The organism is Helicobacter turcicus, from assembly GCF_019711685.1.
Taxonomy (GTDB): domain Bacteria; phylum Campylobacterota; class Campylobacteria; order Campylobacterales; family Helicobacteraceae; genus Helicobacter_D; species Helicobacter_D turcicus.
This window is the reverse complement of sequence record NZ_JAIGYQ010000001.1, coordinates 57,672-115,342: the sequence shown is the minus strand read 5'-3', so window position 1 is coordinate 115,342 and position 57,671 is coordinate 57,672. Positions and strand designations below refer to the sequence as shown.

55 protein-coding genes and 1 tRNA gene (2 of these 56 cut by a window edge) are annotated in these 57,671 nt (G+C 34.8%); 28 read left to right on the top strand and 28 right to left on the bottom strand.

What is annotated here, in order from left to right:
- Both K4G57_RS00490 and K4G57_RS00485 read left to right on the top strand, forming a co-directional pair.
- Window positions 1-106, top strand: the final stretch of a protein-coding gene (locus K4G57_RS00490; protein WP_221531225.1) for a hybrid sensor histidine kinase/response regulator. The gene continues 2,300 nt to the left of window position 1, outside the view; the window shows 106 of its 2,406 coding nt (coding positions 2,301-2,406); its start codon lies off the left edge, out of view; its stop codon occupies window positions 104-106.
- Complete coding sequence (locus K4G57_RS00485) at window positions 106-600, top strand: chemotaxis protein CheW (protein ID WP_221531224.1); 495 nt, start codon at window positions 106-108, stop codon at window positions 598-600. The genes K4G57_RS00490 and K4G57_RS00485 overlap by 1 nt, the downstream gene beginning before the upstream one ends.
- Window positions 601-915: 315 nt before the next feature.
- Here K4G57_RS00485 and hypA read toward each other — a convergent pair whose 3' ends face one another.
- Window positions 916-1,260: a hydrogenase/urease nickel incorporation protein HypA gene (hypA, locus tag K4G57_RS00480; RefSeq protein WP_221531223.1), complete on the bottom strand. Its 345-nt coding sequence runs from the start codon at window positions 1,258-1,260 to the stop codon at window positions 916-918.
- A gap of 80 nt (window positions 1,261-1,340) precedes the next feature.
- Here hypA and argF point away from each other — a divergent pair, with 80 nt between their 5' ends.
- From argF to K4G57_RS00435, 9 genes are all read left to right on the top strand, one after another.
- Window positions 1,341-2,261 (top strand): ornithine carbamoyltransferase, encoded by a 921-nt coding sequence (argF, locus tag K4G57_RS00475; protein WP_221531222.1) that lies wholly within the window; start codon window positions 1,341-1,343, stop codon window positions 2,259-2,261.
- On the top strand, window positions 2,240-2,647 hold the full coding sequence (locus tag K4G57_RS00470) for a DUF2603 domain-containing protein (protein WP_221531221.1): 408 nt from the start codon (window positions 2,240-2,242) through the stop codon (window positions 2,645-2,647). Before argF ends, K4G57_RS00470 begins: the two co-directional genes overlap by 22 nt.
- A 13-nt stretch (window positions 2,648-2,660) precedes the next feature.
- A complete protein-coding gene (hemN, locus tag K4G57_RS00465; RefSeq protein WP_221531428.1) occupies window positions 2,661-4,022 on the top strand; it encodes an oxygen-independent coproporphyrinogen III oxidase in 1,362 nt (453 codons plus the stop codon).
- Window positions 4,023-4,031: 9 nt separating this feature from the next.
- Entirely contained in the window at window positions 4,032-5,345 is a 1,314-nt protein-coding gene (locus K4G57_RS00460) for a (Fe-S)-binding protein (RefSeq protein ID WP_221531220.1), read from the top strand.
- 103 nt (window positions 5,346-5,448) lie between these two features.
- Window positions 5,449-7,092: a methyl-accepting chemotaxis protein gene (locus tag K4G57_RS00455; protein ID WP_221531219.1), complete on the top strand. Its 1,644-nt coding sequence runs from the start codon at window positions 5,449-5,451 to the stop codon at window positions 7,090-7,092.
- Window positions 7,093-7,177: 85 nt separating this feature from the next.
- Complete coding sequence (locus K4G57_RS00450; RefSeq protein WP_221531218.1) at window positions 7,178-8,383, top strand: bifunctional 2-C-methyl-D-erythritol 4-phosphate cytidylyltransferase/2-C-methyl-D-erythritol 2,4-cyclodiphosphate synthase; 1,206 nt, start codon at window positions 7,178-7,180, stop codon at window positions 8,381-8,383.
- Window positions 8,380-9,273 (top strand): response regulator, encoded by an 894-nt coding sequence (locus K4G57_RS00445; protein WP_221531217.1) that lies wholly within the window; start codon window positions 8,380-8,382, stop codon window positions 9,271-9,273. Before K4G57_RS00450 ends, K4G57_RS00445 begins: the two co-directional genes overlap by 4 nt.
- A complete protein-coding gene (locus K4G57_RS00440; RefSeq protein ID WP_221531216.1) occupies window positions 9,251-10,486 on the top strand; it encodes a sulfate adenylyltransferase in 1,236 nt (411 codons plus the stop codon). The genes K4G57_RS00445 and K4G57_RS00440 overlap by 23 nt, the downstream gene beginning before the upstream one ends.
- Before the next feature lie 9 nt (window positions 10,487-10,495).
- A complete protein-coding gene (locus tag K4G57_RS00435) occupies window positions 10,496-11,029 on the top strand; it encodes a phosphatidylglycerophosphatase A family protein (protein ID WP_221531215.1) in 534 nt (177 codons plus the stop codon).
- A 14-nt stretch (window positions 11,030-11,043) separates the two neighbouring features.
- Here the strand turns inward: K4G57_RS00435 and K4G57_RS00430 are convergent, their stop codons facing one another.
- The 15 genes from K4G57_RS00430 to K4G57_RS00365 all read right to left on the bottom strand — a co-directional run bounded on the left by K4G57_RS00430 (window position 11,044) and on the right by K4G57_RS00365 (window position 27,991).
- A complete protein-coding gene (locus K4G57_RS00430; protein ID WP_236033125.1) occupies window positions 11,044-12,003 on the bottom strand; it encodes a chemotaxis protein in 960 nt (319 codons plus the stop codon).
- Between the two features lie 57 nt (window positions 12,004-12,060).
- Entirely contained in the window at window positions 12,061-13,764 is a 1,704-nt protein-coding gene (locus K4G57_RS00425; RefSeq protein ID WP_221531214.1) for an ABC transporter ATP-binding protein, read from the bottom strand.
- A 20-nt stretch (window positions 13,765-13,784) separates the two neighbouring features.
- Complete coding sequence (locus K4G57_RS00420; protein ID WP_221531213.1) at window positions 13,785-15,719, bottom strand: PBP1A family penicillin-binding protein; 1,935 nt, start codon at window positions 15,717-15,719, stop codon at window positions 13,785-13,787.
- A gap of 63 nt (window positions 15,720-15,782) precedes the next feature.
- The gene (locus K4G57_RS00415) at window positions 15,783-16,946 is read right to left on the bottom strand and encodes an FtsW/RodA/SpoVE family cell cycle protein (protein WP_221531212.1); all 1,164 of its coding nucleotides are present in this window, start codon (window positions 16,944-16,946) and stop codon (window positions 15,783-15,785) included.
- A gap of 52 nt (window positions 16,947-16,998) precedes the next feature.
- Window positions 16,999-17,217 carry a hypothetical protein gene (locus K4G57_RS00410; RefSeq protein ID WP_221531211.1) on the bottom strand — a complete coding sequence of 73 codons (219 nt, stop codon included), beginning with the start codon at window positions 17,215-17,217 and terminating at the stop codon, window positions 16,999-17,001.
- A gap of 74 nt (window positions 17,218-17,291) precedes the next feature.
- A complete protein-coding gene (locus tag K4G57_RS00405) occupies window positions 17,292-18,215 on the bottom strand; it encodes a methylenetetrahydrofolate reductase (protein ID WP_221531210.1) in 924 nt (307 codons plus the stop codon).
- Window positions 18,216-18,293: 78 nt separating this feature from the next.
- Window positions 18,294-19,436 (bottom strand): succinyl-diaminopimelate desuccinylase, encoded by a 1,143-nt coding sequence (gene dapE, locus K4G57_RS00400; protein WP_221531209.1) that lies wholly within the window; start codon window positions 19,434-19,436, stop codon window positions 18,294-18,296.
- A gap of 10 nt (window positions 19,437-19,446) precedes the next feature.
- Window positions 19,447-19,752 carry a type ISP restriction/modification enzyme gene (locus K4G57_RS00395; RefSeq protein ID WP_236033124.1) on the bottom strand — a complete coding sequence of 102 codons (306 nt, stop codon included), beginning with the start codon at window positions 19,750-19,752 and terminating at the stop codon, window positions 19,447-19,449.
- A 2-nt stretch (window positions 19,753-19,754) separates the two neighbouring features.
- Window positions 19,755-20,045, bottom strand: a complete 291-nt coding sequence (locus K4G57_RS08970) for a hypothetical protein (RefSeq protein WP_236035805.1) — start codon at window positions 20,043-20,045, stop codon at window positions 19,755-19,757.
- Window positions 20,046-20,052: 7 nt separating this feature from the next.
- On the bottom strand, window positions 20,053-23,763 hold the full coding sequence (locus K4G57_RS00390) for a type ISP restriction/modification enzyme (protein ID WP_221561784.1): 3,711 nt from the start codon (window positions 23,761-23,763) through the stop codon (window positions 20,053-20,055).
- 1 nt (window position 23,764) lies between these two features.
- Complete coding sequence (gene cmoA / locus K4G57_RS00385; RefSeq protein ID WP_221531208.1) at window positions 23,765-24,475, bottom strand: carboxy-S-adenosyl-L-methionine synthase CmoA; 711 nt, start codon at window positions 24,473-24,475, stop codon at window positions 23,765-23,767.
- Window positions 24,465-25,340 carry a bifunctional riboflavin kinase/FAD synthetase gene (locus tag K4G57_RS00380; protein ID WP_221531207.1) on the bottom strand — a complete coding sequence of 292 codons (876 nt, stop codon included), beginning with the start codon at window positions 25,338-25,340 and terminating at the stop codon, window positions 24,465-24,467. The genes cmoA and K4G57_RS00380 overlap by 11 nt, the downstream gene beginning before the upstream one ends.
- On the bottom strand, window positions 25,306-26,136 hold the full coding sequence (gene tlyA / locus K4G57_RS00375) for a 23S rRNA (cytidine-2'-O)-methyltransferase TlyA (RefSeq protein WP_236033122.1): 831 nt from the start codon (window positions 26,134-26,136) through the stop codon (window positions 25,306-25,308). The genes K4G57_RS00380 and tlyA overlap by 35 nt, the downstream gene beginning before the upstream one ends.
- Window positions 26,136-26,669 carry a hypothetical protein gene (locus K4G57_RS00370; RefSeq protein WP_221531206.1) on the bottom strand — a complete coding sequence of 178 codons (534 nt, stop codon included), beginning with the start codon at window positions 26,667-26,669 and terminating at the stop codon, window positions 26,136-26,138. The genes tlyA and K4G57_RS00370 overlap by 1 nt, the downstream gene beginning before the upstream one ends.
- The gene (locus K4G57_RS00365) at window positions 26,663-27,991 is read right to left on the bottom strand and encodes a UDP-glucose dehydrogenase family protein (protein WP_221531205.1); all 1,329 of its coding nucleotides are present in this window, start codon (window positions 27,989-27,991) and stop codon (window positions 26,663-26,665) included. The genes K4G57_RS00370 and K4G57_RS00365 overlap by 7 nt, the downstream gene beginning before the upstream one ends.
- A gap of 112 nt (window positions 27,992-28,103) precedes the next feature.
- Between K4G57_RS00365 and K4G57_RS00360 the strand changes: the two genes are divergently transcribed.
- The 4 genes from K4G57_RS00360 (at window position 28,104) to murI (ending at window position 31,982) form a co-directional block, all read left to right on the top strand.
- Window positions 28,104-29,027: an aspartate carbamoyltransferase catalytic subunit gene (locus K4G57_RS00360; protein WP_221531204.1), complete on the top strand. Its 924-nt coding sequence runs from the start codon at window positions 28,104-28,106 to the stop codon at window positions 29,025-29,027.
- A 26-nt stretch (window positions 29,028-29,053) separates the two neighbouring features.
- Window positions 29,054-29,701, top strand: a complete 648-nt coding sequence (locus tag K4G57_RS00355) for a LysE family translocator (RefSeq protein WP_221531203.1) — start codon at window positions 29,054-29,056, stop codon at window positions 29,699-29,701.
- 201 nt (window positions 29,702-29,902) lie between these two features.
- Complete coding sequence (gene rho / locus K4G57_RS00350) at window positions 29,903-31,228, top strand: transcription termination factor Rho (protein WP_221531202.1); 1,326 nt, start codon at window positions 29,903-29,905, stop codon at window positions 31,226-31,228.
- Window positions 31,209-31,982: a glutamate racemase gene (gene murI / locus K4G57_RS00345; RefSeq protein WP_236033121.1), complete on the top strand. Its 774-nt coding sequence runs from the start codon at window positions 31,209-31,211 to the stop codon at window positions 31,980-31,982. Before rho ends, murI begins: the two co-directional genes overlap by 20 nt.
- Here murI and K4G57_RS00340 read toward each other — a convergent pair.
- The 9 genes from K4G57_RS00340 to K4G57_RS00300 all read right to left on the bottom strand — a co-directional run bounded on the left by K4G57_RS00340 (window position 31,979) and on the right by K4G57_RS00300 (window position 39,084).
- On the bottom strand, window positions 31,979-32,713 hold the full coding sequence (locus K4G57_RS00340; protein ID WP_221561783.1) for a hypothetical protein: 735 nt from the start codon (window positions 32,711-32,713) through the stop codon (window positions 31,979-31,981). The two genes, murI and K4G57_RS00340, sit on opposite strands and share 4 nt — an antisense overlap.
- A gap of 40 nt (window positions 32,714-32,753) precedes the next feature.
- The gene (locus K4G57_RS00335) at window positions 32,754-33,344 is read right to left on the bottom strand and encodes a YigZ family protein (protein ID WP_221531200.1); all 591 of its coding nucleotides are present in this window, start codon (window positions 33,342-33,344) and stop codon (window positions 32,754-32,756) included.
- Window positions 33,344-34,003: a CheB methylesterase domain-containing protein gene (locus K4G57_RS00330; RefSeq protein ID WP_346727918.1), complete on the bottom strand. Its 660-nt coding sequence runs from the start codon at window positions 34,001-34,003 to the stop codon at window positions 33,344-33,346. Before K4G57_RS00330 ends, K4G57_RS00335 begins: the two co-directional genes overlap by 1 nt.
- Window position 34,004: 1 nt before the next feature.
- Window positions 34,005-34,835: a CheR family methyltransferase gene (locus K4G57_RS00325; RefSeq protein ID WP_221531199.1), complete on the bottom strand. Its 831-nt coding sequence runs from the start codon at window positions 34,833-34,835 to the stop codon at window positions 34,005-34,007.
- Complete coding sequence (ciaB, locus tag K4G57_RS00320) at window positions 34,819-36,810, bottom strand: invasion protein CiaB (RefSeq protein ID WP_221531198.1); 1,992 nt, start codon at window positions 36,808-36,810, stop codon at window positions 34,819-34,821. Before ciaB ends, K4G57_RS00325 begins: the two co-directional genes overlap by 17 nt.
- Window positions 36,797-37,630 carry a TerB family tellurite resistance protein gene (locus tag K4G57_RS00315; RefSeq protein ID WP_221531197.1) on the bottom strand — a complete coding sequence of 278 codons (834 nt, stop codon included), beginning with the start codon at window positions 37,628-37,630 and terminating at the stop codon, window positions 36,797-36,799. The genes ciaB and K4G57_RS00315 overlap by 14 nt, the downstream gene beginning before the upstream one ends.
- A 7-nt stretch (window positions 37,631-37,637) precedes the next feature.
- Window positions 37,638-37,865: a heavy-metal-associated domain-containing protein gene (locus K4G57_RS00310; protein WP_221531196.1), complete on the bottom strand. Its 228-nt coding sequence runs from the start codon at window positions 37,863-37,865 to the stop codon at window positions 37,638-37,640.
- Between the two features lie 37 nt (window positions 37,866-37,902).
- A tRNA-Ile gene (locus tag K4G57_RS00305) sits at window positions 37,903-37,979 on the bottom strand.
- The gene (locus tag K4G57_RS00300; protein WP_221531195.1) at window positions 37,957-39,084 is read right to left on the bottom strand and encodes an FtsW/RodA/SpoVE family cell cycle protein; all 1,128 of its coding nucleotides are present in this window, start codon (window positions 39,082-39,084) and stop codon (window positions 37,957-37,959) included. Before K4G57_RS00300 ends, K4G57_RS00305 begins: the two co-directional genes overlap by 23 nt.
- Before the next feature lie 57 nt (window positions 39,085-39,141).
- Between K4G57_RS00300 and K4G57_RS00295 the strand changes: the two genes are divergently transcribed.
- The 11 genes from K4G57_RS00295 (at window position 39,142) to K4G57_RS00245 (ending at window position 49,737) form a co-directional block, all read left to right on the top strand.
- Window positions 39,142-40,212 (top strand): RluA family pseudouridine synthase, encoded by a 1,071-nt coding sequence (locus K4G57_RS00295; protein ID WP_221531194.1) that lies wholly within the window; start codon window positions 39,142-39,144, stop codon window positions 40,210-40,212.
- Window positions 40,213-40,294: 82 nt separating this feature from the next.
- Entirely contained in the window at window positions 40,295-41,536 is a 1,242-nt protein-coding gene (locus tag K4G57_RS00290) for a fibronectin type III domain-containing protein (RefSeq protein WP_221531193.1), read from the top strand.
- Between the two features lies 1 nt (window position 41,537).
- Complete coding sequence (trmB, locus tag K4G57_RS00285; protein ID WP_221531192.1) at window positions 41,538-42,773, top strand: tRNA (guanosine(46)-N7)-methyltransferase TrmB; 1,236 nt, start codon at window positions 41,538-41,540, stop codon at window positions 42,771-42,773.
- A complete protein-coding gene (locus tag K4G57_RS00280) occupies window positions 42,770-43,438 on the top strand; it encodes a cell division ATP-binding protein FtsE (protein ID WP_221531191.1) in 669 nt (222 codons plus the stop codon). The genes trmB and K4G57_RS00280 overlap by 4 nt, the downstream gene beginning before the upstream one ends.
- Window positions 43,425-44,231 carry an FtsX-like permease family protein gene (locus K4G57_RS00275; RefSeq protein ID WP_221531190.1) on the top strand — a complete coding sequence of 269 codons (807 nt, stop codon included), beginning with the start codon at window positions 43,425-43,427 and terminating at the stop codon, window positions 44,229-44,231. Before K4G57_RS00280 ends, K4G57_RS00275 begins: the two co-directional genes overlap by 14 nt.
- 9 nt (window positions 44,232-44,240) lie before the next feature.
- A complete protein-coding gene (locus K4G57_RS00270) occupies window positions 44,241-45,608 on the top strand; it encodes a murein hydrolase activator EnvC family protein (protein ID WP_221531189.1) in 1,368 nt (455 codons plus the stop codon).
- Between the two features lie 91 nt (window positions 45,609-45,699).
- Window positions 45,700-46,077: a flagella length regulator FlaG gene (locus tag K4G57_RS00265; protein ID WP_221531188.1), complete on the top strand. Its 378-nt coding sequence runs from the start codon at window positions 45,700-45,702 to the stop codon at window positions 46,075-46,077.
- Window positions 46,078-46,095: 18 nt separating this feature from the next.
- Complete coding sequence (gene fliD / locus K4G57_RS00260) at window positions 46,096-48,162, top strand: flagellar filament capping protein FliD (RefSeq protein WP_221531187.1); 2,067 nt, start codon at window positions 46,096-46,098, stop codon at window positions 48,160-48,162.
- 13 nt (window positions 48,163-48,175) lie between these two features.
- The gene (gene fliS / locus K4G57_RS00255; protein ID WP_221531186.1) at window positions 48,176-48,553 is read left to right on the top strand and encodes a flagellar export chaperone FliS; all 378 of its coding nucleotides are present in this window, start codon (window positions 48,176-48,178) and stop codon (window positions 48,551-48,553) included.
- Window positions 48,540-48,791, top strand: coding sequence for a hypothetical protein (locus K4G57_RS00250; RefSeq protein ID WP_221531185.1), 252 nt, complete (start codon window positions 48,540-48,542; stop codon window positions 48,789-48,791). The genes fliS and K4G57_RS00250 overlap by 14 nt, the downstream gene beginning before the upstream one ends.
- 40 nt (window positions 48,792-48,831) lie before the next feature.
- The gene (locus K4G57_RS00245; protein ID WP_221531184.1) at window positions 48,832-49,737 is read left to right on the top strand and encodes a DUF2156 domain-containing protein; all 906 of its coding nucleotides are present in this window, start codon (window positions 48,832-48,834) and stop codon (window positions 49,735-49,737) included.
- 74 nt (window positions 49,738-49,811) lie between these two features.
- Here the strand turns inward: K4G57_RS00245 and K4G57_RS00240 are convergent, their stop codons facing one another.
- Both K4G57_RS00240 and K4G57_RS00235 read right to left on the bottom strand, forming a co-directional pair.
- On the bottom strand, window positions 49,812-51,851 hold the full coding sequence (locus tag K4G57_RS00240) for a cache domain-containing protein (protein WP_221531183.1): 2,040 nt from the start codon (window positions 51,849-51,851) through the stop codon (window positions 49,812-49,814).
- Between the two features lie 179 nt (window positions 51,852-52,030).
- Window positions 52,031-52,258 carry a hypothetical protein gene (locus tag K4G57_RS00235; RefSeq protein ID WP_221531182.1) on the bottom strand — a complete coding sequence of 76 codons (228 nt, stop codon included), beginning with the start codon at window positions 52,256-52,258 and terminating at the stop codon, window positions 52,031-52,033.
- A gap of 349 nt (window positions 52,259-52,607) precedes the next feature.
- Here K4G57_RS00235 and K4G57_RS00230 point away from each other — a divergent pair, with 349 nt between their 5' ends.
- Both K4G57_RS00230 and K4G57_RS00225 read left to right on the top strand, forming a co-directional pair.
- Entirely contained in the window at window positions 52,608-53,684 is a 1,077-nt protein-coding gene (locus tag K4G57_RS00230; protein ID WP_221531181.1) for a hypothetical protein, read from the top strand.
- Window positions 53,685-53,694: 10 nt separating this feature from the next.
- The gene (locus K4G57_RS00225) at window positions 53,695-55,329 is read left to right on the top strand and encodes a hypothetical protein (RefSeq protein WP_221531180.1); all 1,635 of its coding nucleotides are present in this window, start codon (window positions 53,695-53,697) and stop codon (window positions 55,327-55,329) included.
- Window positions 55,330-56,713: 1,384 nt separating this feature from the next.
- Here the strand turns inward: K4G57_RS00225 and acnB are convergent.
- On the bottom strand, window positions 56,714-57,671 hold the 3' portion of the coding sequence (gene acnB, locus K4G57_RS00220) for a bifunctional aconitate hydratase 2/2-methylisocitrate dehydratase (RefSeq protein WP_221531179.1). 1,589 nt of this gene lie beyond the right edge of the window; the window shows 958 of its 2,547 coding nt (coding positions 1,590-2,547); its start codon lies beyond the right edge, outside the window — the gene reads right to left on this strand; it ends in the stop codon at window positions 56,714-56,716.

Here is a 57,671-nt window from a genome sequence, read left to right as displayed (position 1 = left end):
TGTAGAATCTGGAATGACAGAATATATCACAAAACCATATTCACCAGAATATTTAATGAATGTTGTCAAGCGCAATATTAACTTAACTATGGAGGTAACAGAATAATGAGTAATCAACTAAAAGATGTTTTACAAAAACAACAAGAGCAAAAAAAACCTGTTGCAGAAACCGAAAATATCATCCAACTTGTTGCCTTTGTGGTAGGAACCGAAGAATTTGCTGTGCCAATCCTTAGTATCCAAGAAATTATTAAACCTTTGGAATACACAAGAGTTCCAGGAGTGCCTAATTATGTCTTAGGTGTGTTTAATATGAGAGGTTGGGTTGTGCCACTAATTAACTTGCGCTTAAAGTTTGGACTACCCTATGAAAAACCAACGGAAGATACGCGCTACATTGTAATTAGAAATCAAGAAGAACGTGCAGGATTTATTATTGACCGCTTAACAGAGGCAGTCAGAATTAAAGAATCCGATATTGATCCAACACCTGAAACAATTACACATCAAGATGAAAATCTTATTTATGGGGTAGGGAAAAGAGATGATAGGCTTATCACAATCTTGCGCCCAGAAGAGTTACTAAAACGCACATTTTAATACTTATTCAAGTAATGCCTTTATACTCACTTGATTCTTAAGTTCTTAGGCAAGTGTTGATTCAAAAAGTCAAAATTCTAGCCTTTGAACTTTAAACTGGAATCTAAAATTAGAGAGTTCGAATTTTTATATCACAAAAGCAAAGGATCTGTTTTTTTACTTTAGATAGTGTAATTTACTTAAATTATGATTCTAGAAAAATGATAAAATTTAAAAAGTTTCTGCTACTACAAATGCTCAAAAACTGAATTCAGATTCCAATAACTCCAAAACCAAAAAATACAAAATCAATCATTTAAAAACCAAAAATCCCCTCTACTCCATCTCCAACCGCAATAGCAACATCTCATTCCCTCTAGAAATAAACACATTTTCACTTTGGCATTTTGGACATTTTGTGTAGTTAACCCCGTTTATTTCATTTACAGCCTCACAGCTCCGACATGTTAGTTCTACTTTCTTAAAAGCAATGTTAAGCTCTGCTCTCTCGCATTTGCTCCCTATCTTAAACGTATCAAAAGCACTTTGCAACAATTCAGGATTCACTCCGCTCCGCTCCCCAATCTCTACATACACCACCAAAATCCTATCTGCATCGTTTCCTTTAGCAATCTCCTCACAAGACTCCAAAAGTGAAGAAACAATAGAAAATTCGTGCATTTTAACCCTTTTTTAAAAAAATATTGTATTATACAACTTTTGTTTTGATAAAATTCTAATCCTATTCACAAGGTCTATCAATGCGACATTTTTTAACTTTAGCTGACTTTAGCAAAGATGAGATTTTGGAGATTCTAAACATCGCCAAAATACTAAAAAATGAAGTTAAATCCAAAAAATACAGCACTGCGCTTGCTAACCAAACACTTGGAATGATATTTGAAAAGAACTCTACAAGAACACGCGTAAGTTTTGAAACTGGAATCTACCAACTAGGGGGGCAAGGAATATTTCTCTCTAATAACGATACACAACTTGGACGAGGAGAACCCATCAAAGACACTGCTAGAGTGCTCTCATCAATGGTGGATTTGATTATGATGCGTACGCACGGACATGACCGCCTAGAAGAATTTGCACACTACTCTAGTGTTCCCGTAATTAACGGGTTAAGCGATGATTTTCACCCAATGCAATTGCTTGCAGATTATCTCACAATGCAAGAATGCGGAAAAGATAAAAATCCGGTGGTTGCTTACATTGGCGATGGAAATAATATGGCGCATTCATGGCTAATGCTTGCCTCAAAGTTAGGCTTTGAGTTGCGCATTGCTTCTCCAAAAGATTATGCAGTTTCTCCTAAAATTCTCCAAAAAGCACAAGAATTTGCTAAAATTTCTGGTGCTAAAATCATAATAACTAAAGACCCAAAAATAGCGGTTATGCATACTGATGTTGTAACAACAGACACTTGGGCATCTATGGGACAAGAAGACGAAAAAGAAGCAAGAAAAAAAGCATTTAAGGATTATTGTGTAGATAGCACTCTAATGCGCTTTGCAAAAGAGGACGCAATTTTTTTACACTGCTTACCAGCATACCGCGGGCAAGAGGTGAGCGAAGAGGTTTTAGAATCTACACAGAGCAAAATTTTTCAAGAGGCAGAAAACCGCCTACATGCACAAAAAGGAGTAATGGTTTGGCTACACCAAAACCGCTAGAAGCACAAAAACATTACAAAACCATTAAGGAAACGTTAAAACACAAAAATATGGAATCCTTAAATTACGATTCTGCGCTTAAAAAAAATGGAATCTACACATTATTAGATAGTGATGCGCAAGAATTTTATCTCATCCCCAAAAAAACAATGCAAGCTATCATGTGTGAGTTAAAAGACCTTGAAAGCGACAAGTACTTATTTAAGCTTGAGCAAGAAATTTACAAAAGTATGCCTGTGGATTTTGATGATGTATGGTGTATCGCCATAAAAGAAATCAAAGATTGCAAAAAAGAACCAAAAGCTGTTGTAAAACATTTAAAAAAGCGTTATCCTTATCTATTCCTTAGTTTTTTAGACCAATTTGATACTCCAAGCAAACTTTAGGATTCTTATGTCAATGGTTGATTTTAAAAAATTTGCGACCTACTCAAAACCAGGACCGCGTTACACAAGCTACCCAACTGCAATAGAATTTAACGAAAACTATACTTTAGATTCCTATTTGCAAGATTTAAAATCCGATACTAACCCGCTCTCTCTCTATGTGCATTTACCATTTTGTCGGAGTGCATGTTATTTTTGTGGTTGCAATGTTATCTACACCAGCAAAGAAGAGAATAAAACACTCTATTTGGAGTATCTAAAAAAAGAGCTTGCTCTACTTAAAGTAGCAATGGATGCACAAAAGCCTGTATATCAACTTCATTTTGGTGGAGGCACACCGACATTTTTTAGTGCTAGTGAGCTTGAAATGCTAATTTCTCTCTTAAAAGAGACTTTTCCAAATTTTGCTTCTGATGCAGAAATTGCCTGTGAGATTGATCCACGCTTTTTTACTATTGAACAAATGCAGGCTTTGAACAATGGCGGTTTTAATCGTTTAAGCTTTGGTGTTCAAGATTTTGATGAACGTGTGCAGCAAGCTATCCACAGAATCCAACCTTTTTCCCTTGTGCAAGATTCCGTTAATATTGCGCGCAAATTTGGAATTCCTTCAATTAATTTTGATTTAATTTATGGACTCCCCTTTCAAAGTCTTAGGACTTTTAAAAACACTTTAGAGCTAACACTTAAACTTAATCCCGATCGCCTTGCTATCTTTAATTATGCTCATGTGCCTTGGCTTAAAAAAACAATGCGCAAAATTGATGAGACTACCCTTCCAAATCCAGAAGAAAAACTTAAAATTTTGGAATTTAGTATTCAATTCTTGCAAGATAAGGGCTATAAAATGATTGGAATGGATCATTTCGCAAAGCCTAATGATGAGCTTTTTAAATCCATTCAAAAAGGGCAATTGCGTCGTAATTTTCAAGGTTACAGCACAAAAGGTGGCACACAAACAATTGGCATTGGACTTACTTCCATCGGGGAAGGAAGTAATTATTATGCACAAAATTTTAAGACATTGTTGGAATACCAAAATGCTCTTGATAATGGAATCCTCCCCTTTCATAAGGGAATTAAACTAAGCACAGATGATATGCTAAGAAAAGCTGTTATTATGCAGTTAATGAGTAACTTTAAACTAGATTTTCACACAATTGAAACGCAATTTAATATTCATTTTAAAAGCTACTTTGCCGATGCATTTGAGGCACTAAAACCTTTAGAATATGCAGGATTAATCTACATTGATGAAAATGGAATCGCAGTTAGCCAAACAGGAACCCTGCTAATCCGCAATATTGCAATGCCCTTTGATGCATATTTAAAGCGTCTTGGAACTAATCAAAAAGTTTTTAGCAAAACTATTTAAAGGACACAAATGGCGCATTTTCAAAACTACAATTACTTAAAAACAAGTGATGCTTGTGTGAAATGTGGCAAATGTCTACCAGATTGCACAATTTTTAATATTAATGGTGATGAAGCAACCTCTCCTAGAGGTTTTATTGACTTGCTAGGAGCCTATAAGCGCAATGAGATTCCATTAGATAAAAATGCAAAAAATATCTTTGAAACTTGCTTTTTATGCACCACTTGTGTAAGTGTCTGCCCAAACTCCTTACCAACAGACACTCTTATTGAAAATATCCGCTATGAAATTGCTCAAAAATATGGAATTTCTTGGTTTAAACGCACCTTTTTTTACCTTTTAAAACATCGCAAAATGATGGATATTAGTTTTAAACTTGGTGCATTTTTTGCGCCTTTGGTATTTAAAAAAACAAATGATGGCAGCGCAATTACTCCACGTTTTAAACTCCCTATTTTAAAAAACAGAATCTTTAGTTCAATGGCAAGGACAAGTTTTTTAAATTCTTACCCTGAGGAGTTACGTTTCAATAAAGATTTCACAAACTCCAAAGACCCTAAAAAAGTTGCCATTTTTATCGGTTGTCTAGGAAACTACAATTACAAAGGAGTCGGCGAATCCTTGTTATTAATTTTAGAAAAGCTTGGCATTGATGCAAAACTTGCTAAGGGACAAAAATGCTGTGGTGCTCCCGCATATTTCACAGGAGATTTTGAAACCGTTGATGCACTCATTCGTTATAATGTAGAGTATTTTGAAAGCTTCATTGATGATGTCGATGCAATTTTAATCCCAGAAGCAACCTGTGCAGCGATGATACTAGAAGACTGGGAACACTTTATGCAAAAAGACTCCACAATGCAAGAGAGGATCAAAAAGCTTATTCCAAAAATCTATATGGCAACACATTATTTGGAATCCAAAACTAATCTCACAGAGCTTTTAGCAAACCTACAAGGCAAAAAGCCAAAAGAGACAAGCATTACCTACCACGATCCTTGCCATGCGAGAAAAGTGCTAGGTGTCTATAAAGAGCCTCGCAAACTTTTAGAGCAAAACTATACGCTTATTGAGATGGAAAACCCAAATGCTTGCTGTGGCTTTGGTGGAGTAACCATCCAAACCGAACGCTTTGAACTCGCACAAAAGGTGGGCAGCAAAAAGGCAAACATGATTGAAAATACAAAGGCAAACTTCGTAGCTGCAGAATGCAGTGCTTGTCGTATGCAGTTAAGCAATGCACTTCATCAAGAAAATGTAAAAATTCCTTTCTCACATCCTTTAGAGCTAATCGCAAATGTAATTTGTGCGTGTAAGCAATAGTTTTAAGGGATTTTTTAAACAATATGTTTTACTATCACAGGCAATAATCTTATCTTTTATGATAGACTATTTTTTTATTAATTAAAATTTTAAAGGAGAATGTATGCCAGGTAAAAATCTATCACTAAAATCCCAGCTATTCATCGGCTTTGGGCTCATTTTAGTTTTTATCCTAATTATTACTGCTGTTGGATATAACAAAATCAGTTTTGTAGAAAAAACCCTATCTACTATTAGCGATATCAATGCAGTTAAACAACGCTATGCAATTAATTTTAGAGGTAGTGTGCATGATAGAGCAATTGCAATTCGCGATGTTGTAATCTTAAATGACATTCAAGAAATTGAAAAGACGATACGACTTATCCAAAGCCTAGAGGAATTCTACAAAGATTCGGCAGTTAAAATGGATGCTATTTTTAAAAACCCAACATTAGTTGATGCAAAGGATAAAGAAGTCCTAGTACGTATTAAAGAGATAGAAGCTAAAACAATGCCTCTAATTGCAGAAATTCTAAATAAAAAAGCACAAGGAGATTTAGCAGGAGCAAATACATTGCTTATCCAAGAGGCTCGTGGTGCTTTCGTGGAATGGTTAAATATTATCAATGTGTTCATTGACTATCAAGAAACAAAAAATCATTCTCTAACAAATACTGCAAGAGAAGAAATTATGTCGTATTTGGACATTACGCTTTGGTTATCTGCTATTGCTATTTTTGTTGCTATTTTTATTTCTATTTATATCACTCGCCTTATTATTTCTTCGCTTGGTGGAGAGCCAAAAGAGGCTGTTAAAGCGGTTTTAAGTATTGCTAATGGAAACTTAAATACACCTATTAAAACAAAATTTGAGGAAAGTATGTTATCCTCTGTTGCACAAATGCAAGAGAAATTACGTGCCATTGTGATAGAAGTTATGAAATCTTCAGAAGAACTAAATACTCGAGCTAATGAAGTTGCTAAAGTCTCTGAAGAATCTAAAATCTCCTCGTATCATCAAGCAGAAAATGCAGAAAAATCTGTTACACATATTAGAGAAATCGTTGAAGCTGTTAATGATGTCTCTAATATTGCTAAACAAACAGAAGAGAATTCTGGTTATACTACAGAGCTTTCCACTAAAGGGAGAGAAGCTATGCAAATTACCATTGCAGAAATTGAGAAAATCACACAAACTGTCACCTCCTCTTCTGAACATATCCGTATGCTAGAAAAACACTCTCAAGATATTAGCGGAAGCGCAGAGCTTATTAAAGAAATTACAGATCAAACCAACTTACTTGCCCTAAATGCAGCCATTGAGGCAGCAAGAGCTGGAGAGGCAGGACGAGGATTTGCCGTTGTTTCTGATGAAATTAGGAAGCTTGCAGAGCGCACCGGTGTTGCTACTTCTGAAATTTCAAAAATGATTGAAGTTATCCAAAGCGAAACACAAACAGCTGTTGAAGCGATTCAAAACGCTGTTCCTCAAGTTGAAAAAGGTATGGAACTTGCTAATGAAGCAAGTGAAATTCTAAACCAAATCAATACACAAGCAACAGATTCTCTCAATAAAGCAAAAGAAGTTACTCAAGCAGCTCATGACCAAGTTAAAAATATGGAGGATTTAGTAGTAGAATTTGATACAATTACTAAAGATTCCAAAACAACTGCAGAAGCAATGACAAGCAACACAACTACTGCACAATCCTTAAAAAGTCTTGCTGATATTTTAAGACGTCATATTAACTTCTTCAAAATTTAAGCATTCTTTAGAATCCTTAGTAAATAAAAGGGATTCTAAAACTTTAAAATGTATAATTTTGCAATTTTTTTCTTAAGGATAGTTTTTGACTAAAATTGCTCTAATCTTATTAGGTGCTGGTGAGAGTAGCCGTTTTAGGGACTCCACACAAGATTTAGCAGAACTTAAACAAAAGAATATTGTGAAATTACCTAAAAAGCAATGGATTCGCACTGGAGAGATTCCACTTTGGCTAAAAGTGGCAAAGGAATTACATTCTGCTTACCTTTTTTGTGATTATGTTTTGAGTGCTGCAGAGCTTGAAATCCCTTATATGCAGAAATATTTGGACTCTTTTAATCTTGATTTTAAATTGGCTCGTGGTGGCACAACACGACAAGAATCCTTAAAAAATGCTATTAATATTTTAGATACCAATGCAGAATTTGTTTTTGTAAGTGATATTGCCCGTTGTAATATTCCACAAACACTTTGTCAAAAAATCCTTCAAGAAGCTGGTAAATACGATTGTGTTGTTCCGTTTTTAAATTTGCATGATACTATTGCCTATGAGGATTCCACGCTACAATATCTCAAAAGGGAGCAATTAAAAATTATTCAAACTCCTCAACTTAGCCGACTCTCTACTCTAAAAGAATCCTTTAAGCAAGGGGATTTCACTGATGAGAGTAGCGGAATCTTTGCCATTGGAGGAAGTATTGGCTTTATAAAAGGTGAGCAAGCTGCTAGAAAACTGACCTTTTTGCAAGATTTAGAATATTTCAAACTCCCCTATCCTAGCAACCAAACCTTAGTTGGCACAGGAAGTGATATTCACGCACTTACAAGTGGTAATGGAATCGTTTTGGGCGGCATTCCTATTGCATGTCCTTACAAACTCATTGCACATAGTGATGGTGATGTATGCTTACACGCACTATGTGACGCAATCTTAGGAGCAATTGGCGCAGGTGATATTGGCAAATGGTTTCCAGATAGCGATTCTACTTACAAAGATGCAGACTCTAAAGAACTATTAGCACAGATTGTAGATTTTGTCTATAGTGTGGGTTACTCTCTTAAGCAAGCCGACATTACAATCTTTGCTCAAAAACCAAAACTCCTACCTTTTAAAAGCGCAATGGAATCACAAATTGCGGAATTACTTGGAATTCCAAAATTTAAAGTCAATGTCAAAGCCACTACCACAGAAAAACTTGGATTTGTAGGCAGAGAAGAAGGAATCTTTGTGCAAGCAAGTGTTGTGCTTGGGTATTTTAACTGGAAAAACTTATTAAAGGGGGTTTTATGAAAATTTTAATCATTGAAAATGAAATTTATCTAGCACAGAGCATTGCGGCAAAACTTAGTCAATTTGGCTTTGTCTGTGAAATCGTTTCAAGCATTGATGAAGCACTAAAGTTTGAAAGTGCTAATATTATTTTGCTCTCTGCTAATATCCCAGGTCAAAATTTCTATCCTGTGATTGAAAAATTTAAATCTTCTATTATTATCATGATGATTCCTTATGTCAATGATGACACTGTTACAAACCCTCTAAAATCAGGTGCTAGCGACTATATCGTAAAACCTTTTATGATTGATGAGCTAATCCGTAAAATTAACCACTACATTGAGTTTTATCAACTCCAAAAAGAAATTATTTTCTATCGTGATTATTTTTGCAATTCCCTTTTAATTCCAACATACACGATTAACACCAAAGTTTCATTTCCACTCATTATTAAAAGCATTTCACAAAAAGCCATTGATATGTGTGTTGTTAATTATGCTATACAAAAGAGATTTGCTATCAATTTTATTTCTCTTTATAAGGATACGGCAAACTACAGAGAAATCTTAAAAAATGTTCCAAAAACACAGCTTACTTATGTAATAGGCTTTGAAACACTTCCTAAAGAAGAGAAAGAAGAATGTATTAAAGAAATTAAAAATATTCCCGTGATTCTCTCTTGTCTAAGTGGTGATGTGAGCGAATTTAAGAATACTTTTGAAATTAATATTAAAGAAATTGCTCATGGATTTCAAGATGATGTGCTAAGTGTTGATGAATACATTAAAACAATGATTTTAAAATTTGAAGACCGTTATCCAGATACTGAACTTAGCAAACGGCTAGGAATGTCTCGCAAAAGTCTATGGGAAAAGAGAAAAAAATATGGAATCACAAAAAAGAAATAACTCTAAAGAGAGTATAAGCACCTTTAAAGATGCCCTTTTTGTAGATAAAGAAGCGGTTTTTGCTCTGCTTTTATGTCAAGAGGGATTATTAGCTCCTGTCTCGCATTTAATGAATGAAGAAGAAATGCAAGAAGTAGATGCCACAGGACTTTACAAAGGGCAGAGTTTTCCTTTTTCATTTATTTTAGCTCCCTCTGGCAGACGCAATACAATTGTCCTAAAAAATGCCAAAAAAGGAAATGTTATTACACTTGTATGTGAAGGCAATGTGTGTGGAGAACTTGTTGTGGATTCTACGTTTAAAATTGATAAGCAACAACGTCTTTTTAAAATTATGAGTGGTGATATTTACTCACAAAAAGCTCAAGATATTTATCGTCGTTTAGGAGATTACGCAATTTGCGGTAAATATTGCTTATTTTTAGAAAACACGCGGTTTGATTTCATGTGCCACATCGGTAAGCAAACAATTTTACAAACCAAAAAAAATATCCAAGCTGAAAATATCACAGCAATGGTGCTAGATGCTTCCCCTGTAACACGTATTCATGAACGCATATTTCGCTTGGTCTTAGACGAGAGTGATTTACTCGTGCTTATGCTTTTACGCCATCGAGATGAAGGGTTGCTAGATTTCCACATTCGCAAGACTTGCTTACAAAATGTGATTGATAACTATCTACCAACAAACCGCATTTTGATTTTTCCCCTAGATGATATTTACCTCTTTGCTGGAGCACATGGCATTATTCTTGATGCAATTTTAGCTCAAAATCTAGGTTGTGATAGAATTGTCATTGGCGAGAATCATCCAAATTTAACGATTTATTATGATAATCAAAAAATCTACTCCATTTTTGACACAATCAAGGATATTAAAATCCATGTAAAGCTACTACATGAATTTGTATATTGTAGCCAGTGTAGCACGATTGTCAGTCTAAAAACTTGCCCACATGGCAACCATCACCACATTCATTATCACTCTGGATTATTACAAGGAATCTTGCAAGCTGGGCTTATTCCACCTACGATTCTTATGCGCAAAGAAGTTTCTGCTAAGATTTTGAGCTATCTCTATCCAAAACGTTTTAGCCCACTTCTAAAACAATTTGGAGCAATGTTTGCAAATAATGGAATGATTGAAAAGCAAGATGATGAGGATTTTTATCTAAAACTTATCAACCTCTACCAAACCCACTCTCTAAAATAGGAATCCAAAATGCAATCTGATAATTTTTTTAAAACTTTCCACAATGCAAAGGATTTTTTTCAAAAAATGTTTTTAACTGTATTTTTTAGCGGATTATCTCCATTAGCTCCCGGAAGTATCGGCACACTTGTCGCTTTGCCTTTTGGTTTTTTGATTAGCTATTACATTGCCCCTAGCACATTACTGCTTAGCGCACTGCTTGTTACAGCCATCGCCATTAAGATTATTAATAATTACGAAAATGAAGGACTATCCCATGATAGAGGTGAAATTGTCATTGATGAGCTAGCTGGTGTTTGGATTAGCATTTCAATAATTGGACACAATATGTTTGGATTACTCTTATCTTATATTTTATTTAGAATCTTTGATATTTGGAAACCATCAATTATTGGAAAAATTGATAGAGAAGTTAAAGGCGGCTTAGGAGTAATGGGAGACGATTTACTTGCTGGATTCTTTTCAGGGATACTGGGGCTTATAATAATCGGAGTAATCCAAAAAGTAGAATTCTTAGCTCCGATTTTAGAATTTAACTTTTAGCATTTATCCTATATTTACTTAATCATAAACTTTCGTAATGCTTCTTCAATTTCCACTGGGTTAGATTTTGAAATAAACTCATCGGCATTTAATGAACGTGCCATATCCTCATTGCTACTACCGCTCATAGAAGAATTTACAACCACTGGAATTTTAGCAGTTAATGGAGATGCTTTAACTTGTTTAATTACTTCAAAACCGCTTGCTTCTGGCATTTCTAAATCCGTGATGATTATACCTATCTTAGAAACATCTGTGCTTTCTGCAAACACATAATCTAATAATTTTTGCCCATTAACAAAAGATTTATAATTTACACCTAATTTATTGAGAATATTTTGCATTGTTTTAATTACGCTTGGAGAATCATCTGCTAATAAGACTTCATTATTAGTAACAATTTGTCTAATTTTATTCATTTCCGCATTTTTCTCATCTTCAATCCAAGGAAATACATCAACGAGCATTTTTTCAATATCCACAACTTGCACCAAACGCCCATCAAAATAGCGTGTTCTACTCACTAGCTTACTATTTAATCCAGAATTTCCAATCCCTGCGCTTTGCTCAATTTCTGTCCATTTTTTATTCAAAATTCTATCTGCTTCATAAATCCTAACTCCAACTGTCCATTTAGAAAATTCGCAAATCATAATTACTTCATCTTCACCTGGCTCACGCTTTACTCCACAGCCTTCTAAATTTCTACCCTTGTCTCTTGCATCATAATAAAACCATTTGCGCAAGTCAATTAGTGGAATTGTAAGCTCACGAATAGTAATAAGCCCTTCAATCAAAGAACTTCCCTCATGAGAAACAACTGTAATATCCCCCCGATACTTCACAACTTCACGGATTTTAAAAACATTCACTGCATACAAATCCTTATCTTTTTCAAGCCTAAAGCACAACAACTGCAATTCATTATTTCTGTGGAGATTGGTTATTTGATCAACATTGGATAAATTAGACATTATAAAACCTCAAATCTTAAAAATTTCCGCTGATTATATCATAAAAAACACATAACTTTAAATGCTTTTATAATATTCCCTAAATGGTGCACATTTCTCAAGCAATTCTGCCTGTGTCCCACTTGCTAAAATCTTGCCATGTGAGAAAAAATAAATCTTGCTAGCTAGAGAAACGGTAGAAAATCTATGCGCTATAATAATTACGATTCTATTTTCAAGTAGCCTTCCTAATACTTCTCTAAATTCTTCTTCTGTTTTATTATCTAATGCACTTGTTGCTTCATCTAAAATTAAAATTTCAGGATTCTTATAAAGAGCACGTGCAATTGCGATTCTTTGTCTTTGCCCACCACTTAAGTTTGCTCCAAACTCATCAAGCTCTGTATAGATTCCCTTAGGAAGCGTTTGTATATAGTCAAAAATTCTAGCTTGCTGTAATGCAAGCTTCACGCGCTCTTCATCAATCTCACTTCCATAAGCAATATTACGCGCAATGGAATCATTAAAAATAAAAATCCTCTGTGTTACAATTGCCACTTTAGAGCGCAAACTCTCTTGCGTGAAATGCCTAATACTCTCACCATTTACCAAAACCTCACCGCTATTTACCTCATAAAGTCTCAAAAGCAAATTTACAAGTGAGCTTTTGCCTCCTCCACTATTTCCAACAAATGCAATACTCTCTCCCCGTTTCACTTCTAAATTAATCCCGCTTAATGCTTGTTTTTCTCCATAATACAAATCCACATTCTTAAAACTAATTGCTTCAATTGGCTCTTTTAGCTCTTTTTCTCCATCTTGAATTTTTGGATTCCGATCTAGCATTTCAAAGATTCTATCTCCAGCGGCAAAAGCAATTTGAATCTTACTATAAAGACTGCTAATGCGTTTAAAAGGTGTGTAAAGCAAGAAAAGAGCAGCTGTAAAAGAAAAAAACTCTCCTGTGGTTAGCTCACCATTAATCACCTTATACCCACCCACAAAAATCACCGCCGAAACAGCAATTGCCCCAAGTGTTTCCATTAAAGGTGAGGTTAGCTCAGAAATACGCACAGATTTCATTGCAAGTTTAAAAAGCTCTTGATTATGGCTTGCAAATGATTCATGTTCTATTTTCTCCCCAGAACTTACTTTGATAAGCTCCATATTATTAAAAATTTCAATTAATTTTGAGGATAAATCTGCATTTTTTTCTTGTAATTTTTTAGAAGTCTTACGCATTTTTCTAGCAATAAGCACGATAGGATACAACGCAAGTGGCATTACGACAAGTCCATAAAAAGCAAGCTCTGGACTTTGATAAATCACAAGAAGCACAAGACCAAAAATCGTAAGCCCTTCCCTAATCCCTTCTATGAAATAATTTGACACAGCCCCTTGCACTGCGGCAATATCACCTGTAATGCGTGAAATTAATTCACCATTGCGGTAGCGATTAAAAAACTCCATTTCAAAAGTTAGCATTTTATCTAATAAAATATTTTTCAAACGTTTTACGATGTCTTGTCCAATGTAATTCATATAGTAAATTTGGATATAAGTTCCAAATCCTTTTGAAAAATACGCTAAAACAACCAAAAAAGGTAGAATCTGCAACATCTTAATATCTTTTGCTAGAAAAATATCATCTAACACTGGCTTAACAAGATACGCACTCGCGGTTGTTGCTATAGAAACTAGAAGCGTCCCTATAACTGCATAGAAAAAATAAAGCTTATAATCTTTAATATAAGGCAACAATCGTGCAAAAAACTGCTTCAACTTTTTACCCCTTATGGAATCTAAAAGATAATTGTATCGTGATTTATCTTTGGCATACTTCTAATTGGCGATTCATCAGTAAAATAAAATTTTTCACCATCTACACTTTGTATGCGCACACCTTGTGGAATCTTAAATTTACGTTCTAACCCCGGGTCGATTTCTAAAATCTTATTAAAAAAATAAGAAAATGAAGGAGCTGGGGCAACACCGCCTGTTTCGCTATAACCCATAGGCGTATTATCATCTTTTCCATACCAAATAATAACTTCTATACTTGGAGAAAACCCACAAAACCATGCATCAATATTATCGTTTGTTGTTCCTGTTTTTCCTGCAAGTTCAATTCCATCTACCTTAGCACGTTTTCCTGTGCCAACATTAATCACATTGCGCAAAATATCTACAATTAAAAAACTTTGTGCATCTTTAGATAGCTCATATTCATTAGGGGTAAAATATGCCACATCTCCCTTAGCATCTACAATATAATTAATAAGCATTGGATCAATCACCTTTCCATAATTTGAAAACACCATAAAATTCCTTGCCATATCTAGTGGAGATGCCCCAAAACTTCCTAATGAAATGGATAAATCCTTAGGCACATTACTAAAGCCATACCTTAAAATATCATTATAAATTCTATCAAACCCAATTTCTTCTACAAGATTAATTGTCGCAAGATTTAGCGATTTTGTCAATGCTGTTTTTAAGGAGACAAATCCACTTAAAGAACTTCCATAATTTTTAGGCTGCCATTTTTTACGCTCACCACCAACTCTATATTCATAAGTCCTTGCAATATCTGGAATCTGATAATTCTGCATTACTCCAGAATTTATAGCACTAAGATACAAAAAAGGTTTTACGCTACTACCTATTTGACGCTTACTCTGTGTAGCTCGTGAGAAATTGCTTTTTTCATAATCTACTCCACCAACAAGTGCTAAAATCTTTCCGCTTTTATTCTCTAGCACCACAAATGCACCATTTAGCTTCTCTTTTAAACTCTCATCTTCTTTATGCCTTGATAAAATCTGCTCGTAGCCAAAATACAATGCCTCTTGTGCTAATTCTTGATAATCCAAATCAATATTTAAATGAATTTTATACCCAGCAGTTTTTAAATCCTCTAGTCCCATAAGCTGACGTTGCACTTCATCTACAACATAGGGTGCAACATTTTGTGTTAATGTGTCATCATAAACCTTTGGACGCTCACTGCTTCCTGTATCGAATTCCTCTTGTGATATCCAGCCAAGCTCAAACATTCTTTGCAAGACATTATTTGCTCTACCTAAAGCAAACTCATAATTCTTTGTAGGATCATAAAAACTAGGCGCACGAGGAAGTGAAACAAGTATTGCTATTTCCTTTAGGGATAACATTTCCATTTCTTTCCTAAAATACCCAAGTGAAGCAGTTTTCACTCCATAAAACCCATGTCCAAAGTAAGTGTGATTTAAATAACGTTCTAAAATCTCTTCTTTGCTAAGAATTGTCTCAAGGCGCATTGCAAGCAAAACCTCTTTAACCTTTCTCTCAATGGTTTTTTCACGCGTCAAAGCTACATTTTTAATAAGTTGTTGTGTAATTGTGCTCCCACCTTCTGCATAACGTGCATTTTGAATATTTTTAACCATTGCACGCATAATTGCATCAATATTAATCCCGGGATGCTCAAAAAACAAAGTATCTTCAATGGCTAATAATGCTTCAATAAGACGTGGTGGAATCTCTTCAAAAGTTGCATAAAAGCGAAATTCTTTATCAAATAAATTCGCCACTAAACGTTTTTGACGATCAAAAATCTGTGTCGCCACTGGCGGTTTGTAATGCACTATTTTATCTGTATCATTACGAATCTCTGCATACACTTGCACCATAAAAACAACGATTCCAATGGCAACAATAATTCCAATACCACCGAGTATTCTTAAAAAACTTCTCAAAAATTCCCTCTTTTTATTTTTAACAAATAAAATTTTGCGATTCTAGCACAGAATCACTAAATATTATGCCATTTTTGCCTTTTTGCTAATTGATAGCACAATACCCACCATAATGCTTGTTGCCAAAATAGAACTTCCTCCATAGCTTAGGAATGGCACAGCAATCCCCTTAATTGGAATTAACCCAGAAATTCCAAAAGCATTAATTAAAAATGAAAATCCTAAAATCACTGCTACTCCTGAGCAAAAGAGATAATACATATTGTTTTCACAGCGGTTTGCAATTTTTAGGATTCTAAAAATAAGCGTAATGAAAAGCACACTAATGCAAAACAATCCGAAAAACCCAACTTCTTCGGCAATTCCAGCTAAAATCACATCTGTATGCACCTCACTTAAAAAACCAAGTTTAATGAGTCCATTACCCAAACCCTCACCTAAGATTCCGCCATTAACAATAGCATTAAGCGAGTGTTGGATTTGATAAGGCTCTGGGAGATTCTCTACGCGCAAAGAATTTGCAATAGATTGCGGAAAAAAAGATAGAATCAAATCCTGCGCTCCCGCCCACCAAGTCTTAACCCTAGCAATTCTATGCGTACTTGTAACAATCACAACAATAAACAAAGCAAAAGCTCCACTTAAAAGATATAAAAACAGCTTAAAAGAAGAACCTGCAAAAATCATCATAATTGCTAGAGTCGTCCCTAAAAGCACGATTTGTCCCAAGTCATTTTGTAAAATAGCAATCAAATACACCGCAATTAAAAACACCACCACATAAGGCAAAAAAGTGATAAACTCTTCTTTTAAGCTTTTTTGCTCCAAAAGAGAGAATTTACGCGAGAAACTCCATGCAAGAAAGGTTACAAACCCAATTTTAAAGAATTCCACAGGAGCAAGAGAAAAAAAAGGTAATCTTATCCAACGTTTTGCTCCTCCAGCACTTGTAGCTAAAGATTCTGGCAAAAAGTGCATCATAAACATCACGAAAATTCCACCAAAAAACAAAATAAAACCAAAGCGCAGCACAAAATTATCCGGATTACAACGCGAAATCCCCCACATTAAAAGCACTCCTAAAACTCCAGCAATCATTTGCCGTAACATAAAGTGAAACTCGCCATAATCATAATACAAAATTGCAAAAGACGAGAGTGAATAGGAAAATAAAATGCTTATTGTAATAAGACTTACACTAATGATAAATAAGAGACGATCAACCATTTTACCCCTATCTCCTACACGTAGTAATACATAAGCAAAAATCCCTCAAAGATTAGAATCCCAAATAAAATAAACGTCGGCACAAAGTTGCTAAGATTCCAAACACAACACTAACAATCAAAAACAACAAATGCAAACTTGCAATCACAGACAAAGTAGCAATATAGTAACTTGCCAAGCCCACTAAAAGGAATAGAGCAAAACCATTTAACAAATCTTTAAATGAGTTTTTTGCCAACCCATATTTAGATTTTTGATGATTTTGCGACATTCCCTACCCTTGTAATTTTGGAATCTTAAATCGCGGAAGTTTAGCAAATTTTTATAAATTTTTAGACAATAAAACTAGATTTCTAAAATTCTTGCAATCACCTCTGGCTTATTTGCGCTCATAAAATGGAATTTTCTTTGCAATGCGCTTAATCCTTTAAATAGCTCCTTGCTCTTTTGTAAGCCCACTTCCCATTCGCTCCCCTGATTTTTTGCTACTTCTAAGGCTTCTAACCAATCTTTAGGCACAAAAACTCCGGGTAATTTGTGGTGCAAAAACAACGCAGTTTTATAAGAACTAATAGGAAAAAATCCAAACACAAGGGCACATTTTGTATTGCATTCTAAATTGATATTAGAACACCATTCCAAAAGCTCCTCTGCAATACCAATATCATAAATAGGCTGCGTGAAAATTGCCAATGCACCATTTTGGATTTTTTCACGCATTTTGCGATAGAGATTCTCCTTATTTTTCGCATAGGAATTTAGCACACAAAAAGGATAAATACTTTTGGAGTCACCTTGCAAACTCTCTCCGTTAATATCCTTATTGCGATTGAGTGCGGCAATAATTTTAAGCAAAAGTGCGCTACTTCCCTCAAATACACCCTTAGCCTGTGGCTGATTCCCTAAACGCAAAGGATCGCCTGTTAATGCTAGAATAAGACGTAAGTCAAGGCTATTCATTCCAATTAACTCACTTTGAAGTGCTAATGTGTTTTTATCACGCATTGCAATTGTTGTAATACTTGGAATCCCAAATGTATTTTGTAGCTTTAAACTTGCTAAAACAGCACTATGTTTTAATTTTCCTAAAGGCGAGTCTGTGCAAATAAAAGCATCTAGCTCCCCAACAAAAGAGTGATTTTTAAGCCTATCAAATAAATCTTCTAAAGAAAAACTAGCAGGAGCTGAAAACTCATAAGTATAGCATTTTGCTCCGCTTTGGAGCTGATTTATAAAGGATTCTATCTTTTGACTATCAAATTTTTGCATAGAATTTACTCTCTATTTAAATGTAAAAAGTCAAAAATTCTAGCAAAAAAATATAAATACAAGTTGAATTTTAAACTTTTAGAATCTATGTAATAGCTCCAAAAAACTCTTTTGCAATGCTATAACCTCGCTAATCCTAACTCTTTCATTAAGCGAATGGATTCTATCATTGCATACGCCACATTCTACAACACTCACTCCAAATTCTGCAAAATAGCGCGCATCACTTGTCCCACCACTTGTGCTAAGAATCGGAGCAAAACCATTTTGCAATTCCAACACTTCTTGCATTTTTTGCACGATTTTATTACTTGTATCTGTCAAAAATGGCTTAGAACTCTGTTTTAATTCCAAATGATGCGGAATTGCCTTTAAAAGATTCTCTAAATACGTTTGTAAATCCTCTAAATGCGTTAGTGTAGAGTTACGCACATTAAACATAATTTTCAAAGTATTAGGCGTTACATTGACAACTTCCATTCCCCCACGAATATCAGTAATAACAATCTTGCTAGGTTCAAACTCAACACTTCCCTTATCCAAGTCAAAACCTGCAATTCTACTAAGCACAGGAGCGATTAACTCCACAGGATTAACGCACTTACTAGGATATGCGACATGCCCTTGTTTGCCAAGTATTATTAGCTTACCATTGATTGAACCACGTCTACCTACTTTTATCATATCACCAAATTTTTCCACACAAGTAGGCTCTGCCACCACTGCAAAATTAGGCAATAAATCAATTTTTTGTAGCTCCTCTAAAACATATTTTGTTCCAAAAACCGCATCACCTTCTTCATCACTTGTTAAAAGCACAGATAAGATTCCATTAAACATAGCATTAGAATCTAAAAACTCTCTTATTGCACACACAAAAGCGGCTACGCCTCCTTTCATATCCTGCGCTCCACGCCCATAAAGAAACCCATCTTTTTCCAAAGGGACAAAAGGATCACTCTCCCACCCCTCACCAGCTGGGACAACATCAATGTGTCCTGCAAAACATAAATGCACAGGTTTAGACTCTATATTTTGGGATTGCGCAAAATCCTTATATAAAAACACATTTTTTACACCATTTTTATCAAACTCTAATGCCCTAAATTCTGGTAAAATCTCTCGAATAAATTTATAGATTCCACATTCTTGCGGAGTTACACTTGGATAAGCAATGAGTTGCTTTAAGACTTCTATTGTTTGTGTGTTTTGTGTTTGCATTTACGATTCCTTATAGCGTTATTTTACTAATTTTAAATTCTATTTCCAAGCTTTTATGCAAACTTTGTATCACCTTTTCAAAATGCTTATAGTCTATCTCCTCTCCCTTGTGGCTTTTGAGGTATTTATCTAGCACAGCATAGCCGCCGATTTTATATTCCCATACTTCCTTGCTTACTTTGTCAAAATATAAAGAATCATTGACAAAAAGCCTTTGTTCTTGCTCGTTATACTTGGGCTTTGTTATGGTGAGATTGCGATTATCCTTATCCTTAAACAAAGCCTCGCCGATTTTTGCGCCTATTTTTTCGCTCAAAATTACTCCTTTTTAAGATAAAGTGGAAAAACATAGCTCCCACTGCCTACTAAATGCAAATCTATACAAGTTTGGGTGATAAAGATATTATTTATTTCTTGGAGTTTAGAACCTCTATCACACACTAAGCCCATATTTATGCCCTTTTGTAGAGATAGAGGGGAAATATACTCCCTGCTCCTGTATTGCCCCCGCCCATTAAACTCAAATCCACCAGAGTATTGGTTACTATCACACACTGCCAAGTCCCGCTTACTTTGTATTGTCTTGCCACATTCAACCCAATATTGCAATCCATTCTCATTTGCGTCCTGTCTGTCTGTCTGTCTGTCTGTCTGTCTGTCTGTCTGTCTGTCTGTCTGTCTGTCTGTCTGTCTGTCTGTCTGTCTGTCTGTCTGTCTGTCTGTCGTGGCGCATGAGGTGGATATTTATAAGCTCACACCCTAAAGCACTTAAGGCTAAAAACTTCTCTTTAGATTCCACAAAGGGAATCTTTGGGAAGTCAATTTTAAGAAAATCAAGGTATTTTTCGCGGTAGTCTTTGTGAAAAAGCACTGCATAGATATAGCCTAGTATCGCTTCTGGAGTTAGGATAAATTCAGCTTTTGGCGATTTTGTGAGCGTTTCTTTTGTCATATTTGCTAGTGAGGGTGAAATCCTTGCGGATTGCACGAGCGAATGCGAAATATCTGTTTTGCCTTTATTGCTTTGAGATTCTTCGCTACGCTCAGAATGACACACTTTGTCATATTGAGGCTTTGAAAAAGCCGAAATATCTCTAGAATCTCGCACTTTGTCATATTGAGTGGGCGCGAAATATCTCATATCAGAATCACAAACATTAAGCATAAAAAAGTCTGGGTAATTGTCATAGTCTGCTACTTCCCATTGGTATTTAGAATCTATGAAATCCCTAAATTCTTGGGTGAAATTCTCCACCCATTCCGCATTACTTTGAGATTCTTCGGCTAACGCCTCAATATGACAAGATTTGTCATATTGAGCGTTAGCGAAATATCTCTTTTTAGATTCTTCGCTGTGCTCAGAATGACAAGAGGGGTTTTCAGTATGACAAGATTTACCCTTTTTAGTGCTTTTATCTTGGGATTCTGTATTTTTAAGGTAAAGGGGAGAGATATAATCTCCACCTTGCATACCAGCACAAGACCAAGTTCTAAAATCAATTATTGCATTAGTTGTAAAACCCTGTCCGCTTTGTGAGTTTGGAAAACCTCTTTTATAAACAAGTCCTACATTATCACCTTGCAAAAAATGTTGCATTATGTCTTTTACGCAACGCCAAACTAACTTATCCTCATAAAAAATATAACGCATATCAAAAGGACGATAAGCAATTTTATGGATAAATTTTGACAAATATTCTTCATTTTGGATATTTTGCCAACCTTTCAAAATATCCCAGCCTTGTTTTTCTTTAACATTAAATTTTTTATGTAATTCTGTTGCATTTGAAGCAGAACTCTTAAAATCTTCAAATTTTTGCAACAATCTTTCTTTATTAGAATCTATCACAAACTCATCGTGTGCAGTTGTAATCCCTACCCCTGACACCCTAAAAATATCTTTCACACTCCAGCCTTTGTCATACTCTGCCCTTAAGCCCTCATTTTGCGGGATAAAGAGATAAAAGGGATTGTTAGGCTCTAGCTTATGCCAAGTGATAGACTCTAGAGTATTGCTATAAAGAAAATTGTATTTGTCTTTTCTCCTGCCCCAAAGGTCGTAATGATACACTTGGGCTAGGTTTGTCATATTGGGGGTTTCTTTTGTCATATTGAGCGAATGCGAAGTATCTCTTTTGTTTTTGCCTTGAGATTCTTCGCTGCGCTCAGAATGACAAGGGGAGGTTGTGGAATGACAAGAGTTGGGACGATGAAAGTTAGAATCATAAATTCTAGTATTTGACGCATTTTTATTTTTTATAAAAATATTGATAGAAACGCCTTGCATTATATCAAACACATTATCGTCCTTTTCTCCACTTGGTGTGGATTCCTTTTTCCTAGCATTGCCATGTAGGTCTAGAATGTAGATGCTATCAAAGGTTTTAAGCAGATGGTAGCGCATACCGCGAAAAGTGGGATTGTCTAAAAAGCTATTATTTGCAATAAAGGCGAAAATCCCGCTTGGTTGCTTTGCAATCTTGCTCTCTGCAAAGCGGATAAATTTCACATAATCATCTAGTAGCCATTTGGGATTTTTCTCGTTTTTTAGCTTTTTTCTCTCCAAGATTGCCTTAAAGCTCTTTTTGTATTGCGTATTTTGGGGATTTTGCAAATACAATTCAATATGCTTTTGCTCACTCTTACTTAAATCCGCCTCGCTTGGCTCTAAACCATAGGCAATACGCACATTGTATTCATACAAGCCTTTATTTGCGCTTGCGCCACTATATGGGGGATTGCCCGTGATAATTAAAATCGCATTTTCTTTAATCCTTTGCGCTGCTTTAAATTCCTCTACCAACTCTACCATTCCTACAAAAAGATTGCTTTGCTTATTTGTCTCATCTTTTTCTTTATTAGCATAAAGTGTATTTGTAAGCCTAATATTCAGCGATTCGCTATCCTCTAAAGGTGCGTTAAACTCCTCTTTGAAACTTTGGGATAGCTTCAAATGCGCTATTGTATAAGGGGCGATTAAGAATTCAAAGCCAAAAAATTGCTTTAATAGCTTCTTAGGCTCATATTTTACGCTATTTTTAGAGATAGATTCTAAAGCCTTGCGGAAGGCTTCAAGCAAAAATGTCCCCGTGCCTGTGGCAAAGTCTAAAAGCGTGATATTGCCATTCTCTAACGCCGCACCTAAGCCATTTTTGCATTTAAAATCCTTTTTCAAAGTGGAATCTATCGCGTTGATAATGAAATTTACCACGCTTATGGGCGTATAATACACGCCGCGAACTTCGCGCATTGCTGGGTCGTATTGAGCAATAAAAGTTTCATAGAAGTGCAAATAAGGGTCTTTATGCGTAAATTGTGTGGTGTAATGCCCTAGCAAATCCTTTTCGCTTACCTTGTTTAGCTCTTTTATAATGCTTGTAATATCAATGTGATTAATGATATGCAAAATCTCTTCTAGTAGCCATTTGATAGAAACTAAATCCTCCAAATTATCCAAAAATCTGCTCATCGCGCGAATAAGAGAGAAAGAATTAGGGATAAACTTTTTAGCATTATATAAATCAATTTCCTTACCGCTTGTATTATTCAATCTCGCGAGGAAAAGGCTGTAAGTGAGCGTTTGAGCGAGGCTGTCGGCAAACTCTGTGAAATCTAGCTCTTTGTAAAGCTGGGCTTTAAATGTCTCATAAAGGCTTGTGATATGCGCGTGTCCTTGCGCTTGTATAAGGGCGTCTTTTAGAATCTGTGTGCGAAGGGCAAGAGAGTTTGCAAATTCTTTTGCAGTGTTTATAAATTTTGGAGAGTGGCTGAAAAATAGCTTAAAGAGGTCAGCTAACTCTTTTTCTTTAGATTCTAAAAGGCTTGATAATGCCCCCCCCCCCGCCGCCGATAAACACTTAGATTGCGAGGCTTTAGCCATTTCTTTAACTTGGCTTAACTCGCAGATTCTGCATTCTTGCACGATTTGTGCCTTGCCTTTCTCACTTTTGCGCACGAGGACAAAACGTAAATAATCTGTTAGCATAAGGTTATCGCTTAAGCTTAGGTATTTTTCAATCTGTGGGCTTTGGAGTATGGAATCTAAATCTGCATTTACACGTTTGTTTTCTATATAGCCTATGCTTAAACCTTGAGATAAGACTTGAAAATCTGGTGCGCCTCTGCCCTCTTTGTCGTTGTTTGGCTCGTGCTTGATATGCAAATTTAAAAGTTCTTTGTTATTTTGTGCGAGCTTGTCTTTAATGCGATTTAGAAAATTTTCTAACTGCGTTCTTTTTGTATGCTCTTTGTCCGCTGTGCTAATGTCTTTTATGCTTTGAAGATAGGTTTTCATGGTTATATCCTTGCATTGATTTGCTTCTTGCATTTCATTCCTTTATCGCAATAAATGTTGCAAAATTTACCCAACAAAAAAGTGTTTGAATATGGCTAAATCCTGCATTTTTAAGCATTGTTTTATTTTCTTTTTCACTATATGGGATTAGCACATTTTCTAAAGCTTCACGTTTTTTGCTAATCTCAAACTCACTATAACCGCGCTTTTTCTTGCTTTCTAAATAATATTGAATCATTTTAAAATCTAGTGTCTTATCCTCACAAATCACCTTTTCAGAAAGAATGAATATCCCATTAGCATTAAGTGCCTTAAAAATCTTTTGCACTAATTTTTCTCTCTCTAAAGGACGGATAAACTGCAATGTATAGTTTGCAATAATGACATCGCATTTTGGAAACTCTTCTTGTAAAATATCTCCACAAATTAAATTTGCCTGCATTCCATAGGCATTTAGCTTTCTTTGCGCACACTCTAGCATACTTCTTGAATTATCAATTCCATAAAGCTCCAATGGGATTTTTGCTTTTGAAGCAATTTCTAAAAGCATCGCCCCTGTGGAAGTTCCAAGATCTAAAATCACGGAATCTTTTTTAGAATATTCTAAGGCAAAATCCGCACTTAACCCCAAAACTTCCTTATAATAAGGGATTGAACGGCTTAACATATCATCAAAAACACCCGCTACATTTGCGTCAAACTCAAATTGTTTTTGTGGGGTTTGTGTAAAAACTTTATCCATCATGTTTTACCTTTAAGATTCTATAAGCTTCGTTAATGTCGTAGCAAATTTGCTCTTTTAGGGATTCTAAATTCTCAAACTTGCGATTGTTGCGGATTTTTCTAGCAAAATAAAATTCCGCCTCTCTCTCTTTAACCTCCACTTCCACACCAAGCAAATGCCCTTCAATAGAAAAAGATTTATCCGTGCTTAAGCGGTTGCCTACAAAAATCACTGCTGGATACTTTTTAGATTCTGCACTTTGAGCACCAAGCTGAATAAACCCAGCATACACACCCTCTTGTGGTAGCAAAAAGCCATCATTTTGGATATTAATTGTCGCATATAGCTTTCTTTTACCAAGCCCCTGCCCTTTAATAATTCCACCTCTAACCCCATAAAGTCGCCCTAAAAGTTTGCTTGCTTGCTTTACATTGCCATTAAGCAACAATTCTTTAATAAGCCCACTATGCACAGAGAGCTTCTTGTAAAAGACTTCATTTACAACAATAACTTCTCCTTTAAAATACCTTGATAAATCAAAAGGATAATAAAAACGATTCTTGCCAAACCTAAAATCATAGCCTACAACAATATATTTTAAGTTTGGCAATACACTTTGTAAAAAACCTACAAACTCCTTATCGTTTTTATCGCGCACAATCTCTAATTGCAAATAAAACATCGGATACTTAACATAAAAAGAGCGGTATTTCTTAGGCAGCAACACTCCATTGTCTTGCTCAATACACAAAATCGCGCCATGTGCATCAAGCTTCTTTAAAAGCTCTTGATGTCCTAAATGTAATCCATCAAACTTACCTACAGCAATGCTTGTAATGCTATTTGCAAGCCTAGAGTTTTTGGCAAGCGATAAAAAACTCAACATTCCCTTCCTTTCCTGCAATTTCTGATTCTGCGCATTTTAAGATTCCAAAACCACTATGTTCTAAAAGTTTTAGCATATTTCCTAGTGCTTTTTGGATTGCTAATTTATCTTGCACCACACCTTTTTTATTACGTTTCACCTCCCTGCCCACTTCAAATTGTGGCTTAAAGAGCAAAATAACTTTATCGCTAGAGAGTGCAATAATGGAATCCAAAATATCTTTTAATCCAATGAATGACACATCACAAACCACGATTTCAAAACCTCTCATGCAATTTTTTGTGTATTCCTTTGCAAAATCTCTAATATCAGTGTTTTCATAGCTTATAACATGTGGATTTTCTCTTAATGTGTCATGCAACTGATTATTCCCTACATCTACGCACACGACAGATTCCACACCCTTTTGCAACAACACTTCACAAAATCCCCCAGTGCTAGCCCCAATATCTAGCGCATTTTTTCCCTTGAAATCCAAAATGGGATACTCCTTTAAAAAATAGCACAACTTCTCTCCTGCGCGACTTACAAATATTTTAGATTCCAAACTTCTAACTCTATCTTGTGTGCTAAGTTTATACGCGCTCTTCATACAAGGAATTCCATTGACACAAACTTTGCCTCTGCGGATTAAAGTGTGTGCTTTATTGCGCGTTGGTGCGATTCCAAGCTTTACACAAGCAATATCTAGACGTAAATTTGCAAGCTCTGCAAATTCGGATTCTACAATCCCTAACTCTTGCATTTGTAGATTCCACATTTTTTGCTCAATTGCCTCTTGTTTATGCCCTTGCATTAACGCTTGTCCTTTAATGCTTCCTTATTTAAGGGTTTAAAACCAAAATTAAGAGAATTTTCCCCAAAGTCTTTATGTTGCAAAAGCAGCTGCAAACTATTGCGAGTGCGCTTATCTTGTGGCAAAAACTCTACAAGATAATATTCTCCCCAAGACGTGGCATTATCTTGCATTAAACCTCTCAACTGCTCTTTTTTAAGTGCTGTAATTTTCACAGGTGTTTCACCATTACTAAGCATAAGATAGAATCCATTTTCAAAAAATCCCTTAGGATTCTCCACTCCATTTTGAAAACTCTGATAAACATCTACAAAAAACACTTCACCTGCATTCTCTGGATATTTCTCCTCATCAAAGGTATTTAAATGTGTGGCAATTAGCACCACTTGCACCCTATTTTCTGTGATTAGCTCCGCCTTTCTTGTGGCTTGAATGTAAGCCTCTTCAAGTTTTTGTGGCGTGATAACAGATTTCACATTTCCACAACCTAAAAAAAACACCAAAACCACACTAAAAACTATTTCCTTTAACATTTAACTCCAATCTGATAATAAGTAAAACCAAGCTCTTTAAGACGTTTTGCATTGTATTGATTGCGCCCATCAAAGATGACTGGCAACTCTAAACGTTCCTTAATTTCTAAAAAATCTGGACTCCTAAACTCTTTCCATTCAGTTACTAACACCATTGCTGCGCAACCGCTTAGCGCATCGTATTTATTGTTAGCATAGATAATATTAGAAATTCCTTTGAGATAAAATCCTCGTGCTTCCTCCATTGCCTTTGGGTCATAGACGCAAACCTCTGCACCTCTATCTATTAACGTTTTAATTAACACAATTGAAGTTGCCTCACGCATATCATCGGTTCCGGGCTTAAAGCTAAGCCCCCAAATTCCAATACGTTTACCCTTTAGATTTTCTCCAAAATGCTTGAGAATTTTCTCTCCTAGAATCCTTTTTTGTGCTTGATTTACCTGTTCAGTGGCTTGTAGCATTTTAGCTTCCACACCATTATCTTGTGCGATTTTCTCTAGTGCTTTCACATCTTTTGGAAAACAACTCCCCCCATACCCACAACCTGGATAAATAAAACTATAACCAATACGTTTATCACTCCCAATTCCGATTCTAACTTGATTGACATCTGCTCCCACAACTTCGCAAATTCTTGCAATTTCATTAATGAAACTAATCTTTGTTGCAAGCATTGCATTTGCAGCATATTTTGTCATTTCTGCGCTTTTAATATCCATAGTAATCAAACGATCATGGCTACGCAAAAATGGCGCATACACTTCCTTTAAAATCTCTTTTACCCACTCTTTTTCTATACCAATCACAACTCTATCTGGTCTTAGAAAATCATTAATCGCATCGCCTTCTTTTAAAAATTCAGGATTGCTTGCCACAGCAAAAGGAATCTTAACATTACGTTTTTGCAACTCTACTCTCACAACATCTTCAACCTTTTGTGCTGTGCCAACAGGAACTGTGGATTTATTAACAATTAGAAGTTTGCGCTCCATTTGTTGCCCAATTTCTCTAGCGACATTTAGCACATACTGCAAATCCGCACTTCCATCCTCTCCCATAGGTGTTCCAACGGCAATAAAAACGACTTCAGCCTTTATTAAAGCTTTTTTAAGCGAAGTTGTAAAATGTAGATTTTTATTTTGCAGATTTCTTTGCACAAGCTCTTCTAAACCGGGCTCAAAGATTGGAATCTCACCCTTATTTAGCTTTTGAATTTTAGATTCCACGACATCTACGCAAATCACATTATTTCCCATATCTGCAAAACAAGCACCACTTACTAATCCAACATAACCCGTGCCAACAATTGCTATATTCATCACACACCTAAAAATTTTTTGCAATTCTAACATATTCTTTAGAACAAAAAACAAAGCAAACTTAAAGCAAAATAAATCTATAATGCTACCATTTTGTAATTCAAGGCTCAAAATGGCGCGACATTTACTAGAAACTAAGGATTTTAGCAAAGAGGAAGTGGTAGCAGTATTAGACTTAGCCCAAAGTTATTTGGATTCTAAAAACACATTAACTAGCAAAAATACACTTGCTGGGCATATTATTATTACTATATTCTTTGAAAATTCCACACGTACGCTCTCAAGTTTTGAAATTGCTACTAAGAGACTAGGAGGCAGTGTTGTGCGCTTAGATGTCTCAAGAAGCTCCACGACAAAGGGTGAAACACTCTTTGATACAGCTACAAACTTAAATGCAATGCAACCAAGCGCAATCGTCTTGCGACATAGAAACTCTGGTGTGCCAAATATTCTCTCAAAATATGTTACTTGCTCTATTATTAATGGCGGAGATGGCGCACATGCACACCCTACACAAGCACTTTTAGATTTGCTCACTTTGCGCAAACATTTAGGAAATTTAGAGGGTAAAAAAATCGCCATTGTAGGGGATATTCGCAATTCTCGGGTCGCAAATAGCAATATAGAACTCTTAGGACGTTTTGGTATGGAGGTTATCTTAGTAGGTCCGCCGCATTTTATCCCAAAAACCAAGCTTCGCCACTGCTTATTTTTAAAAGAAGTGATTGACTCTGTTGATGCAGTAATGAGCCTACGCACACAAACAGAACGTCACGATTACCCCATTTACTCAAGTTTAAAAGATTATGCAAGTGATTATTGTATTACAAAGGAGCTTTTTGGTGAACGCAACATTATTTTATTGCACCCAGGTCCCGTGCATCGCAACATTGATATTAGCGATTCTATGTTAAAAGACCCACGTTGCAAAGTTTTAGAACAAGTTACACACGGAGTTGCGATTAGAATGGCAGTTTTAGAAACACTAATCCACCATAGCCACACTAAAATTCCAAAAAACTTCCCTTACTTTTAGGAAGCTTTACAACAAGCAACAATACCATGACACTTGTAATATTTGAGCTTTTTACACTATTTTCTGTTGGATTTCTTGGAGCTTTAACGCCCGGACCTGATATTTTATTTACCCTTAGAAATACGCTAAATTATGGAATGAAAGCTGGTTTTTTAAGCTTATTTGGAATCTTTTGCGGTTGGATTGTATTTTTAAGCCTTATTTACTTTGGTTTTGCACATCTTATACAAGGTGTTCTTATACAAGGGATTTTAAGCGCAATAGGCGGAATTTACTTGTGTTACATCGCCTATTTACTCTTTAACTCAAAGCCTAACGTCGTTTTAAATTCTCCAAATTCTAATGCCATAATCTCTACTCCTTCTTTTTCAAATAAAGCCCTTTATAGTCTTATTCTAAAAGGATTCCTATTAAATCTCTCCAATCCCAAAGCTATTTTATTCTTTGGACTTATCATTACGCCTTTTATGAATTTTCATCTAGCCTTAAGCCTTTGTGTTTTGCTCTCTAGCTTAATAACTGCCTTTGTGTTAGTGATTTTTCTCGCAACTTTTTTTAGAAAATCCATTAACGATTCTTTATTTCATAAGATTGATAAAGTTTGTGGAATCGTATTTTTAGGCTTCGCATTTCTCTTATTCTTAGCGAGTTATCGTAATTTCTTAAGCTTATAACATTAAAGAAAATTACACATAAAATCTTGACAATAAGAGGCTTTTAGATTAAAATTTCGCAACTTCATTGCAAAATGATTTACTTGCCAAAACCACACAAGGGTGCAACACTGCTTTTGGATATAACATCTCAAATCCCCCAAAATTTCTATCGTGTTTAAGCTTTTGCAAGGAATATCTAAATTTCTCTTAAGGTAAAAAATGAGCGAACAAACCGCAAATAAAAAAGAATATAAAATGCGCACACACACACCTGTTGAAGGGCATACCATTGAAGAATTGCGCGCAAAATCCATCAATAAGCTTGCAGAAATTGCCATTTCACTAGGTATTGAAAATCCTCAAGAATTCTTGAGACAGGATTTGATTTTTGAAATCTTAAAGACACAAGTTAGCAAAGGTGGTTTTATCCTCTTTACAGGAATCTTAGAAATCACGAGTGAGGGATATGGATTCTTAAGAGCCATTGATGAAAATTTCTCCGGCTCACAAAATGACGCCTATGTAAGTAGCACACAAATCCGTCGCTTTGCTTTAAGAAATGGAGATATTGTAACAGGGCAAGTTAGAAGCCCAAAAGACCAAGAAAGGTATTATGCGCTTTTAAAGGTAGAAGCAATCAATTATCAATCTCCAGATGAGATGAAAAGTCGTCCGCTTTTTGATAATCTCACACCGCTCTTTCCTACAGAACAGATTAAACTAGAATACAATAGCTTTAAAATCACAGGAAGAATGCTAGACTTATTTGCTCCCATAGGAAAAGGACAACGCGCACTTATTGTTGCACCACCAAGAACAGGTAAAACAGAACTTATGAAAGAGTTAGCCTATGGAATCACTAAAAATCACCCCGAAATTAAGCTTATTGTTTTACTTGTTGATGAGCGTCCAGAAGAAGTTACAGATATGGAACGAAGCGTTAAAGGAGAAGTGTATAGCTCTACTTTTGATATGCCTGCAAACAACCACACACGTGTGGCTGAACTTGTTGCAGAAAAAGCAAAAAGAATGGTAGAAATGGGCAAAGATGTTGTGATTTTGCTAGATTCCATTACACGTCTTGCAAGAGCCTATAATACCACCACTCCAAGCAGTGGAAAAGTCTTAAGTGGTGGCGTAGATGCAAACGCCCTACACAAGCCAAAACGCTTTTTTGGGGCAGCTAGAAATATTGAGCAAGGCGGGAGCTTAACTATTATTGCAACTGCACTTATTGAAACAGGTTCAAGAATGGATGAAGTGATTTTTGAAGAGTTTAAAGGCACAGGTAATAGTGAAATCGTGCTTGCTAGAAATATTGCAGAACGTAGAATCTATCCTGCAATGGATATTCTAAAAAGTGGCACACGCAAAGAAGAAATACTCTTAGGACAGGATAAACTCCAAAAAGTTTGGGTTTTGCGCAATGCAATCCATCAAATGAATAATGAAATTGACGCACTAACTTTTCTTTACTCACAAATGCAAAAAAGTAAAGACAATGAAGAATTTTTAAATATGATGAATGATAGTGCAAAAGATTAAAATGATTCCAAAGAAAATCGGGGTTTTTGATAGCGGAGCTGGTGGAATTAGTGTTTTAAAAAATCTAATAGAATCCAAAAATTTTGAAGAAATTATTTATTATGGCGACACAGCACGTGTTCCTTATGGTATAAAAAGCAAAGAAATCATTAAACAATACTCTTTGGAAGCTTTAGATTTTTTTGCTCCTTTTAACCTTGATTTGCTCATTGTTGCTTGTAACACCGTAAGTGCGTATGGATTAAATGCAATGCAAGCAGTTGCTCCCTATCCCGTTATTGGTGTGATTGAGCCAGGAATCCTAGCCCTTCAAAATGCAATCCAAGATAAAAATGCAAGGATTCTAATCCTAGGCACAAAAGCCACAATTTGTAGCAATCTTTATAGCAAACTTCTCAATGCAAAAGGTTATTTAAACACTTTTGGGCTTGCCACAAGTCTTTTTGTGCCTATTGTAGAAGAAGGCATCTTTAGTGGTGCAATTTTAGATTCCACTATTGCACATTATTTCAAGCAATATCCAAGCACACCTGATGCCATTATCTTAGGTTGCACACATTTTCCACTTCTTGCAGATTCTATTGCAAACTTCTATCCTAACAATCCTCTACTTATCCACTCAGGAGAGGCAATTATGGAATATCTGCGGAATTTCTACACCTTACAAAACTTCAACACAAAACCTAAAATATCCTTTTGTGCAAGTGATTCCGTAGAGAATTTAGAAAAAATTGCAAACCTTTGGCTTATTTAGAAAGTAATCTTATACTGCACACCAGCTTTAGTGCTATCTTCGCTCTCTTTATTATTTTCACGTTCAATGTAAGTTTTAAAATTCCCAAAAAGAGAATACCCTACGCCATATTTCCAAGTGCGCTCATCCATTAAATCATCTTTTTGCACAAAACTTTGTTCAAAATACAGCTTTCTTAATGAAGTATGCTGAATTTTATGCTTAGCACCATAGCTACCACTCCACATTTGCGTAGTGGGATTATGGTTAAAACCCCCTAGCAACTCCAAAGTATTTATTCTATCCTTATGCACACTATACAGCAAATTCACATTACCTCCTACACCACTTTCCTCTCGTGTTGCTACACCATTTAGATGAACTTCAATATTAACCACATCATCTTTACCGTTATTTCTTAATGTTTCTTTAATATAATCACTAAGCAGTGTTGAAGCTTGGTTAAAACCAGTGCCTAAAATATAGGTATTAAGCACATTATCCCTTTTAAAATTAAAATCCCCGCCTTCTAGAGTCTGTTTCTTGACTTGAAAATCATTCACCACGACTTCATCATTTTTTAAAGAAGGTAATGGAATCCCAAAACGATCACCCAAAGGTTTAAATGCCTCAAAAGGATTCTTTCTTTTAATATCTAGTTTCAAATATTGCGCAATATCACTTTTGGGCTTAAAAGATTCCTCTGCACAGCACAAAGACAATAAAAAAATAAAAACAACTAACACCCTCATTTTGTGAGTTTATCAAAAATTTATAAATATTTAGAAAATATCAATATTGTAAAGTTTCCACTTTTTTTAAAAACTGCGCTAAAACTTCCGCTTTTGCCTCCACTTTTAAGCATACTCCATTACTTAAAAACTCTCTTTTTATAATTTGGATTCCAAATTTTTTCGCTAAATACTCCACCTGCGTAAAAAGCGTGAAGCTTACCATAATTTCTGCGCACTCTTTTGGAATATACAAGGCAAGTTTGTTAGAATTTCTCGCTTTTAGCACTACATCTTTTGCTGCTTGTGTGTAGGCACGTACAAGCCCACCTGTGCCTAGAAGTGTACCTCCAAAATAGCGGATTGTAAGCAATCCACACTCTATGAGTCCATACCCTCGCAAAACTTTAAGTGTTGGCATTCCAGAAGTTCCCTTTGGTTCGCCATCATCACTAAAACTTTCTTTAATTTGTCTCTTGTCATTAAAAGAGCGAGAAGCCATGACAAAATGCACTGCCTTTGGGTGTTTTTGACGCATTTTTAGATTCCAATTCTCTACTTCCACTTTTGGAATCGCATAAGAGATAAAAGTTGAACCCTTTACCTCAAAACTAGATTCCACAATCTCTAAAGGATAATACAAATCTTCCATTAATGATTACGTTTAAGCTCTCCATTTGCATAGGCTATAATTTTTTTATGTATAGAATCCAATCCTACAATATCATAAATTGCACCCTTTGCAATAGCCTGTTTTGGCATTCCAAAAACAACACAACTTGCTTCATCTTGCGCAATTGTATAAGCACCATTATCATAAAGCTCTTTAATCCCAATACTACCATCATCACCCATTCCTGTCATAATAATCGCTAAAGCCGCTTTACCAGCAACATTATTTAAACTTCTAAACATCACATCAACACTAGGACAATGGCGCGAAATTCGGATTCCATCTTGTGGTCTTGCATAATAATTATTACCCTGCCTATCTAAAAGCATATGCAAACCACCTGGGGCTAAATATACGCAGGAATCTCGTAGAGGCATTCTTTGTCGCACCTCAAAAACATCTAATTCAGAATTAATATTCAAACGATTTGCAAAAGAAGTAGAAAAGCCATCAGGAATATGTTGCGTGATGATAATTGGAGGCAGATTGCGCGGAAGTTGCCTTAAAATCTTAGCAATTGCATCTACACCTCCAGTGCTTGCACCAATAGCAATAATCCTCTTGCTCTCGCCCTTGTAAGGAGAAGATTTTAATAATTTGTCTGGATGATATTTTTCGCTAACACTTGTTATAAACACCCTACTCAGCCACCTTTACGAAAATATTTTGCCCAAGCCTATCCACTTTTGGAGCAAGCCCTAAAATACTCTCACTATGTCCTAAATACAATGTTCCTCTAAATTTTAAATACGAAAATAGTTTTTGTAAAATCTGTTCTTGATCTTCAACCTTAAAATAAATTAATACATTACGACAAAAAATAATGTCAAAGTCCCTTGTTCCAAAAGGGTAAGTGGGTGAGCAAAGATTATATTGCTTAAAGTTTAGAATCTTTTTAAGATTTTGCTTTGCACACACACTAACTTCATGCTCATTGAGTCTTGTAATATCAAAATAATCCTCTAATTCCATCCAAGTTGGCAAAGGATTTAAGCGGGTATCTACAACATAATTTCCAGTTCTAGCTACTTCAAGCACAGAAGTATTAATGTCAATTGCTTGAATGCTCACTTGTGTATTTGATTGGCAAATTTCTTTAGCAAACAATAAAGTCGCCGCAATAGAATAAGGCTCTTCACCCGTAGAACTTGCAGCGCAAAGCACTTTAAGAGGCTCACTATATTGTAAACGTTCAGGCAAAACCCTCTCAATCATATCTTTAAAATGAAATCCTTCTCTAAAAAAATCTGTTTTGTTTGTTGTAAAAGCATTAATGAAATCCTGTTTAAACTGCCCACGTTTAAGTGCTGTAAAAAAATCTGGATAATTTTGAATATCAAGTTCTCTTGAGAGTTTATTAAGGCGATTTCCAATCACAGAATCCTTGTTTTGTGGCATATACAATCCCGCAATTTTATAGATCAGTTCACGTGCTTGATTAATATCTTCTTGTTTAACAAGTGGTGGCATAATCCCCTCCCACCGAATCTTTCTTATAAGTTGCCTGCCAAATTTGTGATGTTAGTGGATCTTGCACCTGTCCGATTGCTTGATACTGCGCATAATAATCCTCTACAAATGCACGGATTTTGTAATCCCTTGGCTTATAATTACCTTTGGAATCTTTTTGTATGTAATCTGTTAAAAACTCCTTTGCATCAGATTTATTTAAATAAATAGTAATAAGTTTATTATAGATTTCTAAATACCTTTGCTCTAGGGTTTTTAACGTTGCATTATTAAGAGTAATCTCCAAAGCAACAGAATCAAAACTACCCTTATAGTGCAAAATTCCAGAATCAAAAAGCACTTGCAAATGGATAAGCCCCTCACAATAATAAGGCAACACTTCACCCTCCTCCATCCAAGCAATCAAGCCCACTGCACGAGAGATTGTATTAAAAACTAATTCTTTCAAGAGTGGTTTATTCTCTCTTGTCAAATAATACGCTAATCCGCCCATTGTCGCTTTAAACTCTTCAATGTTTTTAAACTGCCCACTTGCATTCATCTGCAACTCACTATCTAAATCCACCCATAAAATGTGCCCAAACTCATGCCCTATGGTGGAAATTTCATAGATTTTATACCAATCTCGCTTCCTAAAATATAACAATTCTCTATTAAAATCCAAAAATTCTTTTGGAAAAGTCTTAGACGATAAAAGCATAAAGGGTTTTGCCATAGATAACTCACGCACACGATCTGGAAAATAAAAAATCTTTTTGCCATATTGCGCGCTTACTTTCTCATCATTTGGCACAACCTGTGCGCTAAAGAGTCCATTTAATTCTGCTCCATAAAACAATAAAGGCATTCCGCCATAACTCTGTGTTTTTTTAAGTGCCTCTTGCACACAACTATCAATAGAATTTTTAAATTCTCCCTCCTTACATGTGGCACTATACTGCGTATAGAACTCCAACATTGACTCTTTTGAGAGTTTAAAATCCGTATTTGCACTAGGCTCTAATAAATCCACACCATTATAGATTCTAGCAATCCTTAAATCCCATTCTGGCGCAACTGCCTTCCTAAAATGGTCTTCATAGTATTCTAAAGGATGTCCAATTTGCAAAGGTGTAGAAATCTGCATCCAAGCCTTATCCACAAGACGCCAAGATTCCAATAAAAGAGTGGGATTTTTTTGCATTAGCGCACTTTGAAGTGCCTTTAAATACGCAATATGTGCATATTTTTGCTCTAAGGGCTCACAAACCTCACTAATCTCCTCTAATAAGTTCAAACTCTGCGTAAAAACACTATTAATCGCCTCAAACTCTTCTTTAAAAAACTCCGCATATGCAACAGCTTGAAATACACAATTCCTAAACACAGGCACAGAATAACTGCGCTCACTTAGCTCACCCTTAGAGCTAAAACCACCCTTGCTTGAAAAATCCTCGCTACAACGTTCCATGCTAGATTCTAGCACCTTTAAAATTGCATTATAATCTCCCTTAAAACGTACACTTAAATCTTTGTTAATCCCTAAAATCAGTTCCTTTTGCCACACAAAGAAAAAAGCATTAAAAGCAATTCCAATATTATGCACAGAATCTAAGAGTGTGCGTAAAAAAGGTGTTAAAAGCATATTAGTTTTAATAAATTCCAACAACTTAATGTGTCTTTGCATATAAAAATCACGAGTGATTTCTAAAAGCATTGTACGTATCTTCAAACTCTCTTGCTCACTAACATTTAATTTTTGCAAGATATTTAGCAATGCACCCTCTTTTAATCCAACTATACGTTCCACACAAGCAAAACGCGTTTCTGCATTATCTAAAATATTTTTAAAAATCGGTTTTAGAAGTTTGCTAACAGTTTTAGATTCCCTATTTTCATACAGCGCATTTGTAGCTTTATTTTGAGACTCTAAATATTTATAGAGAACAACAATATCATTTAAAATTTTCTCTTGTGTTATATTATTTTTGTGCATTTTTATGTGCTTTTATCATTTCATAGGCAGCATTGATTTCTTGAAGCTTCTGTGTGTGTTTTTCAATAATAGACTCATCTAAGCCTTTATGATGCAAAATATCAGGATGATACTCACGCACAAGATTCTTATATGCGCTCTTAATACTCTCCATAGAATCTTCTTCGCGCACACCCAAAATTGCATAAGATTCTTGTAAGCTTTTCTCTTGCGCCTTATTTGCATAAAACTTCTCATAAGCATCATAAAGAGCGTTAAAATCACTATTTTCAATCTCTAAATATGCCGCCACATCTAAGATGATTTCCCGCTCATTTGCTCCTAGCTCACCATCGGCATATGCAAGGGTTAGCATATACTCCACAAGCTTTAAGCGACTCTTATACTGCCCCTTAGTGCGCTCGGCATAGTGCGTTGTTAGCTCCTCTACACTTTGGGTGGTAGTATTAAAAATCTGGTGCAAAATCCCTAAAATCTCATCTTTTTGATACATTGCACTTTGCAATAGCAAAGCATTAGCAATATCAATAATCGTGTTTTCCATTAGTTCAGATTCTAGCTCACACACCTTGCCATCACTTTGTGCAAGTTTTGCCAACAAACCTACAATTAACCCATATTCACTATTTCTAATCTTCTCTTCACGGCTTAGTTCTTGAGGTTGAGGTTGATCTTTATAAGGATTTTGGTATTGATTAATCTCTTGTGCATCCTCTTGTGTATTAATTTGCGGACGCTTATGCGGATGGTTTAAATAATCTTTAAAATTAATAAATGCGATAGCTATAATAACAATTGTAACAAGTAACAAAATTTCCATATTTACCCTATTTGTTTAAAAAACCTCTAAACTTATTAAAGATTCCATTAGGAACTAAGAATCCCAATTCTTGCAGTTTAACTCTAATTGCTTCTAAAGCACTCTCACTAGCTTCTACTTCCACGCATTGTGTTGCAATGTCCACACGCAAACTTGGATATTCTGCTAAAAGCGCATCGTTAATCTTTTTCACACAGCCTTCACATTTAATATTTTGACATTGAATTTTTTGCATTTTGAATTCCTAAATTTAATCATTTTATAGTCGCAAGTGGTGGGCCCTATAGGACTTGAACCTATGACCAATCGGTTATGAGCCGAGTGCTCTAACCAGCTGAGCTAAGGGCCCTTTTTGAAAAAGAATTGTGATTATACACAAATCTATACTTAAAGGCAAGTAAGTTCTCAAGGATAGCAAAAAGAATGATAAAGGTGATAAAGCTGCTTCCACCATAGCTAAACAAAGGCAATGGAATCCCAACTACAGGAGCTAATCCAATAGTCATTGCAATATTCACTCCAGAATAAATAAATACAAGCAATCCAACACAATAAGACACGACCTTTAAAAAATAGTCTTTCTCATCAATGTTGCTCATTGAGAATATATGAAAAATAAGCACAGCATACAAAATAAATAGTCCAATCACACCCACAAATCCAAAACGTTCCGCAAAATAAGGAAAAATAAAATCACTTGTCGCAATAGGCAAAAACTTATACGCAGCTTGCGTTGCTTGTTCCTTATCCTTGCCATGCACTCCTCCAGAACCGATGGCTATAATAGATTGCCTCACTTGATAATCCGGCTCTTTTAGCACAAAATCCATAATGCGTCTTTTTTGGTAATCGTGCAAATTCGCATACAAAATGGGTGACAAAAGCATTACACCAGCAAGCATAGTTAGCCAAATTTTATAATTTACACCAATTAAAAATAACATTCCGCAACTCATTAACAATAACACTAAAGCAGTCCCCAAATCAGGCTGTTTTAGAACAAGAACAAAGGGCAATAATACAAAAAAAGAAAGTTTTAGAAAGTCTAAAAATTTATAACCATTTTTTTTGGGTGGATTTTTACTAATTAAATATGCCATCATTAAAATTAGCGCAGGTTTCATTGTTTCAGATGGTTGAAAAGTAAAATGCACAAAAGGAATCTCAAGCCACCTTTGCGCCCCTAAACGCGTATCTCCAAAGAATTCCACAGCTACAAGCAATAAAATATTCACCCAATAAAAGCCGATGATAAACCAAGACATTCTACGCAATGGGATTAAAAACACAACCACAAAAACTAGCAATCCCACAAAAACATAAATCAACACTTTATTTCCCAAAAATACATTATTTTCATCAATCAAATACCATGAAAGCAAAATAATGGGCATAATCAATAAAGGCAATGTAAAATCAAAATATGTTAAAATCCTGCGATTGAAGCCAAACAAAATAAACCTTGAAAAAATTAAAAATATCTTAAGAATTTTAACATAAAGAAACTTTACATGCAACAAAATTTTAAGCAAATGCATACAAAAATTTCAAATATTTTTACAATAGACAACAAAAATAAGGGAATTCGTGCAGATATTTTTCTATCTCACGCCCTAAATATCTCACGTTCTAAAGTGCAAAATCTAATCAATAAAAAAGCAGTTCTCCTAAACTCCTCACCACTAAATAAATATGGAGCTACATTAAATACCAACGACACTTTGATGCTAATTTCTCCGACAGAATCCAAAAAAGATTCCTCTCTTAAGAATCTTAATATCCCTATTTTATATGAGGATTCTGACATTTTAATCTTAAATAAACCTACAAATCTTATTGTACATAGGACACATGAGAAAGACTTGCAATTTACTCTTGTAGATTATTTAAGAAACAATGGATTTAAGCTTTCAAATCTCGGTGATTCCTATCGTCTAGGCATTGTGCATAGACTGGATAAAAACACTAGTGGTGCAATTGTTATTGCTAAAAACAACGTTGCACATGAAAATTTAAGCAAACAAATCAAAACGCGTCAAATGGGACGCTACTACCTTTGCATGATTGACAAACCTCTAAAAGCATCACAAATTGTAGAATTCCCAATAATGCGCCACCCAAAACACAGGCTTAAATACATCACTACAAATCCGAATAACACTACTGCAAAGAGGGCAAAAACTGTCTTTTTTGAGATTCCAAACCTTTATGATTCCACTTGTGATTCCACATTTTCAAGCATAAAAACAGAGATTCCAACCTTAATTGGTGCAAAGCTATTCACTGGACGCACGCATCAAATCCGTGTGCATTTAAACGCGATTAACCGCCATATTTTAGGAGATGCCTTTTATAATTATAAAGGTAGCTATACAGGAAGAATCCTACTTCATGCACATTTCTTACACTTATTTCACCCAAAAACACAAAAACCTTTAGAATTTTACGCACCAATTCCAACAGATATGCAAGATTTTTTACATACACATTTTAATGTATCAACCTACCAAAACACTGAAAATCCCAAGCTTATCACAATCCCTCTTGCTCAAATTTACCAACAACAATTTAGAACAATTTAATGCAAATTTTGTGCATTTTATGCTAGAATCAATGTCTAAACCCAAATTTTATTTTAACTTTAACTTATTAGGAGTCTAGATTATGCGCAATCTCCTTTTAAACGCTCTAGGCGGAATCTTAAGTCTGTTTTTTTTGCTATTTAGCGGTTGCAGTAGTGCAGTCTTTAATACAAATCCAACAATCAATAACAACATCACTCCACCTAGCGACATCCGTGTTTTAAGCGATGTAAATACCATTGCTTTTGAATGGAAGCTCGTGCAAGATCCAAATGTGATGGGATACTACATTTATCGCAAAGAAGCCAATGCACGGCAAGACTTTGAAAAAGTTGCCACTCTAAATTCTCGTTTCAACACACATTATGCAGATAAAAACCTAAAGGCTGGCACACAATACATCTACCATATCGCCACATTCGATAAGAACCATAATATCTCTTCCTACTCTCCAGCAGTAAGTGCTGCAACACTCTCTATTTCAGCGGTTACCTACATAGAAGCTATTAGTAATTATCCACGTAAAGTCAAAATTATTTGGAGTCCGCACCAAGATCCACGCGTCATAGGTTACATCGTGCAACGCAAGGACAAAAATGGAAAATGGAAAGAAGTGGGGAATGTAAAAAATCGTTTGCTTGTGGAATTTCTAGACACAAACTTAGAAGATGAAACAACTTACACCTATCAAGTCTTAGCATATAATGCAAAAAACTCTTTATCCTCTCCATCTTCCATAGTAAGTGCGACAACTAAGCCAAAGCCAACACCCATTACAAACTTCCACGCAACACTAGACCAGCCAAAACAAATAACGCTAAATTGGGATTTACACCCAAATCAAGAAGTGGTATCTTACAAGATTTTACGTTCTAGCTTTATCTCAAGTCTTTTTAGCACTATCGCTACAATCCCTAGTAATACGACTATCTACCAAGATTCTATCAAAAAAGATGGGGAGAGTTACCGATACAAAATCATCGCCACAGATAAAGACGGAATTGATAGTCTAGAGAGTGGTCCAATTACTGGAGCAACACTTGCAATTCCAAGCACTCCTAGCATTACTTACGCACGCATTGAAAATGGCTCTGTTGTGCTTAGATGGACACCAACTGATGTACGCGCGAAAGAATACATTGTGTATAAAAAAGATTCTCTATTTTTCGGAGAAACCTTGCGCTACAACAAAGTCCTAACCCCAGAATTTATTGATAGAGAAATTAAAGCGGGTGAGAAATATTACTACCGCGTTAGTGCCATTGATGAAAATGGCTTAGAATCTAAGCCTTCTGAAGAAGTTACACTATCATTGCCAAAATAATATGCCACATTTCAAAACTCCAAAACTAACACTCCCAAATCTCCCTTATAAAGCCACACATAGTGTGGGAGAGTTTGAGTTTTTGGAGCTTTTTACTTCTAAAAATAATCCAAATTTTTCCCTTTTGCAAATTCGCTTTACCCCTAAGGATAGCGCACAAATAAAAGAATTTTTTTTAGAGATTAAAAGAAGTGAAAATACTATTCTTGTGCGCTTTGATAAATACTCACGTATTGCACCCATTGAGATTATCAAAAATGCACTTGAGATTCTCTCCCAAATGCAAGATTCTATTCTTACTCACAACCTAAACCGCAACACTATTACCCTAGAGTACAAATTACCTTTTATCAAAGAAATTAATGATTTTTTAGACTTCTCCGCACTTTTTAATAGAACATGTGCAGAATCTAAACGCAACTTTAGTAACATTTGGCTAGAAATTGGTTTTGGTAGCGGTAGGCATTTATTGCATAATGCCAATCAAAATCCTAATATCTTGCATATTGGACTTGAAATCCACCACCCCTCCTTAGAACAAGTCGCACGCCAAATTGGAATCCAAAAATTAGACAATATCCTTATTCTCGCTTTTGATGCACGCATTTTTCTAGAACTTTTACCATCAAACATTTTAGATAAGATTTTTGTGCATTTCCCAGTGCCTTGGGACAAAAAGCCCAATCGCAGAATCTTTAGTCAAGCATTCATAACACAAAGTGCTAGAGTGCTAAAACAAGATGGGCATTTGCAGCTACGCACTGATAGTTTGGAGTATTTTACCTTTGTAAAAGAACTAATGAAAAACTTTAAAGAATCCTTTAAAATAGAATCCCAAAAGAATACTAAGGAAACAATTATTAGCAAATATGAGGCAAGATGGTTAAGACAGCAAAAAGACATTTATAACCTTGAATGCTTTGCTTTACAAACCTCTAAAGAAAGAGTGTTGGATTTTGATTTTATTTTTGATTCCGCATTTACACACAAGGATTTTAAACCTAGAAAATTTATCCAAAAGGATTATTTTTTAAATCTTGAAGATATATTTCTAGGACAGAAAAGCAACTTATTAAGAATCGCTTTTGGGGATTTTAACTACCCTGAAACACGTTATATAATACAAGATTCTACTCTGCATTATTTTAGGAGCAATCCCCTACCCTCTGCAATTAACCACAAAGCACATAATCTTTTAAAGGCATACATTACCAAAAACTGCAAGGAATCATTATGAATCCTATTATCCAAGCAAATGGCATACATTTAGGCTATAAAAATGACATCATTATTAAAAATGCAAGTTTTAGCATTTACCCTAAAGAATTTGTTTTTGTTAGCGGACAAAGCGGAAGCGGTAAAAGCACTCTACTGCGCTCAATGTATGGCGATTTACCGCTTAAAAGTGGCTCACTTGAAATTTGCGGCATGGAAATGTTTAAAGCAAATAAAAAAAATATAGAAATTTTACGTCGTCATTTAGGAATCATTTTTCAAGATTACAAGCTTATTAAAGACTTTAATGTAGAGAAAAATGTTATGTTGCCAATGATTATTGGTGGCTTTACAAAAGAATCTTGTCAAACCCAAACCGATAGACTTTTAACCCACATCAAACTCTCACATAAAGGCAGCAAATATCCAATGGAGCTAAGTGGAGGTGAGCAACAACGTGTAGCAATGGCGCGCGCCTTAGCACATAATCCACTTTTAATTCTTGCTGATGAACCAACTGGAAACTTGGATGATTATTCTTCAGAAGTCATATGGAACCTTTTAAGAGGAGTCAATACACAATTGGGAATAACCGTAGTTGTCGTAACACATAGGATTCCAGAAGCACTAGGAATACATTATAGGCATTTTCACATTGAAGAGGGGGTAATTTATGAACTCTCTTAAAAATCACTTGAGCTTAATTATTCCGCTTGTCGCATTACTCTTTGCATTAGAGAGTATTTTACTTGTTAATCGCACGCTTAGAGATTATGAGAGCAAACTCGGCAAAAACTACGCAATCATTTTAGCCAGCAAAAAAGAACTATCTTTAGAATCTTTACGCAACAAGATCACAGAAGCGCAAGCACTAAGTCCAATTAATGCACAAATTGTCTTAGACCGCCTAAAAAATAATGTTAGCCAAGCAAATTTGATTCTACTTAAAAAATCCTTACCATATTTTTATTCTCTAACACTTAACACCTACCCTAGCGATGCACGTTTAATTGCTATCCAAAAAACATTAGAAAATTTTGAGGAAATCGTGCGCATTGAAACTTTCACAAAAAGCCACAATCAAATCTACCAACTCTTATTAATCATTAATGGGAGTATTATGATTTTCTCAAGCCTTATTGCACTTATTAGCTTACTTTTAATGTTTAAACAAATTGAAATTTGGAAATTCCAACACATTGAACGTATGGAGATAATGACACTTTTTGGTGCTCCCTTATGGATGCGCTCACAAATACTATTCCGTCTAGCTTGCATAGATACGATTTTGGCGACTTTAATTGTTGTTGGAGGACTATTTTACATTTCTCAAAATCCATCATTGCTTATCTTTTTTCAAGAGTTAGGGTTAAATCCAGAGATTTTTTCTCCCTTTTTAGATTCCATTGTTTTATTGCTAACTGGTCTTACGCTCTCACTAATTTCTGTGTGGATTGTAAGCTTACAGCAAAAAGACTAAAGGGTGTTAATGCGAGTTTGGCTAGTCATTCTTGTCCTATGCAATGCACTTTTAGCAGAATCTAATTCCATTAATCAAAAAATCAGTCAAAACAAAACAACATTAGAAGACAAAAAGAAAAAAGAAGCACAAATTAATGCAAAACTTCAAGAACTCGGTGATGCCATTAACAAACAAGAGAAAGAAAGCAAAGATTTAGAACAAATTATTCTCTTAAGTGAAAATAATATCGCTAAAAATCAGAAAGAATACGAAAACAAACAAACACTTATTAAAAACCTAACGAGTAACCAAGAATCTCTATTTCAAACGCGCAAAAAAATAGAATCAGAAATTATTAACTTAATCCTAAAAGATATTTCTTTTATCATTTTGCTAAACGATTTTCAACCAGAATCCATTCAAGATTTAATTACAGAAGAGAGTTTTAAAACCCTAAGCAATACGACAAAATCCCATTTAAAAGACCTAAGCACAAAGCAGAGCAAAACCATTGCTACGTTACAAAATCTCCAAAATGAAATTACCACACTAAAGAACTTTATTGATACAGAAAACAAAAAGCGTAAAGAATTAAAAGAGCTTCAAAATAAGCAAACCATACTCATTGCAAATTATCAAAAGGAAATCACAAAATACAATAATGAGCTTCAAAAAATCGCTAAAGAACGTGATGCAGTGCAAGACATTTTGGCAAATCTCAATATTTTAAAAAATCAAGAAGAAAGGCGCAAAAAACTAGAAGCTCTAGCAAAAGAAGCAGAATTGAAGCAACAAGAAGAAGCGAGGCTAGCAGAAGCAAAACGTCAAAAAGAATCCAAACTTGTCTCAAGCAATACAGAGGACACGATAAATAAAAATCAAATTCTAGCCAACAAACCAAAATCTGCTACCAAACCCTCCACAAAAGAACCCATTAAATCTTCTGATGGCTTTGATGTGCGTCAAGTGGCAAACTCTTACCATGACATTAGCACCACAAAATACAAGGGCGCAAAAACCATTGCTCCTCTTGACAATTTCTCCATTGAAAAGCGCTTTGGACCCTATTTTGACCCCGTGTATAAGATGAAAGTTTTTAACGAGTCTGTAACACTAACTCCAAAGGGTGATGATAAGGTTAAAAGTGTGCTTGATGGTAAAGTTGTTTTTGCTAAAGATACTCCAATTTTAAAACGTGTTGTGATTATTGAACACAAAAACAATATGCACACAATTTATGCACAGCTTGACAAAATCGCTCCCACAATTAAGCCCGGACGCACGGTCAAAAAAGGCTATACCATAGGACGCGTAGATAATGCACTAAAATTTGAAGTTACACTAAAAGACAAGCATATTGACCCCCTTGAACTCATTAGCGCAAAAAATATCTAAATTTATAAAAAATTCTATTGTAGCTATTATCTCTTAAATGAAATATCCGATATACTACGCAGTTATTATAAACATCCACAAGGAGGTCATAATGAATGTAAATGAAATTGGAATGAATATTGCTAATAGGCAAGGTAATGCTGTTTATTCTCAACAGCATAACAATGGAATGCAAGCCCCAACAAGAACAGAGGCAATCCAAAATGAACTAGAAAGCTTGAATGAAGAACAAAAGATTCAAGAACAAAAAGAAAAGCTAAATGAGCTTGCACAACAACTAAACAAAGAGCTAAATCCTCTAAATACAAATGTTACATTTGGCTTTAGTGAAGATATTGAGGGATTGTATGTAACGGTAAGTGAACGTGATACTAACCGCGTAATTCGCAAAATTCCAAGTGATGAGGCAATGGAATTAATGGCGAAAATGAAAGAAGTTGTTGGGATTATCTTTAACAAACAAGCATAAATTTATAAGGAGATTGTTATGGCTTTAGGACCTATGGCTAGTTTAGGAATCGGAAGTAATGTTTTAAATTGGGACACCATAAATCAATTAAAAGATCAAGAAACCAAGTGGAGAATTGACCCTATTACTAAGAAAATAGAGAAAAATATGGAGAAGCAAAAAGAGCTTACTTCTCTTATGACAATGATGACTTCTCTTAATAGTAACTTTAAAAAACTCTCTGATTTTAGCACCTATCAACAGCGTAAAACTTCCATAGAGGGAAGTGGTGTAAAAGCAACTGCAGGAGAAGGCTTAGCAATTCAAGACCTTAAAATTAATGTTAGTCAGCTTGCACAAAATGATGTCAATCAGGTAGGAAAAGAATTTGCTTCAAGAGATAGTGTTTTTACCAACAAAAACACAACAATTGATTTTTACCACAAAGGGACAAACTATAGCATTGATGTTAAAGCAGGTGCAACTCTATCTGAAGTCTCTCAAAGCATTACTGATGCAACAGATGGTGATGTTATTGGAATCATTATGAAAACAGGCGGTGATAATCCCTATCGCCTTATGATTCAAAGCAAAGATTCCGGTAAAGACAATAAAATCTATTTTGGAAGCACACTAGAGAGTGCTGCAACTCCGGGTGGACAAATTACAAGCGGAACACTTAAAGTTGAAATTGGCGGAAAAACTATTTCTGTGGATTTGAGCACAATTGGCAGTAAGATTGGAAATGAATCAAAGGACAATGCACAATTAATCTTAGATAAAATTAACGAAGAAGTTGCAAAAGATCCCGATCTTCAAAGTAGAGTTTCTATTGGTTTAAACAACAGCGGAAAAGGTTTAATGTTTAATGATGCAAATGGCGACCCCATTAAAGTCACCGTAGAAAATGCTAAAGTCCAAGCGGCACTAGGAACAACAGAAACAGACACAGATTTAGGTTTCATTAAAACAGGGACTGAAGCAGGGGATTTAATTAAAGGTGGGGCAGTTAAAAGTGGTGAATTAAAAGGTGAAATCACCATCAATGGACAAAAAATTGATCTCAATGGAATCAATGAAACAGACGGCACAGAAAATGCCAAAAAAGTTGCAGAAAAAATCAATGCTGCTTTTACAAATCAAGAAGTGGTAGCCACCGTAAAAGATGGCAAACTCGTCATTAATAGTAAAGATGGAGGAGAAATAAGAATCCAAGCAGAAGGAGATGAAGCAGAAAAAACTAAAATTTTAGATTCTATTGGTTTGCGCTCTGGAACATTCACTTCCTCAAAAGACTTTTTAGGGGAAATGAACATTACAAATATCCAAAAAGCGCAAAATGCAGAATTTACCTACAATGGAATCAAAATTGAACGCGATAAGAATAACATTAATGATGTTGTTTCTGGATTATCCCTAGAGCTTACAGCAGTAACTGAAAAAGATAAAGATGTTATTGTACGTGTCGCTCGTGATGACAAAGGAATTTCTGAAGTAATGGAAGATTTTGTCAAAAACTATAATGAAGTGTATAATAAAATTCAAGAGCTTGTAAAATATGATGCGACAACAGAAGTTACGGGAGTGTTTAATGGAAATAGCGAAATGCGTAGTGTTATACGTCAGCTAAATTCTATTATCAACTCCAATGATGTTAATGGCAACAACTTATTTAAATTCGGAATCAGCATAAGCACTAGCACGGATGAAAATGGAAAAATTACTAGCAGCGGAACGCTCAAGTTTGATAAAGAAAAATTTGAAAAAGCTTATAAAGATGACCCAGAAGCTGCAATTTCTTTCTTTAGAAGCACAACTAGCACAGTAAGAGGGAGCAATAAAGAAATCGATGGAGTTTTTACGAAATTGCGCAACACAATGGATGGCTTAATCACAGGAGAAAAAGCAACACTTAATGCCTTAGAAAAAAGTCTGCAAAATGAGCAAAAAACGCTAAATAAAGACAAAACTTCTACGCAAGAAAGTATTGATACACGTTATGAGATTATGGCTTCCAAATGGTCAGCATATGACCAATTGATTGCAAAAACACAACAGCAATCTAATGTTGTTATGCAAATGATTCAACAATCTATGAATTCATAAAAAGGCTTAAACAATGAAAGGGAATTTGGCTTATAACTCATACCAACAAAACTCAGTTGCAGTAGAATCACCTGCAAAACTTGTAGAAATGCTTTATGAGGGAATTTTACGCTTTGCTTCAATGGCAAAGCGTTGTATTGATTCACAAGATATTGAGAAAAAGATTTATTACATTAATCGCACTACAGATATTTTTGTAGAATTACTCAATTCGCTAGATTATGAAAAAGGCGGACAAGTCGCACATTATCTAACGGGGCTTTACACACATCAAATAAAGCTTTTAACACAAGCAAATATGGAAAATAATAAAGAAAAGATTGATATTGTAATTAAAGTAACAAAAGGCTTATTGGAAGCTTGGAAAGAGGTAAATCATGAACTGGCTTAACGAATTAAAAGTAGCATATTTAAATAAAAATGATAATAAAATGAGTGAGTTATTAGACAATTTACCAACACTAAAAACACGTGATGAAATGTTTGAAGCCCTAGCAATTATGGAACAAATTACAGAATATGCAAAAGAACAAAAAGAAAGGCTGGGCGTTGAAATGCGCAAACTCAAACAAACTAAGAATTTTCTCCCTAAAGAAGAAAAAGTCTCTCGGCTTAATTTATCTTTTTAAAGTTTTGGGCTAAAATTTCTCTTTTTTTGGAGGGATTTTTATGCAATGGAAACCGATTGATATTGAAGATAAAGAGTTGCTAACAAGTTTCTTTACTTCGCACCCCATTTTAGTTTCAGACCTCACCTTTACAAACCTTTACCTATGGCATTATGCAAGACATATTAGTTATATGATTTTAAATAATTGCCTTGTGATAAAGACACAATATCCCGATGAAAATCCTTTCATTTTTTATCCTATCCATAAAGATAATAATCTAGCTGCCAAAAAACAAACAATTTTACAAATTATAGAATCTTGCAAAGGTAAAGGCTTAAAGTTTTCTATCCATTCACTTAGTGAAGTGGATAAAGAAGAGCTAGAAAAACTTATGCCAAACATATTTGACTTTATTTACAGAGAAGACCGCAGTGATTATATTTACTCCATTCCAGAACTCATTGAACTAAAAGGCAAAAAATACCATAAGAAAAAAACACATTTAAATCGCTTTGTAGAACGTTATGCTTTTAATTATGAGGTATTGAGCGCACAAAATGTTAATGAGTTAATCAGCACTTATCAAACTTGGTTTGGCAAGATTAGCGATAATGCAAGTGATGGCTTACGTAATGAATATGTAGGTATTATAGAATCCTTAAAGGAATTTAAAAATCTCGACTTTCAAGGTGGAATCTTACGCGTAGATGGGCAAATAATTGCTTTTAGCTTTGGCGAACCGCTAAATCAAGATACGGTTGTTATTCATATTGAAAAAGCAGATATTGAATTTCAAGGTGCGTATCAAGCAATCAATAGGGAGTTTTTAGCTAATGCATGGAGTGCTTATAAATTTGTTAATCGTGAGGAAGATTTAGGAATTGAAGGCTTAAGAAAAGCAAAACAATCTTATCAGCCTTTGTATTTACAACACAAATTTGACGCAGTTTTGAAAAATATTTAAAAATATTCTATTCTCTAAAAAATCACTTAAAAAATTCTCAAAAAATACAAGTTTGGATTCCAAACAAAATCAAACTAATCTATCTTATCCTCTTTAACTGCAACAAAAATCACAGCATGTAAAGTTCTTCTTGTGTATTCTGTGAATACGCTTTGTTGCACATTGCAAACATCACTACAAACAAGATAATATTTTTGCTCTATTTTCACAATCTTATTCATTTTTTTAAGATTTTTAAAGTCAATCACATCGTTTTGTAAAAACTCATCAAAGCGAAAATCACTCTTTGTTGTCGCTAAAATATTTTTATTATCATCAAACACAACACTAAAAATCTCACTCTCTTCTGCAACAATTTTAGACTCTTTAGGTAAGACTTGATTTAAGAAATCCCCAATCCTAGCAAAATCAAGCACAAACACAAGCCCACCCACTAGGCGATGTGCGGAATCCTTAAGATAACTATACATTAGTATTGTTGGCTTATCCCCATATAAAAATGTAGGTTCAAAACTAGACACAACAACATCACTTGCGTTAGTTGTTAAACCATAGAAACTAATCTTCTTTTTATTTAGTATATTATCATCAAGCCCATTTAGTAAAATCATGCCATCTTTGTCAAAAAGTGCCACATTATGAAAATAAGAGAAATCTTGCTCTAAAGAAGCCAAACGCCCCTTAATCGTAGATTCTACAACTCCTTCTTGCTCTACTTTGCTAAGATATGCAATAAACTCTGCATTATTACTAATCTGCTCCACATCTCTAATAAGCTTCGCAAAAAGCATATCTGTTGCAAAAACAAGATACCTAGAATAATACTCTACAATATTAAAAAGTGTGCTATAAATCCCTCTTTGCAACTCTCCTGTAGATTGAACACACAACGTATTCATCTCCTCACTTAAAATTCTAATGTTATTAAGAATCGGATTTAATGCATAAGAGTGGCTTTTTGATGCGATAATCTCACCATTAATCACTACATCGCCAAGCTCTTCATTGATATTTTCACCCTCAGCAATCACACGATCAAGTTCTTCTGTAACAAGCAAAGAATCCTCTAGCAAAGAGTTGTCAATCTCTCTGTTAATCTGACGTTTTGCATCAAATGCAGCATACAAAGGCACAATCCTGCAAACATTGCAGTTCTTAATCACACTCTCTAAATGCTCTAACCCACTCACTTTACCAAAGGCTACCATACAAGTTTTGGAACGACTCTCTAAAAATGTATATTCTTGATGTTTATTAAATGCTAGAAGCTGTCCAATAGGAAATGTGCGCACATTATCCGAAAATACAATATGCTCTCTCTCACTTAAAACAACCAAATGTCCCTGTGGCAGACGATAAGGAAACTGCTCCAAAATCTCTTTAATTTTCTCTTGAATATTCACAACAAATACCGCTGTTACACTAACTGCAGATTCTTTTCCCTCACGCAATGGAATCACAAAAAACAACTCCAAATCGTCATCTAATGCATCCTCTCTCTTATAATAAAAATCCACCTTTTGATAATACTCTGCATAGGATCCCACTTTGTTACTATCCAACACACTTTGGAGTTTTGTCTTTATATTATTTTCCTGCTTATCTACATATTTTAAACACTCAAGCAAAGCCCCATCATTTCCAAAAAGAAAAATATCCTTATAAGAATTTTGAGATTTTTTACCAAAATTTTGTAGAATCTCTAATAATTGTGACAAAGACTCTTTAGATTTTTCTTTCTCCACTGCACCAGCAAAATTCACTGCAAAATTATGCAGATTTTCATTCTTAGATAGCTCTAAAATATTCTCATGGCAACCCCCAATAAAAGCCCCAACTATATTACCGATTAACCTTGCAGAAGTCAGTGCCTCCTCGTAAGCATTATGAAAATTCTGTTCCATAATTGTATGAATTAATTCATCTTGAAGATTCTCAAATTTTTCTTGTGTTCTCTCCATATAATCAAATAAGTTTTCTGCAATATCAAGAGAGCTAATTTTTCCTGTTAAAGTTGTTTTGCTTAATAAAGTGTTCAATGATGAGAATTGCGATTGGTAGCGTTGCACCATCGGAACATAGTTACTTAGAATACTGACAACTGATTGCTCCATTTATTATCCTTGCTTGTTAAAAAATTCTGCAATTATAGCAATATAATCTGAAAATAACGATAACTTTTTACTAAGACTACGCATTGTGGTTCATAAAAAAATTAAAATATTCCTACTTTTTTAAATTTTTTGGTTTATTAGTCTCATATTTTTGCGCACTTACAAAGAGATAAATCGATTTAAACCTTAGATATGTGTGGATTTTGGAGTTCCTTTTGCACAAGCTCTACGATTTTATCGTATTTTTGCGCTGTGTAATAAAGATTTATCCACGAATCTACCCATTTTGGAATTTCTTTTGCTTTCCAATTCGTTACAGAATGGTAACTCATTCCTACGATTTGCGCAAATTCCTCTTTACTAAGTCCTAGATTTTTTAAATGCTTAGTTAAATCCTCATAGCTCACAACTTGCCTTCTTTTAATTTTTTATGTATTTTAACATAAAATTTTAAATCAAAACAAACCCTAAAGGCAATTTGAATAATTTACAAAGTTTGTTCTCTAGGATACATTGAATTAGCAATTAATGTTTTTAAATATCATCTTTTAGTAGTATTCTTATCTTTTTGTAGAGATGTGAAAATTATACGTAATGTAATTGATGATAATGTTTATTTGCTTCTGCTCTTAGTGAAACTAAAGAATTATAAATCCATTATGATAAATTTGAAAATAAAATTTTTGTTTTAAAGCTTGTTTTTTATTTAAATAATCCGATAATGTGTATATAAACTTAATAATGGAGGGAGATAAAATGTTTTTAAGATTTTATTTAACAATGTTTTTGTGTTTCTTATGCACAGCAAATGCTTATACGTTAAAGGAATACAATGGAGTAAGGATTAGCAAAACCCTAAGCGGAGATGCACTGCAAAAAGTGCTTGAACAAGTAAAACAAACAACAAAGGGCAAAGAGCAAGAAAAGATAAAAGCGATCTTGCCTATAGATAATTTCACATTTAATGACCAAACAGATATGTTGCTAGAAGTTACAGATTCTAGCGGACAACTTTTATATTATTTGGCTGCACCTAAAGACAAAACTGACTTTTGTAGGGTAGAACCATTAATAGATTCAGAAGGTGAAAAAACATATCAATGGACAAGCTATAAAACTGCAGAGGGAGCAACAATAGCCCTTGCAGATACTTATGGCAGAAATTTTCCTGCAAGTGGTGGAGGCGACCCAAGGGTAGCAATTAATAGTGCAGGAATGTGGATTTATGCAACATCTTATGCAGATTTTGCTAATAAAATCATATTTACTAGAAATGAATGGGATAGAAATGCACAAGGCGGCAAGAGAGATGATTATTTTCATGTCTTATTTAATGCAGATGGAACATTGCAGATTACTTCAAAAATCACAGATTATTCTGTCGATAGATTGCAAACGTTACAGCCTTATCCTTTAAATCAATGGGTATATATCCAAGCTTATCAGGAAGGAAACAACTACACAATAGGTTGGAAGACAGCTGATAAAACAGAACATGTAGTGGGACCAAAAACTTTTACTAGACAAGCTGATATTACTGCAGATACCTTTAAAACTTTTATGCAAAATTATCAAGAAGAAAATGATTGTGTTATGGTGAGGGAATTTTTTTGGCAACCGGGTGTAAATATGTTTGAAATTATGAATAATTACAATGCTGTTTTCAAGGAAATAGAACAAGTTCAACATAAAGTATTTAGGTTAGATACCATATTTATCAATGAAATCAACAAGGCAATAATAGGACAACCTTCTTCATTAACTCTAAATGACTTTAATGTATATGTAGATAACAATTATGTTATTTACGTTGTGGATATTCGCAAATTTTAAGGAGATCATTATGCAAATTTTAAATTCCAATAATGCTCTTAATAATCTTAGCAATTTTAAACCCAAAATTGCTGTCGCACAAAGTGCAATAGACAATAACGCGGAATATTTAAACAAAAGAGGAAGTGATTTTATTAATGCAAAAACCGCATTTCATGCTTTTACTCATAAACCCCACTTTTTTACATATAATGATTTTATAGGCAATATCCAATTTAACGTCTTAGGAGAATCCAAAACGTTTAAAACTGCGATAGGAGATGCTGAAATCTTTTTTGATTATTTTGGAGATAGCGCATTAGAAGAAGGAAGTGTTGGTGTGCAGCAAATTAACAAAATGGGACATTTGTTTAGCCTAGATAGTAATGGTGATGGATTTTTAAATCGCAATGACGAAATGTTTTCCAAGCTTAGAATCAAAGTGGATAGAGGTAGTGGCGAATACGAAACTGCTAATTTAAGTGATGTGGTAGGAACAATAGATTTATATAGTTTTATTAAAGGTTATGATAAAAACAATGCTTCACAAATTAAAGAATGGCGTAATAGTTTTTTTAATCAAAGACAAATAATGGTAGATGGAAGAAAACTAACTAATACTTTCTATCCTTATGAAGATATTCGTATGCATCGTGATTATGAAATGAAACTTTTCTCACCAGAGCAACATTACAAGAGAATCAAGCAAGAGGATATTAGAGCAATGTTTGAAGCCTATGCAGATAGTGGTGGATGGATAAATCTTAAAGACAGAGCTGTGAATGAAGCTTTATTTGCAAGTGGAGATATTATCACAAACTTTGCTTACAAAAAGACAAATCTAGCAGGTGTGGAAGTGCTAGAGGAGTTTAATATCGTTGATAGGTTAGATGATGGCTCAAGAACACCTAAATATGAAGGTATGAACATTCGCGAATTTGAAGAGAATTGGTATAAACATCATCCAAGACAAACAAACTATGAGGACACTTATACGCAGACTTTTAATAAACTTTATGACACCTATTATACCTATAAAGAAAAATTCGCAAAAGAAAAGGAATCTTTGCTAGATGATAATATGGTTAGTAAAGAATACAAAGATAAAATTTCTCAAATTGACAACTCTATCGGAATGCGTAATATTGAACGGGAATTCAAAAAGCTTACAGGAATAGATTTTAGCGAGGAGAGACTAGAGAGTGTCAAAAATGCACTAAATGATCCCCTAAAACAAAAAGAAACTATTGCCGCAATGGGAGATTTAGATGCAGTAACTTCTATGAGGCTAGAAAAAGACGGCAGAATCACTTTGCGTTTTGATTCTGGACGTGAGATTTTAGTTGATGGACTCTATAATGATACAGGTGATTTGCACATTACTAAAAAAGGCGAAAGAGCAAGCATTAATCTAGAAGCACAAACTATGGATAATGAGGAGCTTAATGCAATAGATTTTAGTCAATATGGAATTTCTGATGGAGAAAATATTGTAAGTTTGCAAGAAATTGGAGCAAAAATGATTGAAAAGCTAACCAACAGCAATGGCAAATTTGCAGGATTCCTTATTACAACTGGCAATGGGGAAATAGTGGCAGATAATCTCTTTAATATCTACACAATCTCTCTTCTCAACAAAGACAGAACACTAGAAGTAGAAGCCTAAGCCTTTTAAATTATTCTTAGGATTCTTTATTCTTAGTATAAGAGGGCATAGAATCCTCTATACTACTTTAAAATGGTAAATCCATTCTAAGCTTCTTTAAGCAGAAATGATTCGCATCAACGCAGTATTCCAAAACACATTCAAGCTATCCAAAACTCAAAGACGTCAAAAAATACTTACAATCTCAAAATAACACTCCTGCTGGCGATAAGATACATTACGCAGAATTAATTAGAATTGTAAATATTTAAAAGCATAAAATAAAAATTACAAAGAAGCACAACAACGAGTCATAAAACAAGTGAATTAGAGAATTAGAAAAAAATTGGTATGCTATTCAAAGTGATTAGAGCCATTTTTGAACCTTTAAATGATAATTTTGATTTAGAGCAGTAAGAAACATAAACACAAACAAGATTTTTTAAAATTAAAATCCATCTTTAATAATGAATCCTTAATGCTCATATATTCAACCCATTGCGCAAAAAATCACCAACTATTCCATTTACTCACTTTAACTAACACTATCCCATCTAAACATTTTTTTACATAAATGAAGGGATTTTACTCAAAAAAACTCTCTTCATTATTCCAAAGAACTAATCTTATCAGTTTCTTTGCTAACTGCTATGGAGCAATTTAAGACTACAAAGAGTAAGTGTATTTTCGCCTTCTCCCTGTCTATCTTATTTGTTTGTGGCATTTGGAGGTTTGTCAAACTTATTGCATTTTTACAAAAGTAGAGAATTAGCGGTGATATTTTTGGATTCCTTTTGTAAATATTATTAGCTTTTTGGAATAAAATTGAGACAAATCAATACTAAGCCTAAGTAATATATAGAAAATTTATTTACAGACCAACCTATACAGATTCCATAGATTTTTACAGATTTACTCTTCGGAACTAATCATAAAAATATCTGTAATATTCAAAAACTTTCTCTAACATGCAAAAACATATACAATTATGACCAACTTAAAGATTGAAGCATCTTGTAGATTAAGATATCTGTAACTCAAAATTTAAAACTTTAACAAAACATAAGAAAAAGTTTAATCAAGCGTAAAGAATATAAATATTTGAAATAGATTTAAAAAAAAAATGAGGTTAAAAAAATCCAAATATGCAATCTTTTTTAAAATTAGAATCTTAAAGTTTTAACTTTGGTAGTTTTTATAGAGGCTAGAAGTTACAGATGCAATCTTTAGCATCTATTTCATTAGATCTAAAAGAGTTACCATTTTTTACTACATTAGAAATACTGATTCCTAATTACATTTGCAATTCCTTTAAAAGCTCCAATGCTCAAAAGTTGCAGTCATGGCAATACCATTTAAACAATACCTATTACATTCCCAAAGGAATTCCTTTGGGTTGATTTTTTTAAAGTGTATAATCTTGCAAGAGGTTGAAGTTTAGATAGCGATAAATTTGTGACTCTTTTCCTGATATTTTTTTAGGAATCAAATCAAGATATTCCTGCTTTGTGGGAATTTTTCCAAGCAATGCACATACAGCAGCGAGCTCAGCACTTCCTAGATACACCTGCGCACCTTTTCCCATACGATTATCAAAATTTCTTGTAGAAGTCGAGAATACAACTGCATTATCCCTAACACGCGCTTGATTTCCCATACACAAACTACAACCTGGAATCTCAATTCTAGCTCCAGCAGCTCCAAAGAGGGCATAATAACCTTCATCTGTTAATTGTTTTGCGTCCATTTTAGTAGGTGGCGCAATCCAAAGTGTCGTAGGCACCATGCCTTCACCTTTCAATACCTCACCTAACGCACGATAATGTCCAATGTTTGTCATACAACTTCCTACGAAAACTTCATCAACCTTATGCGGACGCTTAGAATCCTGTAGAATCTCACTAAGTGTTGCAACATCATCAGGATCATTTGGACAAGCAAGAATCGGCTCTGTTACCTCGTTTAAATTAATCTCAATAACCGCTGCATATTCTGCATTAGCATCAGCCTTTAAAAGTTGTGGATTATCAATCCACTCTTGCATTTTTTGCGCCCTTCTTTGTAGTGTTTTTGCATCTTCATATCCAGCTTCAATCATCGCATTAATCAACGTAATGTTAGATTTTAAATACTCAATAATTGGCTCTTTATTAAGTGCTACACTACACGCTGCCGCGCTTCTCTCCGCACTTGCATCACTAAGCTCAAAAGCTTGCTCTACTTTCAAGTTTGGCAAACCTTCAATCTCCAAAATTCTACCGCTAAAAATATTCTTTTTGCCCTTTTTTTCAACAGTTAGTAAGCCTTGCTTTATAGCATAATATGGAATTGCATTAACTAAATCTCTAAGCGTAATTCCTGGT

Bases quoted from the DNA above. Each gene is read 5' to 3' on its own strand.
- K4G57_RS00485 (WP_221531224.1), top strand. From the start codon at position 106: ATGAGTAATCAACTAAAAGATGTTTTACAAAAACAACAAGAGCAAAAA.
- hypA (WP_221531223.1), bottom strand. From the start codon at position 1,260: ATGCACGAATTTTCTATTGTTTCTTCACTTTTGGAGTCTTGTGAGGAG.
- argF (WP_221531222.1), top strand. From the start codon at position 1,341: ATGCGACATTTTTTAACTTTAGCTGACTTTAGCAAAGATGAGATTTTG.
- hemN (WP_221531428.1), top strand. From the start codon at position 2,661: ATGGTTGATTTTAAAAAATTTGCGACCTACTCAAAACCAGGACCGCGT.
- K4G57_RS00460 (WP_221531220.1), top strand. From the start codon at position 4,032: ATGGCGCATTTTCAAAACTACAATTACTTAAAAACAAGTGATGCTTGT.
- K4G57_RS00455 (WP_221531219.1), top strand. From the start codon at position 5,449: ATGCCAGGTAAAAATCTATCACTAAAATCCCAGCTATTCATCGGCTTT.
- K4G57_RS00445 (WP_221531217.1), top strand. From the start codon at position 8,380: ATGAAAATTTTAATCATTGAAAATGAAATTTATCTAGCACAGAGCATT.
- K4G57_RS00440 (WP_221531216.1), top strand. From the start codon at position 9,251: ATGGAATCACAAAAAAGAAATAACTCTAAAGAGAGTATAAGCACCTTT.
- K4G57_RS00435 (WP_221531215.1), top strand. From the start codon at position 10,496: ATGCAATCTGATAATTTTTTTAAAACTTTCCACAATGCAAAGGATTTT.
- K4G57_RS00430 (WP_236033125.1), bottom strand. From the start codon at position 12,003: ATGTCTAATTTATCCAATGTTGATCAAATAACCAATCTCCACAGAAAT.
- K4G57_RS00415 (WP_221531212.1), bottom strand. From the start codon at position 16,946: ATGGTTGATCGTCTCTTATTTATCATTAGTGTAAGTCTTATTACAATA.
- K4G57_RS00410 (WP_221531211.1), bottom strand. From the start codon at position 17,217: ATGTCGCAAAATCATCAAAAATCTAAATATGGGTTGGCAAAAAACTCA.
- K4G57_RS00405 (WP_221531210.1), bottom strand. From the start codon at position 18,215: ATGCAAAAATTTGATAGTCAAAAGATAGAATCCTTTATAAATCAGCTC.
- dapE (WP_221531209.1), bottom strand. From the start codon at position 19,436: ATGCAAACACAAAACACACAAACAATAGAAGTCTTAAAGCAACTCATT.
- K4G57_RS00390 (WP_221561784.1), bottom strand. From the start codon at position 23,763: ATGCAAGAAGCAAATCAATGCAAGGATATAACCATGAAAACCTATCTT.
- cmoA (WP_221531208.1), bottom strand. From the start codon at position 24,475: ATGATGGATAAAGTTTTTACACAAACCCCACAAAAACAATTTGAGTTT.
- K4G57_RS00380 (WP_221531207.1), bottom strand. From the start codon at position 25,340: ATGTTGAGTTTTTTATCGCTTGCCAAAAACTCTAGGCTTGCAAATAGC.
- tlyA (WP_236033122.1), bottom strand. From the start codon at position 26,136: ATGCAAGGGCATAAACAAGAGGCAATTGAGCAAAAAATGTGGAATCTA.
- K4G57_RS00370 (WP_221531206.1), bottom strand. From the start codon at position 26,669: ATGTTAAAGGAAATAGTTTTTAGTGTGGTTTTGGTGTTTTTTTTAGGT.
- K4G57_RS00365 (WP_221531205.1), bottom strand. From the start codon at position 27,991: ATGAATATAGCAATTGTTGGCACGGGTTATGTTGGATTAGTAAGTGGT.
- K4G57_RS00360 (WP_221531204.1), top strand. From the start codon at position 28,104: ATGGCGCGACATTTACTAGAAACTAAGGATTTTAGCAAAGAGGAAGTG.
- K4G57_RS00355 (WP_221531203.1), top strand. From the start codon at position 29,054: ATGACACTTGTAATATTTGAGCTTTTTACACTATTTTCTGTTGGATTT.
- rho (WP_221531202.1), top strand. From the start codon at position 29,903: ATGAGCGAACAAACCGCAAATAAAAAAGAATATAAAATGCGCACACAC.
- murI (WP_236033121.1), top strand. From the start codon at position 31,209: ATGATAGTGCAAAAGATTAAAATGATTCCAAAGAAAATCGGGGTTTTT.
- K4G57_RS00340 (WP_221561783.1), bottom strand. From the start codon at position 32,713: ATGAGGGTGTTAGTTGTTTTTATTTTTTTATTGTCTTTGTGCTGTGCA.
- K4G57_RS00335 (WP_221531200.1), bottom strand. From the start codon at position 33,344: ATGGAAGATTTGTATTATCCTTTAGAGATTGTGGAATCTAGTTTTGAG.
- K4G57_RS00325 (WP_221531199.1), bottom strand. From the start codon at position 34,835: ATGCCACCACTTGTTAAACAAGAAGATATTAATCAAGCACGTGAACTG.
- ciaB (WP_221531198.1), bottom strand. From the start codon at position 36,810: ATGCACAAAAATAATATAACACAAGAGAAAATTTTAAATGATATTGTT.
- K4G57_RS00315 (WP_221531197.1), bottom strand. From the start codon at position 37,630: ATGGAAATTTTGTTACTTGTTACAATTGTTATTATAGCTATCGCATTT.
- K4G57_RS00310 (WP_221531196.1), bottom strand. From the start codon at position 37,865: ATGCAAAAAATTCAATGTCAAAATATTAAATGTGAAGGCTGTGTGAAA.
- K4G57_RS00295 (WP_221531194.1), top strand. From the start codon at position 39,142: ATGCAACAAAATTTTAAGCAAATGCATACAAAAATTTCAAATATTTTT.
- K4G57_RS00290 (WP_221531193.1), top strand. From the start codon at position 40,295: ATGCGCAATCTCCTTTTAAACGCTCTAGGCGGAATCTTAAGTCTGTTT.
- trmB (WP_221531192.1), top strand. From the start codon at position 41,538: ATGCCACATTTCAAAACTCCAAAACTAACACTCCCAAATCTCCCTTAT.
- K4G57_RS00280 (WP_221531191.1), top strand. From the start codon at position 42,770: ATGAATCCTATTATCCAAGCAAATGGCATACATTTAGGCTATAAAAAT.
- K4G57_RS00275 (WP_221531190.1), top strand. From the start codon at position 43,425: ATGAACTCTCTTAAAAATCACTTGAGCTTAATTATTCCGCTTGTCGCA.
- K4G57_RS00270 (WP_221531189.1), top strand. From the start codon at position 44,241: ATGCGAGTTTGGCTAGTCATTCTTGTCCTATGCAATGCACTTTTAGCA.
- K4G57_RS00265 (WP_221531188.1), top strand. From the start codon at position 45,700: ATGAATGTAAATGAAATTGGAATGAATATTGCTAATAGGCAAGGTAAT.
- fliD (WP_221531187.1), top strand. From the start codon at position 46,096: ATGGCTTTAGGACCTATGGCTAGTTTAGGAATCGGAAGTAATGTTTTA.
- fliS (WP_221531186.1), top strand. From the start codon at position 48,176: ATGAAAGGGAATTTGGCTTATAACTCATACCAACAAAACTCAGTTGCA.
- K4G57_RS00250 (WP_221531185.1), top strand. From the start codon at position 48,540: ATGAACTGGCTTAACGAATTAAAAGTAGCATATTTAAATAAAAATGAT.
- K4G57_RS00245 (WP_221531184.1), top strand. From the start codon at position 48,832: ATGCAATGGAAACCGATTGATATTGAAGATAAAGAGTTGCTAACAAGT.
- K4G57_RS00240 (WP_221531183.1), bottom strand. From the start codon at position 51,851: ATGGAGCAATCAGTTGTCAGTATTCTAAGTAACTATGTTCCGATGGTG.
- K4G57_RS00230 (WP_221531181.1), top strand. From the start codon at position 52,608: ATGTTTTTAAGATTTTATTTAACAATGTTTTTGTGTTTCTTATGCACA.
- K4G57_RS00225 (WP_221531180.1), top strand. From the start codon at position 53,695: ATGCAAATTTTAAATTCCAATAATGCTCTTAATAATCTTAGCAATTTT.